Here is a 51,465-nt window from a genome sequence, read left to right as displayed (position 1 = left end):
ACGCGGAGACGGCGGCGTTGACGTCGTGGATCAGATCGTTGTTCTCGTCGATCTTGTCCCCGTCGTCCTTCCAGTGCTTGTCTCCGCTGATCTTGCTGGAGAACGTGGTGGCTTTCGCCTGGAGTTCTTTCAGGCGTGCCACGATCGGGCGGGCTTCGGTGATGTACTCGCCGAGGGCTTTGGCGGCGGACTCCAGCTGGTCGGCGAAGAAGTCGCTGTCGGTCTTGACGGGTTTCGTCGTCGCGAACAGTTTCTCGGCCTCGGGCGCCGAGTAGAACGCGGCTAGGCCCTGGAACTCGGAGTCCACGTTCGAACCCGCGTCACGGAACGTTCCCGCCGCCGTGTCGATCGCCGTCTTGTTCTTCTCCAGCGCGTCCAGGTCGCCCGTGAACTGCGGGATGGTGCACGGATTGATCGGAACGTGATCGGTCACTTCTTGTCCGCCCCCGGAAGGTCGACCTTCGGCTCCTTGAGCGCCTCGTTCTGGGCGTTCTGCGCCTGCTCGATATTGCCGTGCACATAGGCCGTCGTCGCCTTGATGGCCCCGTTGAGCGAGGCTTCCGTACGCGCCGAGATGAAGGCCAGCCGGTGCTGGTGGGAGGCCATGAGCTCGCCCAGCGCTCCGGCGATCGGGCCCATGCCGCCGCCCTCACCGCCGGTGCCGCCGCCGGGCGTGACGGTGCCGGCGTGCTTGGCGGCCTCCGGCAGCTCCTTCTGGAGCGAGGTGCCCGCCTTCTGGAAGCCCTCGGCGGCCGTGATCGTCTTGTTGACCACGCCCTGCACCCCGGACGGCTTGATGTCCCAGTCCATGACCTACCCCCGTGTCCCGGTGTTCCTGCCTCCGCCGCCGTTCCGGCCGCCGTCAGCCGATGTTGTCGACCGCCGCCTTGGCCTTCGCCAGCGTCGCCTGTGCCGTCGTGTCGTTCTGCTCCAGCGTGGTGCGGACGAGGCGGATGATGTCGCGCACCTCGTTGGCCGCCTTGTTCCAGCGGACTTCCTTGCCGTGGTACTCGTCCGAGACCCCGTCGGCCGTGAACTCGGCCATCGCCGCCTTCACCGCCGCGTCACGGTCGGCGAGCACGCGCTCCAGCTGGCCGATGATCCCGCCGAGGCCGCCCTGGACCTCCACGGAGGCGGCGATGTCGTACGAGGTGCGGTCCTGGTTCTGTCCCATGTCTGCCTCAGTCCCCCGGTTCTCAGCGCGCGCCGAAGCGGGCGGCGTCGAAGTTCGCGGCGCCCATGTTCTGGTGGGCGTTGTCACCCTGCTCGTGGTCACCGGAGGTGAACGAGGCGTCCATGCCGCGCTGACCGCCGAGGATGGCCTGCAGCGAGCCGTTCAGCTCGGCGGTGATGGCGTCCGAGCGCCGCTTGAACGAGTCGAAGGCGGTCCGGCCGACACCGTTGAACTTGCCCTCCAGCGGGTCGGCGGCGGCGACCAGCAGCTTGATCAGCGTGCCGAGGTCGCTGCTGGAGCCGGTCGTTGCCTTGCCCAGGTCGGACAGCGTGGTGCTGCCCATGTCGAACTTCATACACCCACCCCTGACGTGTTGTGCCGTCACTTCCTTCGTACCTGTCTACCGAAGGGACGTTGCGAACACAAACACGGTTTCAGTTGGCCGGAACCTCTGTCCGAAAATCACTCTGCCCGCGCTTCAGGCCATCCACCGGTCGGGCCGCGCCGCCGCGCGGGAGGTGCGGGAGCGGGCCGCCTGGGCGTACAGCAGAGCGGTGGCCTCCTCCGCCGGCCGCAGCCGGGCGGTGACGGTGGTCCCGGCGCCGGTGTCCACATGGACGTCAGCCACCCCGCACACCCGCTCCCAGGGCCCCCGGGTACGGCGCACGCTCTGCGCTTTCGCATGCGGAACGATCTCCGTACGCCGGCACAGCCGCCCCCGCCGGGCCGCGAACAGCTCCCCCGAGACCGCCAGCCCGTACCCCTTCCACCACACCGGCACCACCCACCGCGCCCCCCGGCGCGGGGAGGGCGTGAAGGCCAGGGCCGCCGGGTCCGCGCCCGGCAGCACCCGGGCGACCAGCGCGTGGGCGGCGTCCCGCCCGGCGACCGGCACCAAGACCGTGTTCTTCGAGCCCGCCACCGCCAGCTCCACCCGCACCCACCCGCGCCGCCGCCACAGCAGCGGCTCCACGATCCGTACGCTCTGCACGCGCCCCGGCGGGACGGTCTCGTGGGCCCGGTCCAGCAGCCCGTGGTCCAGCCGCAGCCCGTCCGGGGACTCCGCGATCCGCCAGTCGTAGCCGGTGAGGAAACGGTTCACGGTGCCCCGCCAGACCGCACCCAGCAGCGGCACCACGGTGACCACGGCCGCCCAGAGGCTGTCGCTGAGCCGCCACGCCACCACCGGGGCCGCGAACCCGCCGGCCAGGGCGGCCCAGGTGTCGAGGCTGAGCAGCAGGGAGACCACCAGATCCCGTACCGGCACCCGCAGCAGCTCCCGCTCGGGCGCCTCCCCGAGCCCGGCCGCCTCGGCGGGGGCGAACCCGGCGGCCCGGGCCAGCAGCTCCGCGCGCAGGGCGACGGCGTCCCCTTCGGCGAGGAAGGCCAGCTCGTCCTTGTCCTCGGTACCCACGACGTCGATGCGCAGCGCGGCGACCCCGGCCAGGCGGGCCAGCAGGGGGCGGGTGACGTCGATGGCCTGGATGCGGTCGAGGCGGATGTGGGCGGTGCGCCGGAAGAGCAGGCCGGTGCGGATGCGCAGCTCGGTGCGGGTGACGGCGTAATGGGTGAACCACCAGCTGAGGAAGCCGTACGCGCCGAAGACGAGGACCAGCCCGGCGAGCCCCGCCAGCCGCAGCCACACGGGCAGGGCCAGCGCCCACTCCTGGGCCCGCTCCCCCTGCTGGACGGCCACACCGGCGGTCGCGGCGACCGGCACCCAGGCCCGGCGCAGCGGGGTCAGCACGTGCAGCCGCCGCTCGCCGCCCGGCGGAGCGGGGACGGGGACCGGGCCGGGGGCCGTCACAGGCCGGCCGATCGGGCCTCGCCGAGCTCCGTCAGCCGGTCGCGGAGGCGCTCCGCCTCGGCCGGCGCCAGTCCGGGGATCCTGGCGTCCGTGGCCGCGGCGGCCGTGTGCAGCTGGACGGAGGCCAGCCCGAAGCGCCGCTCCAGCGGGCCCGAGGTCACCTCCACCAGCTGCATCCGCCCGTACGGGACCACCGTCTCCCGCTGCCACAGCACACCCCGGCAGATCAGCAGGTCGTCCGCCCGCTCCGCGTACCGCCAGGAGCGCCAGTTCCGGCCGAGCAGCACCCACCCCCAGGCCAGCGGCGCCAGCCACACCGCGCCGAGCCAGGCCCACCCCGCCCCGGCGAGCAGCGCCGGCGGGAGGGCCGTCGCCGCCCCGAGGAGGGCCGTCCACAGCGCCAGCAGCAGCCGCCGCAGGGACAGGAGCCCGCCCGGCAGCGCGGCCCATCCGGGCCGCTCCGTCTCACCCGTCGTCCCCGTTTCCATGGCCTCAGCCTAGGACTGCGACAATGCGCCCATGACGGAGACCACGGTCGGCATCGGCGGAGCGGCGGAGAGCACCGACATGGTGCTCAACATCGGACCGCAGCACCCTTCCACCCACGGCGTGCTGCGCCTGCGGCTCGTCCTGGACGGCGAGCGCATCGCCAGCGCGGAGCCCGTGGTCGGCTATATGCACCGGGGCGCGGAGAAGCTGTTCGAGGCCCGTGACTACCGCCAGATCGTCATGCTCGCCAACCGCCACGACTGGCTGTCGGCCTTCTCCAACGAGCTCGGCGTGGTCATGGCCGTCGAGCGGATGCTGGGGATGGAGGTCCCGGAGCGGGCGGTGTGGATGCGGACGCTCCTCGCGGAGCTGAACCGGGTCCTGAACCACCTGATGTTCCTCGGGTCGTACCCCCTCGAACTGGGCGGTATCACCCCGATCTTCCACGCGTTCCGTGAGCGCGAGGAGCTCCAGGCGGTCATGGAGGAGATCTCCGGCGGCCGGATGCACTACATGTTCAACCGGGTCGGCGGCCTCAAGGAGGACCTCCCGGCCGGCTGGCTCGGCCGGGCCCGCGCGGCCGTCGCCGACGTCCGCACCCGGATGGACGTCTACGACAAGCTCGTCCACGGCAACGAGATCTTCCGCGGGCGCACGCGCGGCGTCGGCGTCCTGTCCGCCGAGGCGGTGCACGCGTACGGGGTCTCCGGGCCGATCGCCCGCGCCTCCGGCGTCGACTTCGACCTGCGCCGCGACGAGCCGTACCTGGCGTACGGGGAGCTCCAGGACGTGCTGAAGGTGGTCACCCGGACCGAGGGCGACTGCCTGGCCCGCTTCGAGGTGCTGCTGGAGCAGACCCACAACGCGCTGGACCTGGCGGTGGCCTGCCTGGACCGGATGGCGGAGCTGCCGCCCGGGCCGGTCAACCAGCGGCTGCCGAAGGTGCTGAAGGCGCCGGAGGGGAGCACGTACGCCTGGACGGAGAACCCGCTCGGCATCAACGGCTACTACCTCGTCTCGAAGGGCGAGAAGACCCCGTACCGGCTGAAGCTGCGCAGTGCCTCCTTCAACAACATCCAGGCGCTGGCGGTGCTGCTGCCGGGCCAGCTGGTCGCGGACATGGTGTCGATCCTGGGCTCGCTGTTCTTCGTGGTCGGCGACATCGACAAGTAGGCCGGCGGGGCCGGTTGTCGGTGGGGCGGTGCACACTGGGGGCATGTCCGTTTCCCCCCGACGGGCCTGCCCGTCCTGCGGCCGCGTCTGCGCCGTGACGGCCGGCCGGATCGCCCGCCACGACCCCCCGGCGGGGCGCCGCGCCGGCCTGGTGTCCTGCCCGGGCTCGCGGACGCGTGTGGCGCTGGACGCCTCCGCCCCGACCCTCGACGGCTTCACCCTGGCCCCTCATCCGGGGCAGCTCCCCCTGTTCTGAGGGCGCCCCCGCGCGCCGCTACGAGATGGCGGTGCGGAGGCGGACGACGTCGATCGGCTCGGTCTCGTCGTGGGCCGTCAGGTCGATCACCTGGCCCAGCGCCTGCTGCTCGGGGGTGGCCGGCTTGAACTCCGGGTCGGCCTCGGCCTGCGCGGACTCCGCCTTGTGCGCGGCCAGCGCCTCGGCGCCGACCACGTCCGCCAGGTCCTCGTTCTGCACGGACTCGATCGCGGCGCGGGCCTGGGCGGTGTTCTTGGTGCCGAAGAAGTCGAAGCCGCCCTCGACGCGCGAGGCACTGCGCCGCTGGGCCGCGTACGGGGCCACCGGCGCGGCCTGCCGCCGCGCCGGAACCACCGCGGCGGCGGCCGAGGCGGCAGGAGCGGAAGCCGTGGCGGCGGGCGCCGCGGGGGCGGACCCCGAGGCGGTGGTGGCGGGCGCCGAGGCCGAGGCGGCGGCAGAGGCGGAGGCCGTGGCGGCGGGTGTCCGGCCGGCGCCGGGGCCGGGGCCGGTGCCCGGGCCCAGGGCCTTCGGGCCGCCCGCGGCCGCCCGCGCCTCGGCCTTCCTCAGCAGGGCGGTCATCGCCGCGTTGGCCCGCGCGTACCCCACCGCGGTGGGAGCCCCGCTGCTGGTGCGCTCCTCCGAAACCGCCGGGAGCTCCTTCGGCGTGCCCGCCGCCTCCAGCGCCAGCAGCCGCCGCTTCTCCAGCGCGCTGGCCCGCTCGGTCTCGGCGGTGGCGTACCGGCGCAGCAGCGCCGCGTGCTCCCCGCGCAGCCCCGCGAGTTCGACCCGCTTGGCGCGCAGCTTGGCGTCCAGCCGGGCGCGCAGGACGCGGGCTTCCTCGAGGTCGGATTCGAGCTCGGCTATCCGCTCGTCCGTCTTCCACTCGTCCTTGACCCGCTCACGGGCCAGCTCCGCGACCCGGCGGCCGGCCGCCCGGTCCCAGGAGCGCATCAGGACGGCGCCACCGGTCCCCGCGGCCGCCGTGAGGGCCACGAGCAGGCGCAGCGCGAGCGGTTCCGCGAGGAGCCACGCCGCGCCGGCGCTGGCGACGCACACCCCGCCGAGGGCCGTCGGCGTGAGAAGTCGGTGCAGGGGCTCGGGATTGCGGTGACGTCCACGGGGCATGGCCTGAAATTTACAGGGCGTGGGCCCCGTGTGAAGTACCCGCCCGGCAATCTCTTGCCGGGCGGCTCGTTCACCTCGTGCGCGGGATCCCGTATCTGCTACTTCGTCAGAAGCCCTTTGGACTCCAGATATGCCTTCGCCACGTCCGCCGGCTTCGCCCGCTCCGCGTCCACCTTGCGGTTCAGTTCGGCGAGGTCGGCCGTGGTGAGCGCCTTGGTGAGGCCGGAGAGGGCCTGGGCGACCTCCGGGGAGCCGGCGTCCTTGGTGTTGACGACGGGCAGGAGGTTGTCGGCGTTCTGGAGCTTCTTGTCGTCCTCCAGCAGGACCAGACCGTAGCTGTCGAGGGTGGCGTCGGTGGTGGTGGTCAGCACGAGCTGGTCCACACCGTCCTTGACCGCCTGCTTGGCCTGCGGGGTGCCGACCCCCTTGGGATCGATACCGGAAACCTGGATTCCGTACGTCTTCTCCAATCCGGGCGCGCAGAAGGGGCGTACGGAGCATTCGTCACCCGCCGCGATCTTCACTTTCAGCCCCGACTTCCCCAGATCGGAAAGCGTCTTCAGCTTGTTCTTCTCGGCGAATTCCCGGCTCACCGCGAAGGCGTTCTGGTCGACGGCCGCACCCGCTTCCAGGGGCCTGATGCCAAGCGGGACGGCGAGCTTGTCCAGTGCCGCCACCGTGGCCTGGGCGTCGCTGGAGGCCACGGGCTTGTCCTTGGGCGCGTCCTTGCCGTTGACCTTGGCGTTGAGGAACTCGGCGAGGGTGGCCGCGTACTCCGGCACCACGTCGATCTCGCCCTTCTCCAGCGAGGGTTCGTACAGCTCGCGGTTGCTGACCGTGGTGATGGAGGCGCCGTAGCCGGCCTGCCGGAGCAGCTGCGCGTACAGCTCGGCGAGCACGTTGGACTCGGTGAACCCGGCCGCGCCGACCACCAGCTTCCCCTTGGCGCCCCCGGATCCGGCCGGGGCGGCGGCGGAGGAGCCACCGTCCTTGGTCTTCTCCAGGCTGTCGCCCCCGCACGCGCTGAGCGAAACGGTCAGGGCGACCGCGCCCAGGGTCGCGCCGAGGATGCGCGTGGACTTGCTCATCATGCTCCTTGGAGATCAGGGTGATTCAGGGGAAACGAGGCGGACGAGACGGACGTGAGGGGTGGCCTCAGCGCGGCGCCGGGCGGCGGCCACCGCGCAGCAGCAGCCGCTCCGCCGCCACCAGCAGCCCCTCCACCAGCAGGGCCAGCAGCGCGACCAGCAGGGCGCCCGCCACGACCTGCGGGGTGTCGTACGTGTTGAAGCCGGCGGTGATGATGCGGCCGAGGCCGCCCTGGCCGACCATCGCGGCGATGGTGGCGGTGGCGATGACCTGTACGGCGCCCGAGCGCAGCCCGGTCATCACCAGCCCCCGCGCGAGCGGCAGCTCCACCCGCCAGAACAGCTGCCGGCCGGACATGCCCATGCCCCGGGCCGCCTCGACCACCGAGCGGTCCACCTCGCGCATCCCGACGTAGGCGTTGGTCAGCAGCGGCGGCACCGCGAACAGCACCAGCGCGACCACGGTCGGCAGGTAGCCGGCGCTGCGCAGCGGCGAGACCATGAACAGGGCCAGCACCGCGAACACCGGTACGGCCCGCCCCACATTGGAGAGGTTCACCGCGAGCGCCCCGCCCCGGCCGACATGGCCGAGCCACAGCCCCACCGGCAGGGCCACCGCGCAGGCGACGCCCAGGGCGATCCCGCTGACCAGCAGGTGCTCGGCGAGCCGGTGCCAGACACCGTCCTCCCCCGACCAGTTGCCCCCGTCCGCGAGCCAGCCGCACGCCTTGCCCAGGACTCCCACGGCCTCAGGCCCCCTTCGTCCGCGCGGACCGTCCGGCCCCGGCCCCGGCGCGGGTCCACGGGGTCAGCAGCCGCTGGAGGCCGAGCAGCAGCAGGTCGGCGGCGAGCGCGAGCAGGACGCACAGCACGGAGGCGGTGAGCACCTGGGCCTTGAAGGAGCTGCTCACGGCGGGGGCGATCAGGTTGCCCAGCCCGCCCTTGCCGACGATGGAACCGACGGTGGTCAGCGCCACGGTGGAGACGGTCGCGATCCGCACCCCGGCGAGCAGCGCGGGCAGGGCCAGCGGCAGTTCGACCTGCCACAGCAGCCGGGCCGGCCCGTAGCCCATCCCCCGCGCGGCCTCCCGTACCTCCTCGGGGACGGCCTGGAGCCCCGCCATGACGTTGCGGACCAGGATGGTCAGCGAGTACAGCACCAGTCCGGTCACCACGAGCGCCGCCGAGAGCCCGAAGAAGGGCAGCAGCAGGGAGAACATGGCGAGCGAGGGGATGGTGTAGAGCAGGGTGGTCAGTCCGAGCACGGGGGCCGCCCAGCGGCGGCCGCGGCGGGCCAGCAGGGCGAGGGGGACGGCGATGACGACGCCGATGAGCACCGAGACCGCCGTGATCCAGACGTGTTCCAGGGTGGCGTCGGCGAGTTCCGGGGCGCGGGAGGTGACGTAGTCCCAGCAGATCCAGTCGTTGGCCACCAGACAGCTCCGTACCGCCACACCGCTCACCCCCTCTGCTCGCACACACGTACCCGAAGATCCGGCCAGTGCGACCATAACCCCCGACACCCACCTTGGCCGGAATCATTCGCACAGGTGCAACACTCCCCTCACAAACCCTTCGCCCACCCGCGCGCACGTGTGGGGGAGGATGGCGGGGTGATCCGATTCGAGCATGTGACCAAGCGCTACCCCGAGGGGACGACGGCCGTCGAGGACCTGTCGTTCGAGGTGGCGGAGGGCGAGCTGGTCACGCTGGTGGGCCCCTCCGGCTGTGGCAAGACGACGACCATGAAGATGGTCAACCGGCTCATCGAGCCCACCTCGGGCCGGATCCTGCTGGACGGCGAGGACGTCTCCGCCGCCGACCCGGTCGAACTGCGCCGCCGCATCGGCTACGTCATCCAGCAGGTCGGGCTGTTCCCCCACAAGACGGTGCTGGAGAACACGGCCACCGTGCCGCAGCTGACCGGCACCCCGAAGGCGAAGGCCCGCGCACGCGCCGCCGAGCTCCTCGAACTCGTCGGCCTGGACCCGGCCGTCTTCGGCGGCCGCTACCCCGAGCAGCTCTCGGGCGGCCAGCGCCAGCGCGTCGGCGTCGCCCGCGCCCTGGCGGCGGACCCGCCCGTGCTGCTGATGGACGAGCCGTTCGGCGCGGTGGACCCGGTGGTGCGCGAGCGGCTCCAGAACGAGTTCCTCACCCTCCAGCGCACGGTCCGCAAGACGATCCTGCTGGTCACCCACGACCTGGAGGAGGCCGTACGGCTCGGCGACCGCATCGCCGTGTACGGGGAGGGCACCATCGAGCAGTTCGCCCGCCCGGCGGAGGTCCTCGCCGCGCCGGCGACGGACTACGTGGCCTCCTTCGTCGGCGCCGACCGGGGCCTGAGGCGGCTCGCGGTCACCCCGGTGGCGGCGGCCGACCTGACGGCGGCGCGCGAGGGCGAGACGCCGGCCGCGTCGGTGGCGCTCGGGGCGTCGCTGCGCGAGGCCCTGGCGGCGCTCCTCCAGGAGGACACGGGGCGGATCGGGGTCACGGATCCGGCGTCGGGCGCGCTGGTCGGCGTACTGACCCCGCAGGGCGTCCACCAGGCGCTGCGCCGGGCCGACCCGCCGGAGGCATGACGAAGGGCCCGGCGCGCGCCGGGCCCTGACCACGAGTGGGCGGCGGGCCGCCCGGTACTTCCGCTGCCTGCCTTACGCCTGCATCCGGCTGCTCATCCACACCAGCATCGGCGGGATCTCCCGGCGCCAGGTGTTGAAGTTGTGGCCGCCGCTGTCGAGGATGATCGAGGAGACCCGGTCCGGGCCCTTGACCAGCTTGATGAACTTCTTCGTGTCGTGCAGGTTGTCCTCGCCCTTCTCGCTCGTGGTGACGAGGAAGGAGGTGCCGGTCGGCTTCTTGTTCTCCACGCTCCACAGCACGTCCGAGCCCTTGCGCAGCTTCTCGTCGCCGTGGAAGAGGTCACCGGTCGTCGGGTCGTCCGCCGCCTTGTAGTACGCGGACAGACCCGCGGCGGCGCCGAAGGTCTGCGGGTGGTGCGCGGCGATCTTCAGGGCGCAGTAGCCGCCCGTCGAGTTGCCGATGAAGCCCATGTTCTGCGGCTTCTTGCCGACCCGGAACGTGCCCTGGATGGCCTGCGGCAGGTCCTGCGCGAAGAAGGTCTCCGTCTGCGGGCCGCCCGGTATGTCCACGCACTCGGTGTCACGCGGCGGCGCGATGGTCGGGCGCAGCATGACCAGGATCATCGGCTTCATCTTGCCCTGCTTGGCCTGCTTGAAGGCCGTCATGGGGTAGTTCAGCCCTTTGATCAGGTTCTCCGCCGTACCGGGGTAGCCCGTCAGGACGATGGAGGCCGGAAAGTTCTTGTCCTTGTGCTGCGGCTGGAAGTACTCCGGCGGGAGCCAGACGTAGCCGGGACTCGTTATCTTGGACTTCTGCCCGGTGATGGCGACCTTCAGTATCTGACCACCGACCTGGGGCTGGCCTCCGCCGGGGACGTCCAGCTTCTGCTTGTCCAGGACCTTGATGTCCTTGCTGCTCATCGAGTGGTCGACGACCTTGCCGATGGCCGTCTGCTGGCCGAACAGGTCGGCCCAGGAACCGTAGAAGAGGAACGACTTGTTGGCGGCGAGACCGACTGCCGAGAAGAGCGCCAGCTGGGTCGCGAGCAGGAGCCCGATCCGGCCGAGGACCGACCGCCAGGTGCGGCCCGAGAGCTTCGGCCAGAGCCAGACCGTCACCGCGAACAGCGCTACACCGGCGATGATGGCCAGGACCAGAACGGCATTACTGGTGAGACCCATGAGCAGTCAGTCGACTTTCTGATGGCAGGGCTGGATTTTTACGACGGAAGAGTGAACCCGCTCCTCCTCGATGTCGTCCTAGTGAACGCACCACACCCCGGAGGCTGTCACGGCCTTCGGCCACATGATCTCTCGCGGAGCAACGGGAAGCGATGTCTAGCAGGATAGATGGCGATAAGTCGGGACAGGTTCCGAGTAAGGTCCGGCGAATCTTCCGCGGACCCAGGCCGGAGTCGGTGCCCGGTCTCGTAGGTACGGCCGTCATGATCGTCGGCCTCGTGGACATCGCGGCGGGCGTCTTCCCGCGATTCCGCCACAGCCGGTTCCACGCGGTCACCGAGGTGCTGCCCGGCTCCCTGGGCCCCTTCGCCGCGGCCCTGTCCATCAGCGCGGGCGTCCTGATCCTGCTGCTCGCGCACGGGCTCAAGCGGCGCAAGCGGCGTGCCTGGAGGGCCTCGGTCATCCTGCTGCCGGCCGGCGCCGTCGCCCAGTTCGTGTACCGCCACTCGGTCATCGGCGTGGTCATCTCGGCGGTCCTCCTCGCCCTGCTCGTACGCCACCAGGGTGAGTTCAAGGCCCTTCCGGACCCGCGCAGCCGCTGGAAGGCGCTCGCGAACTTCGTCCTGATGAGCGCCGGCTCCATCGGCCTGGGCCTGGTCATCGTCAACGTCCACCCGAACAAGGTCGTCGGCCGCCCGAGCCTCTCCGAGCAGATCACCCACGTGGTGTACGGCCTCTTCGGCTTCGAGGGCCCCGTCGACTACTCCGGACGGGTGAGCTGGACCGTCGGCTACTCCCTCGGCGCCCTCGGCATGCTGACCGCCGTCACCACGATCTACCTCGCCTTCCGCCCCGAGCACCCGGCCGCGCGCCTCACCCCGGCCGACGAGGAGAAGCTGCGCGAGCTGCTCGCCCGGCACGGCGGCCGCGACTCGCTCGGCCACTTCGCGCTCCGCCGCGACAAGGCCGTCGTCTTCTCCCCCAGCGGCAAGGCCGCCGTCACCTACCGCGTGGTCTCCGGCGTGATGCTCGCCTCCGGCGACCCCGTCGGCGACGTCGAGGCATGGCCGGGCGCCATCGAGCGGTTCATGGAGGAGGCCAAGGCCCACTCCTGGACCCCGGCCGTCGTCGGCTGCAGCGAGACCGGCGGCGAGGTCTGGACCCGTGAGACGGGCCTGGACGCCCTGGAACTCGGCGACGAGGCCATCGTCGACGTCAAAGACTTCTCCCTCGCCGGCCGCCCCATGCGCAACGTCCGCCAGATGGTCAAGCGCATCGAGCGCAACGGCTACACCACCAAGGTCCGCCGGGTCAGCGAGCTGAACGAGTTCGAGCTGGCCCAGGTCCGCGGCGCGGCCGAAGCCTGGCGCGGTACGGACACCGAGCGCGGGTTCTCCATGGCCCTGGGCCGCATCGGCGACCCCGGCGACGGGGACTGCATCATCGCCACCGCGCACCGCGTCGAGGAGGGCGACAGCAGCCCCTTCGGCGACCTCAAGGCCATCCAGCACTTCGTGCCCTGGGGCAAGGACGGCATGTCCCTGGAGATGATGCGCCGCGACCGCGGCGCCGACCCCGGCATGAACGAGCTGCTGATCGTCGCCTCCCTCCAGCAGGCCCCCGAGCTGAACATCGAGAAGGTCTCCCTGAACTTCGCGATGTTCCGCGCGGCCCTGGCCCGCGGCGAGAAGATCGGCGCCGGCCCGGTCCTGCGCGCCTGGCGCAGCCTGCTCGTGTTCCTCTCGCGCTGGTTCCAGATCGAGTCGCTGTACAAGTTCAACGAGAAGTTCCGCCCCCGCTGGGAGCCGCGCTTCATGGTCTACCGCCACCACCGCGACCTGCCCCGCATCGGCTTCGCCGTGATGCAGGCCGAGGGCTTCGTCACCCTGGCCCTCCCCCGCCTCTTCGCGAGCCGCCGCGGCCCGAAGCAGGCCCGCCCCTGCGCCCACGACCACGCCACGATCCCCTCCCAGGCCGACCGCGAGGTCCAGGCCGCGTAACACCCGCACCTCCCGCAGCGCCCCCGGGCCCCCAGGGCCCGGGGGCGCCGTGCTGCACGGGATCTACCCTGGACCTCATGAACACCACCCGCGGCCCCGCCCCCCGGGGCCAAGTGGCCGGGCTCCCCGACTGGGACCGCTGCGCGGTCATGGGCGTCGTCAACGTCACACCCGACTCCTTCTCCGACGGCGGCCGCTGGTTCGACACCACCGCCGCCGTCAAGCGCGGCCTCGACCTCGTCGCCCAGGGCGCCGACCTCATCGACGTCGGCGGCGAGTCCACCCGCCCCGGCGCCACCCGCGTCGACGCCGACGAGGAGCTGCGCCGGGTCGTCCCCGTCGTCCGCGGTCTGGCCTCCGAAGGGGTCCCCGTCTCCGTGGACACCATGCGGGCCACCGTCGCCGAACAGGCCGTCGCCGCCGGCGCCCGCCTCGTCAACGACGTCAGCGGCGGACTCGCCGACCCCCGCATGATCCCCGCCGTCGCCGCCACCGCGGTGCCCTTCGTGGTCATGCACTGGCGCGGCTTCAGCGACACCATGAACAGCCGGGCCGTCTACGCCGACGTCCTCGGCGAGGTCACCGCCGAGCTCCGCGCCCGGATCGACGCCGTCGTCTCCGGCGGTATCGCCCCCGAGCGGATCGTCGTCGACCCGGGCCTGGGCTTCGCCAAGAACGCCGAGCACGACCTGGCCCTCGTCGCCCGCCTCCCCGAGCTGCGCGCCCTCGGCTTCCCGCTGCTGGTCGCCGCCTCGCGGAAGCGTTTCCTCGGCCGGATCCTGGCCGGTACGGCCGAGGCCGCCCCGCCGCCCGCCCGCGAACGGGACGCCGCCACCGCCGCCGTCTCCGCCATCGCCGCCCACCAGGGCGCCTGGGCCGTCCGGGTGCACGAGGTACGGGCCACCGCCGACGCGGTTCGGGTGGCCCGCGCCGTGGAAGGGGCTCTGTGACCCGCCGGACCGACCGGACGCACTGGGAAGGGGAACGGTGAGCCGTACCGACATCGAAGCCGTCGAAGAGGTCAACGCGGCCTTCTACGAGGCCATGGAGCGGGGGGACTTCGACGCGCTGTCGGCGCTCTGGCTGGAAGACGAGATCTCCTGCGTCCACCCCGGATGGCCGGTGCTCTCCGGGCGGGGCGAGGTCCTGCGCTCGTACGCGCTGATCATGTCGCACACCGAGTACATCCAGTTCTTCCTCACCGACACCAAGGTGGCCCTCATAGGCGACACCGCCCTGGTCACCTGCACCGAGAACATCCTCAGCGGGGGCCCGGCCGAGGAGGCCGGGGAACTCGGTCCGCTCGTCGGCCAGCTGGTGGTCGCCACGAATGTGTTCCGTCGCACACCGCAGGGCTGGCGCCTGTGGTCCCACCACGGTTCTCCGGTGCTCACGGACTCCGATGACGAGGAGGAAGAGGGCTCCGACTGACCCCAAGGGCGGGAGCGAAGGTTTGTCGCAGGTAAATTCGAAGGTGGACGACGCCGACCGCACTCGGCGTAGGCCCAAGGGCCCGGGGCGTCCCCGGGACCGGAAGCACCTACGAAAGCAGGAGTGATTCGCGTGGATCGTGTCGCGCTGCGCGGCCTCAAGGCTCGCGGGCACCACGGCGTCTTCCCCCGGGAGCGCGAAGAAGGCCAGACCTTCATCGTCGACCTCGTGCTGCACCTGGACACCCGCCCGGCGGCGGCCGGGGACGACCTCGCCAAGACCGTGCACTACGGCGTCGTGGCCGAGGAGGTCGTCGACGTCGTCCAGGGCGAGCCCGTCGACCTCATCGAGACCCTCGCCGAGCGGATCGCCCAGCAGTGCCTCAAGCACGAGGCCGTGGCACAGGTGGAGGTCGTCGTCCACAAGCCCGACGCGCCGATCACCGTCCCCTTCGACGACGTGACCGTCACGATCACCCGGAGCCGCGTGTGAACAACGCACTGAACGCACTGAAGACCCAGAGCGACCCCACCGTCCAGCCCGTCCCGGCGTCCGTCACCGAGGCGGTCGACGCGGCCGACGTCACCCTCTCCAACCCCAAATGGGCCGTGATCGCGCTCGGCGCGAACCTCGGCAACCGGCTGGAGACCCTCCAGGGCGCCATCGACGCCCTCGGCGACACCCCCGGGCTGCGGGTCAAGGCCGTCTCCCCGGTCTACGAGACCGAGCCGTGGGGCGTCGAGGCCGGCTCGCAGCCCTCGTACCTCAACGCGGTCATCGCGCTGAAGACCACCCTGCCGCCGTCCTCGCTCCTGGAGCGGGCGCACGCCGTCGAGGAGGCGTTCGACCGGGTCCGCGAGGAGCGCTGGGGGCCGCGCACCATCGACGTGGACATCGTGGCGTACGCGGACGTGGTCTCCGACGACGCCGTCCTCACCCTCCCGCACCCCCGGGCGCACCTGCGGGCCTTCGTCCTGGCCCCCTGGAACGACATCGACCCCGAGGCCCAGCTCCCCGGCCGCGGCCCCGTGGCGGGCCTGCTGTCCGCGATCGGCCTGAGCGGCGTCACGCCACGCGGCGACCTGGAACTCCGCCTCCCGGAATAGCCGTTAGCGTGTTCAGGTAGCCGACACCGAACGGGGGGCGGGCAAGTGAAGCAATTGAGGCCGGCGGTCCTGGCGGGCATCTTCGTGATCGCCGGGGTGCTGTCCTGGGCGGGGGCCCGCCTGTGGAACGCCTACGGCACCCTGCCGGGCGTCCCGCTGGCCGCGCCGGTCGTGCTGGCGGTCATCGCCGTGGTGCTGTTCGCCACGGCCCTGTCGCTGCGCGCCCGCCTGCGGGCCCAGCGCGAGCGCCGTCCGGGGGCCAAGGGCGTGGAGCCGCTGATGGCGGCCCGCGCGGTGGTCTTCGGCCAGGCCAGCGCCCTGGTCGCGGCCCTGGTCGCCGGCATGTACGGCGGCGTCGGCGTCTTCCTCCTCACCGACTCCCTGGACGTCCCGGCCCGCCGCGACCAGGCATGGTACGCGGCCGGCTCGGTCCTGGCGGGCGCCGCGGTCGTCGCGGCGGCCCTGTTCCTGGAACACGTCCTGAAACTCCCCGAGGACGAGGACCCCGACAAGCCCGCGGCGGCCCGCGCCTGACCGGGCCCGGCGCGCTGCGGGCCCTCGCGGGCCCTGGCCGGCCCTAACGGGCCATGATCAGGCTCATCGCCTCGTTGCGGGTCGCGGGGTCGCGGAGCTGGCCGCGGACCGCCGAGGTGATGGTCTTCGCACCCGGCTTGCGGACACCGCGCATGGTCATGCACATGTGCTCGCACTCGATGACCACGATGCAGCCCCGCGGGTCGAGGATCTCCATCAGGGAGTCCGCGATCTGCGTGGTCAGCCGCTCCTGCACCTGGGGGCGGCGGGCGAACACGTCCACCAGGCGGGCCAGCTTCGACAGGCCGGTGATCTTCCCGTCGGCGGACGGGATGTAGCCGACGTGGGCCACGCCGTGGAACGGGACCAGATGATGCTCACAGGAGCTCATCACCTCGATGTCCTTCACCAGGACCATCTCGTCGTGGCCCAGGTCGAACGTGGTGGTCAGGACGTCCTCGGGCCGCTGGTACAGCCCGGCGAATATCTCCTTGTACGCCCGCGCCACGCGCGCCGGGGTCTCCAGGAGGCCCTCGCGGTCCGGGTCCTCGCCGACCGCGATCAGGAGCTCGCGGACCGCCGCCTCGGCGCGCTTCTCGTCGAACTCGCCGATCGTGCCCTCACCGGTCAGGGTCACTGGGTCGGTCATCTCTTCCTCGTTCCTGTCTGCGCGCGCGGCGTACAAATGTGCCGCGCCCCCCAGGCTAGAACCTGGGGGGCGCGGCATCCATTCCGGGCTTGATCAGACCTCCGGGCGGTCCTCCGGGGAGGACTCCGGGGCCTTCTCCACCGACACGGCGGTCTGGGCCGCCGAGGTGCCGTTGGCGGCGTTCGTCAGCTGGAGCTCCTTGGGCGAGAGCACCGGCGGACGGGTGGAGGGGGTGCGGCGGGACGAACCGGTCCACGCCGGGCGGGCCGGACGCTTCACGATCGTGGAGAAGATCTCCGCGATCTCCTCCTTGCCCAGGGTCTCCTTCTCCAGGAGCGCCAGCACCAGGTTGTCCAGGACGTCCCGGTTCTCGACCAGGATCTCCCATGCCTCGTTGTGCGCGGTCTCGATGAGCTTCTTGACCTCTTCGTCGACCAGCGCCGCGACCTCTTCCGAGTAGTCCCGCGGGTGCGACATCTCGCGGCCCAGGAACGGCTCGGTGTTGTCCCCGCCGAACTTGATCGCGCCGAGGCGCTCGGTCATGCCGTACTGGGTGACCATCGCGCGGGCCGTCGCCGTGGCCTTCTCGATGTCGTTCGCGGCGCCGGTGGTCGGGTCGTGGAAGACCAGTTCCTCGGCCGCGCGACCGCCCAGCATGTACGCGAGCTGGTCGAGCATCTCGTTGCGGGTGGTCGAGTACTTGTCCTCGTCGGGCAGGACCATGGTGTAGCCCAGGGCCCGGCCGCGGGACAGGATCGTGATCTTGTGTACCGGGTCGGAGTTCGGGGAGGCCGCCGCGACCAGGGCGTGTCCGCCCTCGTGGTACGCGGTGATCTTCTTCTCCTTGTCGGACATGATCCGGGTCCGCTTCTGCGGGCCCGCCACGACGCGGTCGATCGCCTCGTCCAGCATGTGGTTGTCGATCAGCTTCTTGTCCGAGCGGGCGGTCAGCAGGGCCGCCTCGTTCAGGACGTTGGACAGATCGGCACCCGTGAAGCCGGGGGTGCGGCGGGCGACGGCCGAGAGGTCGACGTCCGGAGCGACCGGCTTGCCCTTCTGGTGGACCTTGAGGATCTCCAGACGGCCCTGCATGTCCGGCCGGTCGACCGCGATCTGCCGGTCGAAGCGGCCCGGGCGCAGCAGCGCCGGGTCGAGGATGTCGGGCCGGTTCGTGGCGGCGATCAGGATGACGCCGCCCTTCACGTCGAAGCCGTCCATCTCGACGAGCAGCTGGTTGAGGGTCTGCTCACGCTCGTCGTGACCGCCGCCGAGGCCCGCACCGCGGTGCCGGCCGACGGCGTCGATCTCGTCGACGAAGACGATCGCCGGGGCGTTCGCCTTGGCCTGCTCGAACAGGTCACGCACGCGCGAGGCACCGACACCGACGAACATCTCGACGAAGTCGGAACCGGAGATCGAGTAGAACGGAACGCCCGCCTCACCCGCGACGGCACGCGCGAGCAGGGTCTTGCCGGTACCGGGCGGCCCGTAGAGCAGCACACCCTTGGGGATCTTGGCACCGACGGCCTGGAACTTCGCCGGCTCCTGGAGGAACTCCTTGATCTCGTGGAGCTCCTCGACGGCCTCCTCCGCGCCCGCGACGTCGGCGAACGTCGTCTTCGGGGTGTCCTTGGTGATGAGCTTCGCCTTGGACTTGCCGAAGTTCATGACCCGCGAGCCGCCACCCTGCATCTGGTTCATCAGGAACAGGAAGACGACGACGATGAGGACGAAGGGCAGGAGCGAGAGCAGCACGCTGAGGAACGGGCTGGTCTTGTCCGGCGTGACGGAGTAGCCGTCCGGGATCTGACCGGCTTCGTACTTGGTCTGGAGGTTCTGGGCGAGCTGGACGCCCTGGTCCCCGATGTAGTTGGCCTGGAACTTGGTGCCGCTGTTGTTGCCGAGCTTCTGGCCCTTTTTCAGCTCGATCTTGATCATCTGGCTGTCGCCGGTGGTCAGCTTGGCGCTGTCGACCTGGCCACTGTTGATCGCCTTGATGACCTCGCTGGTCTCCACCGACTTGTAGCCGCCGCCGGAGCCGACGACGTTCATCAACACGACCACGGCGAGGACGGCCAGCACGATCCACATGACCGGCCCACGGAAGTATCGCTTCACGTCCATCCATACGGGGTGCCGGGCACCCCGTCCCTCCTGCCCGTAGGTAAATGCTGCTGCGAGTAAAGACTGTTCTTCGGAATGTACCCCTGTATTGTCACCCGCCGCCCCGTGGGACGGCCGACAGGCCCGCCTTCTCCTCCAACGGCGGGAAGCGCCCCCGGGTTCCCCCGGGGGCGATCGGGATGACGAAAGGGGTTCAGCCGCCGTACACGTGGGGGGCGAGCGTGCCGACGAACGGCAGGTTGCGGTACTTCTCCGCGTAGTCGAGGCCGTAGCCGACGACGAACTCGTTGGGGATGTCGAAGCCGACCCACTCGACGTCGATGGCGACCTTGGCGGCCTCGGGCTTGCGCAGCAGCGTGACGACCTTGAGGGAGGCCGGCTGGCGGGAGCCCAGGTTCGACAGCAGCCAGGACAGGGTCAGGCCGGAGTCGATGATGTCCTCGACGATCAGGACGTGCTTGTCCTTGATGTCGGTGTCCAGGTCCTTGAGGATCCGCACCACGCCCGAGGACTGGGTCCCGGCGCCGTACGAGGACACCGCCATCCAGTCCATGGTGAGCGGGGTGGACAAGGCACGCGCCAGGTCCGCCATCACCATCACGGCGCCCTTGAGCACACCGACGATGAGCAGGTCCTTGCCCGCGTACTCCGCGTCGATCTTCGCGGCCAGCTCGGCCAGCTTCGCGTCGATCTCTTCCTTGGTGATGAGCACCGACTGGAGGTCGCTGCCCATGTCCTTCTCGTCCACCCGCATCACTTTCGTTGTCGGCCGGGGCTCCGGGGGGTGCCCCCGGAGGACTCAGCCGTGTTTCAGCACCAATCAGCCCTGCCGGATGACAAGTCTGCCACCCTGCCGCTGGGCCTCGACGCGGCCGGGCAGGTTGATGGCCCCCTGGCCGCGCCATCCGGTGATGAGCCGGTCGACTTCCTCGATGTGGCGGGCGAAGAGGGAGCCGGCGGGCGAGCCCGCCGCGACCACGGCCCGGCGCAGCACCCGGCGGCGCACGGCGGGCGGCAGGGCGTACAGCTTGGCGCACTCCAGGCGGCCGTCCTCGTCGCGTACGCCGGCCTCGGCGTCGGCGGCCCAGGCGTCGAGCGCGTCGGCGTCGTCCCGGGAGAGCTGGGCGGTGCGGGCGAGCGCCTCCACGACCCCCTTGCCGAGCGCCTTCTCCAGGGCGGGCAGTCCCTCGTGGCGCAGCCGGGAGCGGGTGTAGGCGGGGTCCATGTTGTGCGGGTCGTCCCAGACGGGGAGGGACTGGACCATGCACGCCTTGCGGGCGGTCTGCCGGTCGATGTGGAGGAAGGGGCGGCGGTAGCGCTTGGTGCGGCCGGGGCCTCCGGAGACCTCGGCCATGCCGGACAGCGAGCGGATGCCGGAGCCGCGGGCGAGGCCCAGCAGGACGGTTTCCGCCTGGTCGTCACGGGTGTGGCCGAGCAGCACGGCGGCGGCGCCGAGCCGGTCGGCGGCCTCGTCCAGGGCGGCGTAGCGGGCGTCGCGGGCGGCGGCCTCGGGTCCGCCGTCGCGGCCGACACGCACGGCGACGGACTCCACCGGGTCGAGGCGGAGCGCGGTCATGCGGCTGACGACCTCCGCGGCGCGCAGGTCGGAGCCGGCCTGGAGGCCGTGGTCGATGGTGATGCCGCCGGCCCGGACGCCGAGCTTGGGGGCTTCGAAGGCGAGGGCGGAGGCGAGTGCCATGGAGTCCGCGCCGCCGGAGCAGGCGACGAGGACGAGCGGCCGGGGGCCGGCCGCGCTGCGGGGCGCCGCGACGAGGGGGGCAGCCGCGGTGCGGGGGAGTTCGGTCAGGTCGGTGAGGACGTCGTGGAGTACGCGGCGGACCGCCAGGCGTATCGCCGCGACCGCAGGATGGGGACCCATGTCCGGTGCCCTTCGTGGAGATTCGGATGCTCGGAGGCTTCGGGGTGTAGCGCGCGGGTGGTCACTCAGAGTGCGTCGATGGTGACAGAAGCGAGCCGTTCCCCGAGCATCGCACGCCCTTCCACGACTCACGGTCCCTCGGAAGGGTGATGCTGCTTCCCCCAGTGGGACAGGTTTACGCCTCCCGCGTCACCCTTCTTCGCGCCCCGCGCTCCCCCTGCGGTGCATCCGCGCCACCCACTCCGCGGGCTTGGCGATCTCCGACCGGGTCGGCAGCGTGTTCGGCGAGGTCCACACGCGGTTGAAGCCCTCGACGCCGACCTCGCCGACGACGGCGCGGACGAACCGCTCCCCGTCGCGGTACTGGCGCAGCTTGGCGTCGAGGCCGAGCAGCTTGCGCAGGGCGGCGTCGAGGCGGCCGGCGCCCCTGGCCCGGCGCTGCTGGAACTTCTCGCGGATCTCGGCGACGGAGGGCACCACATCGGGGCCGACGCCGTCCATGACGAAGTCGGCGTGGCCCTCCAGCAGGGACATCACGGCGGTGAGCCGGCCGAGGACCTCGCGCTGTTCGCGGGTCTGGACGAGCTCGACGAAGGAGTGGGGCTCGTCGTCGCGCTCGCCGTCGCCGCGGGCGCCGGCGAAGGACTGGACGGCCTCGCGCAGCCGCTCCAGGAGGGCGCCGGGTTCGATCTCGGTGGCGCCGAGGAAGGCGTGGATCTCCCCCTCCAGGTGGGCGCGCAGCCAGGGCACGGCGGTGAACTGGGTGCGGTGGGTCTCCTCGTGCAGGCAGACCCAGAGCCGGAAGTCGTGGGGGCTGACCTCCAGGTCCCGTTCCACCTGGACGATGTTGGGCGCGACGAGCAGCAGCCGGCCGCCGGTGGCGGGGTCGCCGGGCAGGTCGGCGGCGACGGGCGCGAAGGTCTCGTACTGGCCGAGGACCCGGGAGGCCAGGAAGCTGAGCAGCATCCCCAGCTCGACGCCGGTGACCTTGCCGCCGACGGACCCGAGGACGGCGCCGCCGGGGCCGCTGCCGCGCCGCTCCTGCATCTTGGCCAGCAGCGGGCCGAGCAGCTCGCGGAAGCCGGCGACATTGGCCCGGATCCAGCCGGCCCGGTCCACCACGAGGACGGGGGTGTCGGGTCCGGGGGTGGCGCCGTCGGGCATCATCCGGGTGAACGCGCGCACGTGCTCCTCGGAGGTCCTGGCGTGCCGGCGCAGCTCCGCCACCACGGCCCGGGCCTCGTCACGGCTGACCTCCGGACCCGGCCGTACCAGGCGGGTCGCGGTCGCGACCGCGAGGTTCCAGTCGACCATCTCCGCACCACCGATGCTCGTCATGCGTCAACGGTACGTGGGCCGGCGCCGCGGCGGAGCCCCCTGGCGGTCAGGGGGTGGAAGCGACGGCGGCGGCCAGCTTGTCGAGGCCCTTCTCGGCGGCGGACCCGTCGGGGGCGTTCGCGGTGAGGAAGGCGAAGGCCACGAGCCGCCCGGACGGGGCGACGACGGTCCCGGCGAGGGAGTTCACGCCGGTCAGGGTGCCCGTCTTGGCCCGGAGCAGGCCGGCGGCGGGGGAGGTGCCGGCGTTGCGGGTGCGCAGGGTGCCGGTGAAGCCGGCGACGGGCAGTCCGGTGAGGACGGGCCGCAGCTCCGGGTGGCCGGGGCCGGCGGCCTTGGCGAGGAGGCCCGTCAGGAGGCGGGCGCTGACCTTGTCGGCCCGGTTCAGGCCGCTGCCGTCGGCGAAGCGGGAGCCGGTGAGGTCGACGCCGAGGGAGGCGAGGCGTTCGGTGACGGCCTGTCCGGCCCCGTCGAAGCCGGCGGGCTTGCCGGAGGCGAGGGCGGTCTGGCGGGCGAGGGCCTCGGCGATGTCGTTGTCGCTGTTGGTCAGCATCCGCTCGACCAGCCCGGCGAGGGGGGTGGAGAGGGTGGTGGCCAGCGGCCGGGCGTCGGGGGCGGCCTTGGCGGGGGCTGGTTCGCCCGTGACCTTGATGCCGCGGTCGCGCAGCAGGGCGGCGAAGGCGCGGGCGGTGTCCCCGGAGGGGTCCTCGCTGCGTTCGACGGGGCCGGCGGTGGAGTCGTCGGGGCGGCCCTCGTCTGCGGTGAGGGCGGTGACGGGGGCGAGGTTGTCGTTGCGGCCGATGGGGTGGCGGACGGGGCCCGAGTAGAGGGTGTCGTCGTAGCCGAGGGTCACGGTGTCGGTGGAGGCGGCCTTGAGGGCCCGGGCGGTGTCGGCGGCGAGGGCGACGAGGCTGCCGCCGGAGCCGGCCGGGCTCTTCTTCTTCGCGGTCAGCGAGGGGTCGCCGCCGCCGACCAGGACGATCTGGCCGGCGCCGGGCCCGGGGGTCACCGTGGTGCGGATGCGGTACTCGGGGCCGAGAGCGGCCAGGGCGGCGCTCGCGGTGGCGATCTTGACGGTGGAGGCGGGGGTCAGGGGCTCGGCGGCCCCGGACTCGTACAGCACCTGCCCGGTGACGGCGTCGACCACGCTGGCCCCGCGCACGGTCCCGAGGGCGGGGTCGGCGAGCAGCGGTCCGAGCACCCCGGCGAGGGCGGCGGAGGGGGCGTCGCCGCGCGGGGCGATGCCCTGGAGCACGCCCGGGGCGCTCGGCGCGGCCTGGGGGAGCGAACCGGCCGCGTGATCTGCGCCACCCGTCCGGCTCCAGGAGGCGGCGCGGTCACGCTCGGCCTTACGCTGGCCGGAGTCCCAGGGGCCGGCGGAGGCCACGGCTGCCGCCGACAGGGCGAGGCCGGCCACGGCCGACCCCGCGATGAGCTGCCACGTCTTGACCAATGGCACCTCGGACCAGCCCCTTTCGCGATCACACATATGCGTGAGGGACACTTAACCACTGCGTCTTGCCGCGAGCATGGCACCCACCCCAGGGATGGGCCGGACGCGCACGCTTTTGAATCAAAAAGCCATCTCGGAGCAGTCAAGCTCCGGCACCGGGCCGGAGCTGATCATGGAGGAGCAGGACGTGGAGTTCGACGTCACCATCGAGATCCCCAAGGGTTCGCGGAACAAGTACGAGGTGGACCACGAGACCGGCCGGATCCGTCTGGACCGTCGCCTCTTCACCTCGACCAGCTACCCGGCGGACTACGGCTTCGTCGAGAACACCCTCGGCGAGGACGGCGACCCGCTGGACGCGCTGGTCATCCTGGACGAGCCCACCTTCCCGGGCTGCCTGATCAAGTGCCGCGCCATCGGCATGTTCCGCATGACGGACGAGGCGGGCGGCGACGACAAGCTGCTGTGCGTGCCGGCCTCGGACCCGCGCGTGGAGCACCTGCGCGACATCCACCACGTGTCGGAGTTCGACCGCCTGGAGATCCAGCACTTCTTCGAGGTCTACAAGGACCTGGAGCCGGGCAAGTCGGTCGAGGGCGCCAACTGGGTGGGCCGCGCCGAGGCCGAGGCCGAGATCGAGGCTTCGTACAAGCGCCTGGAGGCCCAGGGCGGCCACCACTGAGCTCGGCTCGACAGCCGGCTGAGTACCGCCTGAAGGTACGGCTCGCAGGTACCGCTTGAAGCCCAGCGGGCGGCTCCCCCACACCGGGGGCGCCGCCCGCTGCGGCGTTTCCGGGGGCGCCGGGGAGCCCTCAGCGGGCGGTGTCGCCACGGAGTAATCGATTCCGCATACTGATACCGCCGGTGATCAAGGGTGGGAGGGTGCGTGGCGGAGGCCGAAGGGCACGGTCCGGAGGACCGGAAGCCGAAGTCCGACGAGGCGCACAGCGCCTTCACCCCGCCGCCCGGCACGCGGCCCGAGCTCCCGGACGAGGACCAGGCCACCTCCGAGTTCGCCCGCCCCGAGGGGCTGCCCGCCGCGCCCGCCGGCCCCGAGGGCTCCGCCTTCGCCGCCCCGGCCACCTACAGCGCCCAGCACTCCCCGCCCGCCTACACCCCGCCCGCCGCCCCGGTCTTCCCCGCCTCCTCCCCCTGGCAGGACCGGATGCGCACGATGCTGCGCATGCCCGTGGACGTCCGCCCGGTGCCCGAGGCCGCGCAGCGCCCCCCCGAGGCCGGCCCGGCCGTGGGGCGCGTCCTCGACCTCACCCTGCGCATCGGCGAACTGCTCCTGGCGGGCGGAGAGGGCGCGGAGGACGTGGAGGCGGCGATGTTCGCCGTGGCCAGCTCGTACGGACTGGACCGCGCCGAGCCGACCGTCACGTTCACCCTGCTGTCCATCACCCACCAGCCCTCCCTGGTCGGCAACCCGGTCTCCGCGAGCCGTACCGTGCGCCGCCGGGGCACCGACTACACCCGCCTCGCCGCCGTCTTCCGGCTGGTGGACGACATCAGCTCCCCCGAGGTGGAGATCTCCCTGGAGGAGGCGTACCGCCGCCTCGCCGTGATCCGCCGCAACCGCCACCCGTACCCCACCTGGGTGCTCACCGCCGCCGCCGGACTGCTCGCGGGGGCCGCCTCGGTCCTGGTCGGCGGCGGGGTGACGGTGTTCTTCTGCGCCGCCCTCGGCGCCGTCCTCGGCGACCGGCTGGCCTGGTACTTCGCCGACCGGGGGCTGCCGGAGTTCTACCAGTTCGTGGTCGCCGCGATGCCCCCGGCGGCGATCGGGGTGGCCCTGAAGCTCGCCGAGATCGACGTCCGCGCCTCCGCCGTGATCACCGGCGGCCTGTTCGCCCTGCTGCCCGGGCGGGCCCTGGTCGCCGCCGTGCAGGACGGACTGACCGGCTTCTACATCACCGCCTCCGCCCGGCTGCTGGAGGTCATGTACCTCTTCATCGGGATCATCATCGGCGTCCTCGTGGTGATCTACGTGGGCCTCCAGTTCGGCGCCTCGCCCAACCCCGACGAGGTCCTCCAGATCCCGCACCGGCCGGTGCTGCAGACCCTGGCCTCGATGGTGCTGGTGTTCACCTTCGCGATCCTGCTCCAGCAGGAGCGCTCCACGGTGTGGATCGTCACCCTGAACGGCGGGGTCGCCTGGGTCACCTTCGGCGCGCTGCGGGCCGCCGGCCTGCCTCCGGTGCCGTCGACGGCCATCGCGGCCGGGCTGGTGGGCCTGTTCGGGCAGCTCTTCTCCCGCTACCGGTTCGCCTCGGCCCTGCCGTACGTGACGGCCGCCATCGGCCCGCTGCTGCCGGGGTCGGCGACGTACTTCGGGCTGCTGTCGATCGCCGAGAACCGGCTCGACAAGGGGATGGCCTCGCTCACCACCGCCGCCGCGATCGCCCTCGCCATCGCGATCGGCGTCAACCTGGGCTCGGAGGGCTCGCGGCTGTTCATGCGGATCCCGGGGGCGCGCACCGCCGCCAAGCGCCGGGCCGCGGCCAAGCGCACCCGCGGCTTCTGAGGCCCCTCGGGGAGCCGGTACGCGTACGCCCCGGGGACGGACCGTCTCCGGGGCGTACGAGGGCGTACAGGGGGGCGCAGGGGGTGTCCGTGCGCGCCCGTGGCGTCAGCGCTTGGCGTGGCGGCCGCGCGGGCCGGGGGCCGGGGGCTGCTCCTCCATCGGGTAGCCGGGCTGCGCCGGGGCCAGGGCGGCGGCCTTCTTGGCCTTCCGGGCCTTCAGCACCTCGAAGATCACCGGAATGACGGAGATCAGCACGATGACGATGAAGATCGCCTCGATGTTGTTCTTGATGACGTCGAACCGGCCCAGCTGGTAGCCGAGGCAGGTGACGCCCGCGCCCCACGCGACACCGCCGATGACGTTGTACGTCAGGAAGGTGCGGTACTTCATCGCGCCGGCGCCCGCGACCATCGGGGCGAAGGTGCGGATGATGGGCACGAACCGGGCGAGCACGATCGCCTTCGGCCCGTGCTTCTCCATGAAGTCGTGCGCCGCGTCGAGGTTCTCCCGCTTGAAGACCTTGCTGTTGGGCCGGTTGAACAGCTTCGGCCCGAAGAACTTGCCGATCAGGTAGCCCACCTGGTCGCCGATGATCGCGGCGGCCGCGATCAGCGTGCACACCAGCCACAGCGGCTGGCTGATGTTGCCGCTGGCGGTGAACAGGCCCGCCGTGAACAGCAGGGAGTCCCCGGGCAGGAAGGCGAAGAGACCGGATTCCGCGAAGACGATGACCAGGATGCCGATCAGGCCGAACTGGCCGATCAGGTAATCCGGTGACAGCCACTCGGGGGCGAGGGCAAGCGTGTAGAGGGGTTCCACGTTTCCGGGCTCCTGGATCAGCAGGGGGACGTCTGCGGTGGGGGACGCGACGATGCAGGCGGTCTCAATTATGAACGCACACCGCCCCCACCGGGTTCCAGGGACCGGAGGGGGCGGTGTGGTACGGGGACCGCTAGGAGTTGCGCACCGCGTTGGCGGTGATCGAGTCCCGCAGGTGCTCGGCCACGCCCTCGCCCATACCGTCGTAGAACGCCTTGAACCGCTCGTCGGCGACGTACATCCCGCCCAGGCCCGTGTGCATCTCGTACGGGCAGTCGTAGTACCACCGGCAGATGTGCCGGCGGTGCTCCTCGGCCATGTCCATGGCCGCCTCGCCCCCGGCGGGCTCGCCGGCCGCCACCAGGGCCGCGTACCGGGCGCCCCAGCCGGCGACCTCGTCCTGGATCCGCTGCCAGTCCGCCTTGGTGTACGAGGCCGTCCGGCGCTGGGACTCGGCGTACGCCTCCGTCCCGCCCCAGCGGCGCTCGGCCTCCTCGGCGTACTGCTCCGGGTCCTTGTCCCCGAACACCTCGAACCTCTCCTCGGGCGTGAGGTCGATGCCCATCTTCTTCGCCTCCATGGCGTGCTCCACGGCCTTGGCCATCTGCTGGAGCCGTGCGATCCGGTCGGTGAGGAGCGCGTGCTGCCGGCGCAGGTGCTCCCTCGGGTCCGAACGCGGGTCGTCCAGCAGGACCGCGACCTCGTCGAGCGGGAAGCCGAGCTCCCGGTAGAACAGGATCCGCTGCAGCCGGTCCAGGTCGGCGTCGTCGTAACGCCGGTGGCCCGCGCCGCTGCGGCCGCTCGGGGAGAGCAGTCCGATCTCGTCGTAGTGGTGCAGGGTGCGCACCGTCACTCCGGCGAAACCGGCGACCTGGCCCACGGAGTAGCCCATCGCTTCCGCTCCTTCGGTTGGGTACGCCCCTCACTGTGGTTCCTCACGCCACGTGAGGTGCAAGTCCCTTTTCCGGGAGACGCCGGGAGACGCCGGGAGACCCCGGGAGCCGCCGGGAACCGCTGAAAGCCGTTGGAGCCCGGGCTCAGCCCATCGCCTTGGTGCCGTCGATGGTCTCGCGGATGATGTCGGCGTGGCCCGCGTGCCGGGCGAACTCGCGGACCAGGTGCAGCAGCATCCAGCGCATCGAGACCGTGGCGTCCTGGGGGAACCAGGGGGCCGGCGGCAGCGGGAAGGTGTCGTCCAGGCTCGGAACCGCCTCGATGAAGTCGGTCAGCTGCTCCTGGACGGTGTCCCAGAACGCCAGGGCGGAGGCGAGGGTCTCCCCCTCCGCCAGCCGGAAGCCCTCGTGCCAGTTCTCGGGCGACCGCCGGTTCTCGTTCGGCTTCTGCTGGGCCAGCCGCAGCCAGTTGAGCTCGACCTCCGCCGCGTGCTTGACCAGCCCCGACAGCGACAGCTCGCTCGCGGTGGGCCGGCTCGCGGCCTGCTCCTCCGTCACGCCCGACGCCGCGCGGCGCAGGGCCTCGCGCTGGTCCTCGACGAAGAGCAGCAGGGTGCCGCGCTCGTCTCCCGCGACTTCCTGGGTGGGGTGTGCCATGACCGACCGCCTTTGCCGTGGTGGTGTGCGGGGTGTTCCCCGCCGACTTCCACCACCGTACGAACCAATGAGGTCAGCCCCTGTCCTTGATGGGGCCCTAGAACGGGAAAGTCGTCCGCCCGTGCTGGATGGAGATCCACTTCTGGGTGGTGAAGGCTTCCACGGTGGCCTCGCCCCCGAGCCGGCCGAGCCCCGAGTCCTTCTCCCCGCCGAAGGCCGTCAGCGGCTCGTCGGCGATGGTGGAGTCGTTGACGTGGATCATCCCGGTCTGGACCCGCTGCGCGAAGCGGACCCCGCGCTCCACGTCGCGGGTGTGCACCGCGCCGCTGAGCCCGTACGGGGTGGCGTTGGCCAGGCGCACGGCCTCGTCCTCGCCGTCGAAGACCACCAGCAGGGCGACGGGCCCGAAGATCTCCTGTCCCAGCAGCGGGGAGTCCTCGGGGAGACCGGCCAGCACGGTCGGCTCGACCAGGTTGCCGCGCGTAGAACCCCGTACGAGGGCCCGCGCTCCGGACGCGACGGCGCGGTCCACGAGGGCGGTCAGGGCATCGGCCTGGAAGGAGTTGATCAGCGGGCCGATATGGGTGTCGGCCTCGCGCGGGTCGCCCGCCTTCAGGGCGCGGACCCGGGCGGTGAACTTCTCGGTGAACTCCTCGGCCACGGAGGCGTCCACGAGGATCCGGTTGGCCGCCATGCAGACCTGGCCCTGGAAGACGAACCGGCTGAAGACGGCCGCGTCCACCGCGTAGTCCACGTCGGCGTCGTCCAGGACGACCAGGGCGCTGTTGCCGCTGAGCTCCAGGACGGTCCGCTTGAAGTGACGGGCGGCGACCGCGCCCACGTGCCGTCCGGTGCGGTCGGAGCCGGCGAAGGAGATGACCTTCGGGACGGGGTGGGTGAGGATCGCGTCGCCGATCTCGGCGATGTCGGTGACCAGCACGTTGAGGAGGCCGGCCGGCAGGCGCGCGTCCTCGAAGATCTTGGCGATGACGCCGCCGCCGGAGACCGGGGCGTTCTGGTTCGGCTTGATGACCACGGCGTTGCCGAGCGCCAGCGCCGGGGCGACCGACTTCAGGGTCACCAGCAGCGGGAAGTTGAAGGGGCTGATCACGGCGACGACCCCGACCGGCAGGCGCTGGACCCGGTTCTCCTTGCCCGCGACCGGCGAGGGCAGGATGCGGCCCTCGGGGCGGACGGCCAGCTGGATCGCCTCGCGCAGGAACTCCATCGCGAGGTGGACCTCGTACTCGGCCTTGGGACGGGTCCCGCCGAGCTCGTCGATCATCACCTCGACGATCTCCTTCTGGCGCTCCTCCGTGATCCGCAGGGCGCGCTCCAGGACCGCGCGTCTCGCGTAGGGGCTGGAGGCGGCCCAGTCGCGCTGGGCCCGCTCGGCCGCGCGGTAGGCGCGGTCGACCTGGTCGACGGTGGCCACGGTGATGGCCGCGAGCTTCTCCCCGTTGTAGGGGTTGACGTCGATGATGTCCCACGAGCCGGTGCCGGGCAGCCATTCGCCGTCTATGTACTGGTGAGCCAGGTCGGTGAATATGGACATGCCATCCCTTACTGCGAGCGCGCACCCCTGCGCTGCACCGGAGACCGATCGTTCGTCGTCAAGCTCTGATCAGACGTCATAGTACGTGCGGTTCAAGACAGTTGGAGCAGTCCGCGCAAGAGGTCACGGGTCTGTCCGGGGTCGGGGCAGTCCGCCTGGAGCCGTTCCATCGCCCGTGCGTACTGCCCCACTTCCTCGTCCTTGTCCAGGTAGAGGGCACTGGTGAGCTGTTCCAGATAGACGATGTCCTGGAGGTCGGACTCGGGGAAGCGCAGCAGGGTGAAGGCACCGCTCTCACCGGCGTGGCCGCCGAAGGAGAACGGCATCACCTGGAGCTGCACGTTGGGCCGCTGGCTGATCTCGATCAGGTGCTCCAGCTGGCCCCGCATCACCTCGCGGTCCCCGTACGGGCGGCGCAGTGCGGCCTCGTCCAGGACGGCGTGGAAGACGGGGGCGTTCTCGGAGACGAGGACCTTCTGGCGCTCCAGGCGCAGCGCGACGCGGCGGTCGATCTCGGCGGCCGAGGCGGTCGGCATACCGCGCTTGACGACGGCCTGGGCGTACGCCTCGGTCTGCAGGAGCCCGTGGACGAACTGGACCTCGTAGATACGGATGAGGGAGGCGGCGCCCTCCAGGCCGATGTAGGTCTGGAACCACCCGGGGAGCACGTCGCCGTAACTGTGCCACCAACCGGCCGCGTTGGCCTCGCGGACCAGCCCCAGCAGGGACTCGCGCTCCGCGCCGTCGGTGACCCCGTAGAGGGTCAGGAGGTCTTCTACGTCCCTGGCCTTGAAGCTCACCCTTCCCAACTCCAAGCGGCTGATCTTCGATTCGGATGCGCGGATCGAGTAGCCGGCCGCCTCACGGGTGATGCCGCGGGATTCTCGGAGTCGCCTGAGCTGTGAGCCCAGGAGGATGCGGCGCACCACAGAACCGCTGGCTTCTGCGGTCACTAGTCCTGCCCTCCCCATCGCAATGGTGTGCGCGTGGTGTGCGCGTGCCTCGGCGGGGCCCCCGTACCCCGGTGCCGCAGTCTGCCACCAAAACGCATCGGCCCGTACTCGTTCTGTAACGGAATCCGCCGCCCCGGAAAAGAAGTCCGTCAGGAGACGTAGGAAGAAATGAGCAAGAACCGTCACGGGAGCGGACAGGTCCGGCGCGTGCACGTGCATCTGCCCTTGCATCCGGCTGCGGCTTTCGGAACGATGGTGCCGCGCACCTGCGTGCCCTTCGCGCCGGCGCCGGACCCACCCCGCAGTTCTCTTTGGCCGAAGCCGACCGCTTCGTCCGCGAATCCCGGGAGTGCCTCGCATGGGGACGATTGGATCGGTCATGCTCGAGCCGTTACGGCAGGGGCTGCCCCCGGTCGATCCCACGGCTGTCTCCGGGTCCGCCTCCTGTGCCCTGCCGGCCCGCTTCGAAGCGGTGCGGGGCGCCCGCTCCTTCACCCGGTCGACCCTGTCGCGGTGGGGCCTGGACGAGCGCTTCGACGATGTCGCCCTGGTGGTCTCCGAACTCGTCACCAACGCGCTGCGGCACGCCCTGCCCGACGACGCGCGGCCCTGCGGGGGCGAGCAGCCGGAGTCGGCGGCGGTACGGCTGCACCTGATGCGGTGGAGCACGCGGCTGGTGTGCGCGGTGCGGGACCCGAGCGAGGACCGGCCGGGGGGCTCGTTCGCGCCGGAGCGCACGGAGGAGAACTGCGACCTGGAGTCGGGGCGCGGACTGTTCCTGGTGGACTCCTACAGCGACAGCTGGGGCTGGCACCCGCTCGCCGGGAGGCTCACCGGCAAGGTGGTCTGGGCGCTGTTCCTGCTGCAGGACTGACGGCGGCACACGACCGGCCGGGCCTGATCCTTTCGATCAGTCCCGGCCGGTGCACGTGCATGGCCTGATCTTCGCGGTGTGCGTTCGCGCCGTTCCGTTCGCGCCGTCCGTCCGCGCCGTCCGTCCGCGCTTCTCCTCAGCCGATCAGATGATCGAACTCGCCGTCCTTGACGCCCAGCAGCAGCGCCTCTATCTCGGCCGGCGTGTAGACGAGCGCCGGGCCGTCGGGGAACCGCGAGTTGCGCATGGCGACGTCGCCGCCGGGCAGTTTGGCGAACTCCACGCAGGACCCCTGCGAGTTGCTGTGTCTGCTCTTCTGCCAGGTCAGCTCGTACAAGGAAGTGAGTTCTGCAGCTGCCGTCCCGTTGTACGCGTGGTCCACAGGAAGCCCCCGATAGTGCAGATGTCAACTCCACCGGATCATAGCTGTGTTCATCAGCGCATGCATGGGCAGATGCACGTGCACGCGCGGTACCGCAGTGATCACTGTCAGGGGCGGAGTGCCTGCGAGACCTGGTCGAGCGAGTCCAGCAGCCGCTCCGCCGTCCGGCGTACGACGCCCGGCGGAGGCGCGTGGTTCCCGCCGTCCAGCAGGTTCCGCACCTGGTCCCATTCCGGAACCCGGCGCTCCCGCACCGCGTGCGCCGCGGCCCCGGTCGCCTCCCGCAGCGCCTCGGCCAGCTCGGCCGCCCCCGGCACGGGGTCGTGGGACCGGTCCGGGACGTGGGCCTCCAGCAGCATGGCGCCCCGCCCGAACGCGGCCACGGCCTCCGCCGCGCCGTCGGCGGCCGCCCGGGACAGGCCCCGGTGGCGCACCGGCTCCCCCGATGCCCGCGCGAGCGCCTCCTGCCAGGCGACGCGGGCGTCGCGGGCCGCGAGCAGCGCCTGCCGTACGTCCTCGCGCCGGGCCCCGGCCGGGTCGGCGTACTGGGCGAGGACGGCGGCGGCGTAGCGCCCGTCGGCGGCGATCCAGTCGGCGAGGCGGGTGCGCAGGCGCGGGGTCTCCCAGGCCGGGTACACCGCGTAGGCGAGCATCGCGAGGACCCCGCCGACGAGGGTGAGGGCGATCCGGTCGGGCACGGTCTGGTCCCAGCGCAGGCCGCCCATGCCGAGCAGGAACACCACGTACGCGGAGACGCACACCTGTGAGACGGCGTACCCGGTGCGCATCAGCGCGAACATCAGCCCCGCGCAGACCACCGCGAGCAGCCCCGACAGGTACATCCCCGGCCGTACGAGCTGCACGATGCCGGTGGCCACGCCCACCCCGGCCAGGGTCCCGCCGAAGCGGGCGACGGCCCGGGACCAGGTCTGCGTGAAGTCGGGCCGCATCACCATCACCGACGCCATCGGCGCCCAGTAGCCGTGCCCGAACGGCAGCACCTGCCCCAGCAGGTACCCCGCGCACGCCGCCCCCGTCACCCGTACCGCGTGCCGCAGGACGGGCGACCCCGGCCGCAGCTCGGCCCGTACCTCCCGCAGCACCAGCGGCACCAGGGCCGCCACCGTGGGCCGCAGCCGGGACTCCCCGGGGTCGGCGGTGCGGCCGGAGTCCGGCTCGGCCGTCTCCAGCACGTCGTCCAGCAGCGCGGCGAGCCTGCGCGCGGCCCGCAACGGCGCCCCCTGGAACACCTCCGGCAGATCGGGCGCCCTCAGCACCTCCAGGGCCGTCCCCGGCAGCCGGACGGGGTCCCCGTGGCGGATGGCGTGCGCGGCGGCGTCCAGTACGGTCCCGGCGGCGCCGAGCAGCGCCCGCACCCGGTCCCGCCCCGGCCCCTCGGCGGGGGCCCCGACCGCCGGGTCGGCGAGGGAGGCCAGCACGGGCCGGATCCGCTCGGCGAGCCCCCGCGCCCCGTGCAGCTCGGCGGGACGCCGCCGGGCCTGGCGGGCGGTGACGGCGGCGGCGTCGCGGGCCTTCATCAGGGGAACGGGGTCGAAGGCGCTGACGGGGTCGTGCCGCAGGCGCCGGGCGTAGTCCGCCTCGGCGGCGAGGGCATCGGCCAGGGCGTCGCGCTGGGCGCCCCAGCGGCGGGCGGGGAAGAACACGATCAGCAGCGCCTGCACCACCCCGCCGGCGGCGATCATCGCGGCGTGCCCGGCGGCCTGCGGGACGGAGGTCGGCAGGGTGACGGTGACCAGCATGACGGCCACGTTTCCGGAGGCGATGATCCCCGCGGTCGGCCCGGCCGCCCACAGCAGCCCCGCCCCGAAGGCCCACAGGGCGAGCATCGGCAGGAAGAGCCCGAGGTCGGCCGAGCCGACCAGGTAGCCCAGGAAGGTGGAGACGGCCAGGGTCAGCCCGGAGGCCAGGGCGAGCACGGGCCGGGGGCGCCAGCTCTGCTGGAAGGTGGCGACGGCCGCCATGAAGGCCCCGAACGCGGAACTCGCCGCCGCGCCCGGCCCGAGGAAGGCCAGCCCGGCGCCGATCACCACCGCCAGCCCGACGGCGGCCCGCAGCGCGGCGAGCGGCTCCAGCCGGCGCCGCTCGACGGTCATGGCCACGCGGACGGTGTCCTTCAGCGCGCGGAGCCAGCCCATGGCGCCGAGCGTAATGCTCCCGGCGGTTTCAGGACTTCTTCAGATTTGTACGCAACCCTTGCGGGGCTGTTCGATGACCCCGAATCATCGGTGCGTCGCCAGACCTGCGCCCCTGACCCGAATGGAGGTACCCCCATGCTCCGCAACGGCCTGGAGCCCTGGCACCTGATCATCGTCCTGGTGGTCTGCCTGATGGTGTTCGGCTCGAAGAAACTGCCGGACATGGCCCGCTCGCTGGGCAAGTCCGCCCGCATCCTGAAGTCGGAGGCCCGCGCCATGCGCTCGGAGACCGGCCAGGACGCGGGCTAGCCGGGCAGGCCCGGCGGGGCCGGTTACGGCAGGGAAGGGCGCCTGCCGCCCATGTGCGCGGCGTCGGCGGCGGCCGTTCCGTCCTCCCACCCCGCGTGATCGGTGGCCCCGCGCAGCCGGGTCGTGGTGGTGCGCGGGAACATCTCGTCCGCCCGGGAGGTGACGGCCACGTCGCGCGCCCGCAGCGCGGGCAGGTGGTCCGGGGTCTCGGCGGCCGTGTGCTCGGCCGTCTCGGCCAGGCGCCGGCCGAGCCGGCTGGCGTAAGCGAGCAGGAACGACTGCCGGAAAGTCTTGGTCCGCTTGCGGCCGCCGGCCCGCTGAGCGGCTTCGGCCCGCGTCATGGCGGCCGTCCCCTGCACGAGCAGCGAGGTGTACAGCAGCTCCACCGCCTCCAGGTCGCTCTCGAACCCGACGACGGTCGAGAACTCGAAGGCGCTGTTCCACACCGCCCGGCAGCGGTTGGCGGTGGCCACCGCGTCCAGCAGCACCGCCTTCGCCTCCTCGTACGGGGGCTCCACCCCGATCCGGCAGGCCCCCGGCACCCGCGCCGGCCCGCCGCCGCGCACCGCGAGCAGCGCCTCGTCCACGGTGTGCCGGGCCATCAGCTCCTGCGCCTTGGCGCTGAGCGCCTCCGCCTCCTCCGGGTAGGTGGTCGCCTCGGCCTTGGCCAGCAGCGCCCGGATCCGCCCGAGCATCTTCGGCTCGATGTGCGCGTGCTCCAGGGCGTCGGCGGCCGGGTCACCGGGGACGGGGCCCACGGGCTCGATCGACGGGAGCCGGACCAGCAGCCGGTACAGCTCCAGGACGGCGGTGGCCAGGGTGAACCGGTCGGCCCGCTCACGCCGCGCGAGCTCCTCGGCGTACGTCTGGTCCCCGGACCACCACACCTGCCCGGCGCCCCACCCGTCGGGCAGCCGCGCGTACCGCCGCGCCTCGGCGGCGATCACGTCCCCGGCGACCCTCAGGTGCACCTCGCCGAGCTCCCGCCGCACCAGCCGCAGCACGTCCGCGGGCCGCCACCCCTGCTCCCAGGCCCTCCGCACGAAGCCCTCCCCGCGCTGGAGCAACTCCCGCCCGACCCCGCCCCACGCCTCCGCGCCGGCGGCCAGCACGGAGGCCCCGACGTCGAGGCCGGCATCGTCCTGGGCGTACAAGGCGGCGGCGAAGGCCCGGTCGACGAGCTCAGCGATCTCACTCACCCCTTCAGGGTGTCACGCCGCCCCCCACCCCCCGGACGGACCCTTCGGGACGAAACCAAGCCCCGCCGGCGTCCCGGGGCGCGGGGGTCCGGGGGGCGGAGCCCCTGCACCTCCAGGCCCCGCCGGTGCCTGGGGCGCGGGACCCGGGGCGAAGCCCCCGGACCCCCAACCCCGCCCGCACCTGAGACACGGGGCCCGGGGCGAAGCCCCCGGACCCCCAACCCCGCCCGCACCTGAGACACGGGGCCCGGGGCGAAGCCCCCCGAACTCCAACCCCGCCCGCACCTGAGACACGGGATCTGGGGCGAAGCCCCCGGAACTCCAACCCCGCCCGCACCTGAGGCACGGGATCTGGGGCGAAGCCCCCGGAACTCCAACCCCGCCGGCGCTTGAGGCGCGGGGTCTGGGGCGGAGCCCCAGGGTTGTTGAGCCGCACCACCCCCAGCCCCGCCAGCGCTTGAGGCGCGAACGGGGGAAGGGCGGGGCGAGGAGACGGCCCCGCGCAGCGGCCCTCTGTCAGCCCCCGGTGGGACACTCGCACTCGTGAGCGACCAACCCGGCCACCCCACCCCCTGGGCCTTGACCGAAACACCGGACGGCCAATGGCAGGCCGCCCCCGTCCCCCCAGCCGGCAAGGCAGCGGCCTCCCTCACCTTCCCCACCCCCGCGGAAGCGATCCGCTCCGCACCCCCCACCACCCGCTGGATCTGGCGCTCCACCGCAGCCGTCTACCCCCGCCTCCTCGCCACCGGCACCCGCGTGGACCGCTGCTACGACATCGAGAACGCCGAGCTCCTCCTCCTCGGCCATGAAGGCCGCGCCGGCGAACCCCGCTCGGCCGCCGCCGCCTGGGCCCGCCTCACCGGCGCCCCCGTCCCCCCGGACCCCCCGTCCCGCACCGCGGCCCCCGCCCCCGTCCGCACCCAGGACTCCCTCTTCGACGCCGCCGGCCTCTCCGACCCGCACCACCGGCCCACCACCGCCCTCCCCCTCGACGCCCTCCGCGCCGTCCACGCCGACCAGGCCCGGCGCCAGGCCGCCACCGCCCACCCCGACCGGATGCGCCTGCTCACCGCCGCCGAGTCGGCGGCGTTCCTCATCGCCGCCGAGATGCACCACGCCGGCCTGCCCTGGCGGGCCGACGTCCACCGCGCCCTGCTCACCGAGCTGCTCGGCGAGCGCTACGCCGGCCGCGGCGAGCCCCGCCGCCTGGCACAGCTGGCCGACGAGATCTCCGCCGCGTTCGGCCGCCGGGTCCGCCCCGACCTGCCCGCCGACGTGCTCAAGGCGTTCGCCGAGGCCGGGTTCCCGCTCCGCTCGACCCGCCGCTGGGAGCTCCAGGAGATCGACCACCCCGCCGTCGCCCCGCTCCTCACGTACAAGAAGCTCTACCGGATCTACACCGCCCACGGCTGGTCCTGGCTCGCGGACTGGGTCCACGACGGCCGCTTCCGCCCCGAGTTCGTCCCCGCCGGCACCCTCACCGGCCGCTGGGTCACCCACGGCGGCGGGGCCCTGCAGATCCCCAAGGTGATCCGCCGGGCGGTCGTCGCCGACCCCGGCTGGCGGCTGGTCGTCGCCGACGCCGACCAGATGGAGCCGCGCGTCCTCGCCGCGATCTCCCGCGACCCGGCCTTCATGGAGGTGGCCGGCCGCCCGGAGGACCTCTACGCGGCCGTCTCCCGCCAGACCTTCTCCGGCGACCGGGAGAAGGCCAAGATCGCCGTGCTCGGCGCCGTCTACGGACAGACCTCCGGCGACGGCCTCAAGAACCTCGCAGCCCTCCGCCGCCGCTTCCCGAAGGCCGTCGCGTACGTGGACGACGCGGCCCGCGCCGGCGAGGAGGGCCGGCTGGTGCGCACCTGGCTGGGCCGCACCTGCCCGCCCCCGGCCGGCGCCGCCGAGGACGGCGAGGCGGGCCTGCCCCAGGACCGCGAGGACGAGGGCGCCGGCTGGACCCCGTCCTACGCCTCGACCGACACCCGCGCGCGCGGCCGTTTCACCCGCAACTTCGTCGTGCAGGGCAGCGCCGCCGACTGGGCCCTGCTGATGCTGGCGGCGCTGCGCCAGGCCACCGCCGGGATGCGGGCGGAACTGGTGTTCTTCCAGCACGACGAGGTGATCGTGCACTGCCCGGCCGAGGAGGCGGAGGCCGTCGCCGAGGCGATCCGCGCGGCGGGCGACCGCGCGGGCCGCATCACCTTCGGCGACACCCCGGTCCGCTTCCCGTTCACGACGGCGGTCGTGGAGTGCTACGCGGAGGCGAAGTAGCCCTCGCCTCCTCGTGTTTCACGTGAAACAACGCCGAGGCGAAGGGTGGTCAGCCGAGCTCGCGGAAGTAGATGTGGTAGCCCTCGCGCACGAATCCCTCCGACTCGTACAGTCCCTGCGCGAGGTGGTTCTCGTAGCCGGTCTCCAGCTGAACCCCGCCCATCCCGGCCTCCTTCGCCCGGACCAGCACCTCGCGCAGCAGGGCCCGGCCGACGCCGGTGCCGCGACCGGAGGGGGCCACGAAGAGGTCCCCGAGGATCCACACGGGCCGCATGGAGAGGGAGGAGAAGGTCGGGTAGACCTGTGCGAAGCCGACCGTGCCCGCGTCCGGGACATCGGCGAGCAGGACGATCGACTCCTCCTTGGCGATCCGCTCCGCGAGGAACTCCCGGGGTCGCCCGGCGTCCTCGACCGTCACCTCGTAGAAGTCCAGGTACCCCCGGAACAGCTCGGTGGCCACATCGAGATCCGCCTCCCCGGCGACCCGTACCGCGACCCCACCCTGCTCAGCCATCCGACGCTCCTTGATCATTCACGCTTGGCCGTCCATTGTGCGCGCGGCCGAAGGCCCTGACCAGACGCGGAGGCAGACCAAGCCGTCAGGGCCCGGTGACCGGCTGAGCGGGCAGCTCGTAGACGTGCCCCGGAGTGACGATCTTCGTGATCGCCTCGCCGAAGGCCGCACTGGGCTCGGAGCCCCGGTACGCGATGTCGGTGTTGAGCAGCACCACCAGCGTGGCCTTCGGCTGCGGCAGGTAGACGACCAGCGACTCGTAGCCCGGCAGCGAGCCGTTGTGCCCGAGCCAGCCGGCGACGTCGAAGACGCCGAGCCCGTAGCCCCCGTCGGGCACGGCCGGGACCACCTTCAGCCGCTGCGCCTGGGTGGCGGGCTTCAGCAGGGTTCCCGTCGCCAGGGTCCCGGCCCAGCTCCGCAGATCGTCCAGGTCGGAGACCATCGCCCCGGCGGCCCACCCCCAGGAGGGAGCCCAGTCTGCGGAATCCTCGACCTTCCCGGTGGCCGTCTGGTCGGTGTAGCCCTGCGCGTGCGGCTCCGGGAACTGCGCCCCGGCCGGGAACAGCGTGTGCTCCAGGCCGGCCGGCTTGATCACCTGATCGGCGAGGTACCGGTCGAGCGGCTGCCCGCTCACCTTCTCCACCACCAGCCCCAGCAGGATCAGATTGGTGTTGCAGTAGGAGAACTTCGCGCCCGGAGCGAACAGCACCGGATGCCTGAAGGAGTACGAGAGCAGCTCCCGCGGGGTGAACGGCCGCCGCGGATCGCTCGTCAGGGCCTTGAAGAACCCTTCGTCCTCGGAGTAGTTGAACAAGCCGCTCCGCATCTCGGCCAGCTGACGCAAGGTGATCCGGTCCCCGTTGGGGACCCGGCCACGTACTTCCCCACAGGGTCGTCCAGCCCGGCCTTCCCGGCATCGACCAGCCGCAGCAGCGCGGTCACGGTGAACGTCTTGGTGACGCTGCCGATCCGCATGTTCATATCGGTCCTCATCGGCGCGCCCGTCGCCTTGTCGGCGACGCCGAAGGCCCGTACGTACTCCCCCTTGCCCGGCGCCGAGAGCGCGACGATCACCCCGGGCACCCGGGCCTCGTCCAGCACCTTCCGCACGGCCTGGTCCAGCCGCTCCGCCACGGCGGGTGTGAGCTGCGGGAACTCATCGCCGGCCGGCGTGGCCGCGACGCCCCCCGGCCCACCGGCCTCCCACGCGTGCCCGGCCCCGGCCCCCACGGGAGCCACCACCAGCCCCACCGCGGCCGCCCCGACCACCACACCGCGCCACCGCGCCACCATGCCCGGCCTCCTCCACCCGCCGCCCGGGCTCCGAGCCCCTGCCAACGTATCCCTCCGGGCGACCGGAGCCCGCCCCGGCGGCGCCGCTCACCGGGCGGACACGGAAAGGCGCAGGTCACGTACGTCGTGACCTGCGCCTTCGGCTGCTCATCTCACGGCCCGGCGGCCGGCTCGGGCAGCGGCTCCGCCCTGCCGTCGGGGTGGATGAGCAGGCGCACCGCGCCGCCGTAGCGGTCGTCGGTGATGACGGCCTGGGTGGGGCCGCCGAGCTGCTGGGCGCGCTGCTGGAGGATGCCGATGACGACGTCCTGGATGTTCCCGAACGGCGGGGCCGTCACGGGGACACCGTCGATGAGGCCGGCGTGGTGGGAGAAGACGCGGACTTCCGCGGCCGGTGAGGTGGGCTGCACGGCGACTGCCTTTCAGAGGTTCGGGACGGCTTCGCCGCCGGACTGCGGGCCGGCGGTGTAGGTGCCGCGCGAGACCCGCAGCAGCCGGCCCGACTTGACCATGGCGGAGAGGGCGTTGCTGACCGACTTCCCCGCATCCTGGTAGACGCCGGGGGGCAGCGCCCGCACCACGTCCCGGCCGGTGAAGTGGCCGGGGAAGGAGGCCACGGCCGTCTCCACGGCCCGGCGCAGGCTGGTGGCGCCGGCGCCGCCCGCCCCGGTGAAGGCCCTCGGGTGGGCGTCGTGCGGGACCTCGTGGCCGGCGCCGTGGTCCTGGGGCCGCGGGACGACCGTCTCGTACCGCTCCAGCTGCGCGGCGAGCTCGCGTACCGCTTCGCGTACGGCCGCCAGCTCCCGGCCGTACGGGACGGGGGCCGGGCCGTCGGCCGCGGCGTTGGCGGCGGCATCGGCGGCGGGGACGAGCAGCCCGGTGATGGCGTCGACCCGGTGCAGGCAGTCGGCCAGGCGCCGCAGCAGGGGTTCGAAGATGTCCTGCCGCAGCGCGGCGACGGGGTCGCAGGTCGCGAGCTCGATGCTCACGGACCCGGTCAGTTCGCCACCGCCGGCCGCGTACGGGGTCCGGTCGCCGGCGGCCTCGCGCCAGGACTCCAGGCTCAGACGGGTCCGGCTGACGGCGCCGAGGAGCTCGGGGGCCGGGGCGGCGGACGGGGTGAGCGCGAGCATGCCGGCGAGCTGCTCGGTGACCTTGAGGATGTGCAGCGTGGCGCCCGCCAGCGGACCGAGCACGGTCTTCTGTATGGCCAGGGCCGGGTCGTCGAGCGAGTAGGCGATGCGTTCTCCCGACAGGGCCGCAGCGGCCATCTTCGGTTCCTCGTCTGTCCGGGCGCGCTGTCGGCGGTCTGCTGGTACGTGCGGTGCGGCCTGCTGCCGCTGGGCGGGCACCGCCCCGAGGCCGGACCCGTAGGACCGGCGGGTGCGGTGCTCCTGGAGGGCGCTGAAGGCGTCGAGCACGGCGGCGGCCTCGACCGCCTCACCGCGCCCGCCGGCGGACGCGGAGGCGGTCAGCCGCCCCCGGCTGTCGCCGATGTGCAGGCGCCTGCGGATCCAGCGGCGGTCCTGCTCGGTGGTGGCGGCGGCGTAACCGCCCGGATCGGACCGGATGACGGAGTCCTGGAGGCATTCCGCCCAGACGGGGCAGGAGAAGCAGAGCTGGCGGGCGGCATGGGTGAGGGCCTGGCTCCTGCGCGTCCGGAAGGGGAGCTGCGGGGCGCCGGCGGGCGGGTGCTCCAGGAGCGGTTCGCCGAATATGTCAGGCCGCCGCTGGCAGGGCAAAGGCGTGGTGGTGGCCGGCAGAACGGGCGCCGGCCGGGATCTCAGTGCTGTCTTCACCATGGAAGAAGTCCCCCGATGTTTTCTGTATTCAACGGGGACTCTAGAACAGGCGAATTGGCAGCGGCAAAGCCGTTCCACAGGCTGTGCAGCATTTATTACACAACGAAACTGACGTGACATCACTTCACCGCGCATCCGTGTCAGCGGCTGCCACGACCTGGCGCAGGCCCCGCCGCTTCCCGCCGCGTCCGCCCTCGCCCCCACCGGCAATGCGACGGCTGCGGGCGGCCAGAACCCCTACGGTGCAAAGGAATCCGAGGGTGACACCGAAGAGCGGGGCGAACATTCCCACCGCGGACGCACCGATCAGCAGCACGTCGGCCAGCACCACGGTGACACCCCGACGCCCTCGCGGCCGCTTGATCATCCAGGCACCCAGCAGCGCCATCCCGCCGAGCGCCCAGTATCCGAACACGGCCTGCCCGCTGAGCAGTCCGCCGGCCGACCCGCGCGCGATGTCGCCCGCGGCGGCCAGGTATCCGGTCATGGCGGCGGTGACGACGGTGGACCCGAGCGCGATCAGCAGCTGGCCGCGCCGGCGCAGCAGCCACAGGATCCCGGCGAGGGTGAGCAGCACGCACACGGTGATGAACGAGGCCATCCCGGAGGAAGCCAGCACGAACAGCGTGTAGACCCCGGCCAGTCCGAGGACGACACGGGGCAGCAGCCGCACGGCCCACGCGTCATCGCGCTCCTGCCGGAGCAGCCGGCGGACGGGGTCGAGGGAGGGGCGAGGGGTCATGCCGGACCGTCCATACCTGTAGCAGTGGAGCGCGGAGTGAGCGCCGGAGGAGCCCCCGCGACTCCGGCGGCCGGGACCAGCCCGGAGGGCGCGGGCCTGGTGACGGTGGCCGGCACCTGGAAGCCCATCTGCCACAGCGGGCTGGGCAGACTCTTCGGCGTGGCCTGCCGCGCGGGCGCCTCGACGGCCGGGGCCTGCGCCTGCGCGGGGGCGACGGCCTCCAGGATGCTGTCGATCTTCGCCTTGCGGACCTCGGGAGCGTCGGCGGCGAAGGCGTGCGGGTCGATGTAGCGGGGGAGGTCCTTGTTGTCGAACTGCGCCACCGCCCGCACGGCGTTGGTACCGGCCTCGGCCCGGGTGGTCTCGGGCCAGGACTGGGGGGCCTCGTAGGCGAAGTGGATGTTGTGCAGCCCGACGTCCGGGTTCTTGCAGAGCGCGCCGAGTTCCTTCTGCTGGAGGACCGCCCGGGTGTTGCCGATGTCGGCGAAGACCAGCACCCGCCCTTCGGCCACGCTGCCGTAGGTCTCGGAGATCTGGTCCCAGGCAGCCTTGGCGTAGCCCTGGTGGAAGCCCGCCTCCTCACCACCGAGGGCACGGATGATCTCGGGTTCCCAGAGGAACATGGCGTCGAGCTCTTGGCCGCCCTGGGTCGTCTCCAGGGTCTGAGCGGTCCCGGCACTGATCGCGTTCTGCTCGGCGGCCCACTGCTCCGCAATGAAGCGCTGGGACAGGAACGGGGTGCCCCGGTCGTTCTTCGGCGCATCCGGGTGTTCGAGGCCGTACGACCAGAAGGCGCTGATCGGCTTCGTCCCTTCGGGCGGAGTGAGCTTCTCCTTGTCCCGCGTAAGGGCGTCGATGTACTGCCTCTCCTTGGACAGCCTGGACTTGCCGTCCTCCGAGACGATGTCCTTCAGTCCTGCCGCCTCGGCGGCGGCCGCGATGCGCTCCACCACGGAGTCCGGGTCAAGGCTGGCATCCCGGGCAGCCGCGTCGCGGGCCTTCGCCCGCTCCAGGGCGCCCTTCTCGATGTGCTCGGGTATCCATTCCGAGCTCACCGACGACCGGCCCTCAGCGGACGGGGATACACCTCGAGGCTCATGTTGACCACTCCGGGACGAGACCCGTCGGCCGTGCCCGTGGCGGGGCTGACGGTCAGGCTGGCGAGTGCGCCGCCGGGAACGGCGAGCTCCCAGTAGGCGATGTGGTACGGACGCTTCTGCTTGAGACGGCTCTCCGACTTGGGCACGGCGAACTCTCGGAGCTCGTCGGGGAAGGCCGTCGAGTCCCATGCGCCCTCCCAGGCCGGAGCGCCGAGCACCGAGGACGCGGCGTCGCGGTAGAGGGGCCAGACACGGTCGGCCTCGGCCAGTACCTGGGCGTTGCCCTCCGGGCTGACCGTCGACTCGCCCCACACCCAGTACGACAGACTCTGCACGGGCGCCCAGCTCCCGCCCAGCGCGTTCAGCGTCATCCTGCCGCCGGTCCGCGTGACCACGTTGAGCACGTACTCGAACTGGGTCGGCGTCCACCCGAACTGCGCACACCACTCGTCCAGCCCCTGGCTGGGCAGCGGCGGGCCGTTCCAGACGGTCTCCCAGTGGACGTCCGCCAGCCCCCGCAGCTCGGTGGCGAGTTCCTGCGGGGTGCGGTCCACCGGCGGTTCGAAGGGCGTGCCCATGTCGTGCTCTCTCTTTCTCAGGTCTCGTACGTCACAGCAGCCAGCCAGGACCGTCCAGCGCCTTCGGGTCGGCCGGTCCGTGGAAGGTGAGAGAGATCGTCCCACCCCCCGCGTTTCCGCCCTCCTGGTGCTCCAGCGCGAGCACGATCACCGGGGCCAGCGGGTTGGCGTAGCTCCACTGGGCCAGCCGGTACGGGGACCGCAGCTCCCGGACGTCGCCCCACCGGCCCGGAGCAGGCGGCTCCGGGAAGTCCGGACGGTCCCAGGCCCCCTCCCAGCCCGGTGCGCCCAGCGCGGCGCTCACCCCGGCGAGGTGGGCCGCGTAGCGCTCGAGGGCGACCGCCAGCACGGCCTCCCCGTCGGACGCCGCACCGGCCGCGGCCTTCCAGACGTCGTACGACGCCCGGGTCACGGGCCGGCCGGGGCCGGGCGAGGCGGCCAGGTGCAGCCGGCCGCCCTGCGCGGTACGCACCCACAGCCCCGACTGCGACCACAGCGGTTGCCACCCGAACCCCGCGCACCACTCGGCGCGCCCGGCCTCGTCGTCCGGCACCCCGGGCCACACAGCCCGCCAGTCCACCCGCAGGAGCCCGGCCAGCTCGGCGGCGAGCTCCTGCGGAGGATGGTCGGCGATCACGCTTGCCATGGCTCAGGCCCTCCTACTCGGACACCCGGCCGTTGCCGCCCTCCCGCGGCGAGCGCGGGGTGGCCTGCGTCGGCGGGGTCCGCGGGTCGGGCGCGGGCGACGGCGACGGCTGCCGCACCGGCCCGGGATCGGGCGCCGGCACACGCGGCTGCTGGCGCGCGGGGCCGTTGTCCGGCATGTTGACCCGGACCCGGGAGGTCTGGGGGTCCTGCTGCGCGGGAACGGCGGGCGCGGAGGGCTGTGGCGGAAGGGGCGGTGCCGGCTGCGGCCGCTGCACGTAGGCCGACGGCGTACCACCGCCCACGAGACGGCCGCTGCTCTGAGCCTGCTCAGCTTCTGCGGCTTGCCGCTCCCGCTTGGCCTCGACTGCCGCGTACTGCTCCGCGAGCTGGTCCTTCTGGACGGCTGCCGTCTGGTACTCGGTCTTGCGCTGTTCACGCTTGGAGGGCTGGGCGGTGGAAAGCTTGCCTTCCTTCTGCCACCGGCCGTCGTTCTTCTTGTTGTCGTAGCGCCGCGCGGCGGCCAACGTGCCCTTCTTGGCGGCGCCACCGGCCGTCTTCGCCGCGCCTACCGCGGTCCTTCCGGTGACGCGGCCTGTCGCCTTCGCCACGTTGGGGGCGTACTGGCCCAGCTTGCCGCCCACGGTGTTCGCCATGTCCCCGACGCCCAGTGCGTCCTGCGCCCCCGCGATCTGCGGGCTGTAAGCCCCCGACAGCAGTTTCTTCAGCATCATCACGACGGCGACGGTGACCAGCAGCAGCATCAGCAACTGCATGCCGATGGAGATCTTGGCGGGCAGGATCATCTGGTAGAGCACCAGGAGCACGGTCAGGATGACGCCGAAGCCGGCCCGGAGCACGAAGCTGTGGATGAACGTCTGCAGCCAGCCCTTGAGCAGTTTCTGCTGGGACGGGTGGATGCCCAGCGTGGCGATCAGCGGCAGCATGATGATCATGATCAGCGTCACGGCGTGCCACAGCAGGGTGAGCGCACTGAGCACGATGACCATGACGCCGACGATCAGCGCCGCGAACACCGAGTAGACGGCGAGCCCGACCCGGGCCCCGGAACTCTTCCCGGCCCATTCGTCGAAGGACACCGGGTAGATCCTCTGGTCCTTGAAGTCATCGGGATAGCCCTTGCCCGGCCCGCCGGCCATGTCCTGACGGATGGGCATCCACTCCTTCTCCTCCTTGTCCTTGCTGCTGACCCTCTTCTCCTCGCCGTCCCCGCTGGGGAAGGCGTCCTTGTTGGTCGTCGACTGCGACACCGCCTGCTTGACCCGGACGTCCTCGCAGCGTGCGCCCTTTCCGAAGTTGCACGTGGTGCCGGAGCTCGCCGGTATGCAGGCGCCGCCGTCGATCCGGCCGCCACCGCCCTTCTTGAAGATGCAGTTCGTGCCGTTCTCGCCGAACTGGCCCAGGGCCCACGGGCGGAACACGAGGGTGTCGTACATCGAGCAGCTGGATATGCGCAGACCCCGGTTGTAGTCCCCCTCCAGGTCGCAGGGGGACTGCGGCTTGCCCGAGGCGCCCGAGAGCACCGCCTCGGAGAACAGCGCGTTCGCCTGGGCGATGCCCGCGTCCGCCTGGTTGATGACGTTGACGTAGTTCCCGCCGGTCAGGAGCGCTACGACGGCGACCGTCGTCAGCGACGCCCAGCCCACGCCCGACCATGCCTCGCGCATCTCACCCTTGCGCCACTTGCCGAACACCCAGAAACCCGTGAGGGCGATCATGACGGGGACGGCGGGGATGAAGACGTGGTTCTTGATGGTGTCCACGGCGCTGTTGCGACCCGTGTAGAGACCGCTGAGCGGGCTCGGGTTGGACGCGAGCTCCTTGATGGAGATCGCCGTACGGGCCAGGTACTTGGTCCCCATGAACACCATGTTGGCCACGCCGTTGTTAATCATGTCCATGATCGAGCAGTGGTCAGCGCCGCTGCCCCTGGTGCCGTTGGCGTCGGAGGCATTGCCCGAACCCCTGAAGGTCATGGACCAGTTCATGCCCCGCATGGCGTTGAGTTCGTAGAAGGTGTACCGCTCGGGGGCCTCCGGCATCCTGACCGCGCCGGTCACCATCCCCGTCGTGTCATTGAGGTTCTTGGCGCGCTTCGACTCGTTCTCCCACTGGTTGACCGCGGGTATGAGGAACTCGCCACTGGCTCCCGGGGTGTCCCGGCTGTAGCTGTCGTCACCGGTGAAGCTGCACGCGAAGTCCTCGGCATGCGCGGTGCCGGGAACCGCGAGCGACAAGGCGATCATCGCGAGGACGACGAAGACACCGGCGCGCACGGCACGCCCGACACCCCCCGCCCGGTCGCGGAGCGACAGCGTACCGGCGGCGGTTCCGCGTGGTTTGGCGCTACGGCGCACGAACATCGGCTTCCTTCGGGATTTCCGCGGCGGGGGGAACGTGAGGAGTCAGCGGCTACGAGCGCACGTAGTCCGTCAGGACACAGCCCTCGGCCAGTCCGGCGTGCTTCTTGTAGCCACCCGGGATCTCGTACTTGCCCCCGCAGGTCAGGAGGAGCAGCTTGGCGTCCATCAGCTTCTTGACGGTTTCGTCCCCTGCCGGAACGACCGCGAAGTCCTTGCCGACCAGCGCCTCGTAATTCTTGCCGCCCTGTGCGGCCTTGAGGTTGGCCGCCTGGAATTTCGCCATGTCGGAGATCGACAGCAGCGTGACGACCTGGTGTGCGCCGTCGTCACAGACCGCCCGCTCCTTGATCGACCACTCGGGGTCCTTGGCCTCGTCCGTGAGGATGCCCTCGGTGCCTTCGGCGCTGGCCTTCCTCAGGTGGGCGCACTGGGCGTGCTGGTTGACGAACTTCTCGACGGCGGCCATGTCGCCGGCGGAGGGCAGGCCGAGGCCGTCGTCCTTCGCATCGCCGCCGCAGCCGGTCAGTGCCGTCAGTGCCACGGCGGCGGTCACGGCGGTAAGGGTCTTGGTCAGTCGCACGGATTCTCCTGGAGTACGGGTGGGAACTGGCTGAGCGCGAGGGGGCCGCTACCGCGAGGCAGCCGGCTCGGCCTCGGCCTCGGCCGCCCGCTCCTCGCGGGCGGCCTCCTGCATGAAGGTCCAGTCCCACACGCTGAGCGGCGGGTCGACGGACTGGCGGCCCGGGCGGGTGGTGCCGTTGGTGTCCGTGGCTGCGAGGATCTCCTGGAAGACCAGATCCACCGCCACCGTGCCGACCCGCTTGTCCACGTCCCGCTGGAGGCAGACACCCGTCCGCAGCTCCTGGAGGGAGTTGGACACCTTCGTGTCGCTCTCGGGCCGGCCCAGCAGCGGCGCCACCAGCGATGCCTCCTGGGCGGACTTCTGCTTGAAGGCGAAGACCGTGTGGATCTGGTTGGCGCCACCGCTGCGGGCCTCGGAGTCCTCGATCTGTACGAGGTCGATGGCCTGCTGCGTGATCAGGACGATCACCGCCAGGTACGAACGGCCCTGCTTGAGCGCGCGCCGCATCAGGTCGCGGCCGCTCTCGGTCGCGGTGACCACGTACGCCTCGTCGACGAACAGCGCCTTGGGCCGCAGACCGACCTCGCCCGTCACCGGGTTCTTCTCGTAGCCGACGTCGAGCATCTGGCTGCCCAGCTCCACGACCGCCATCAGCGCGGTGGCCGCCAGCCGCTCGGCCGGGTTCCAGCTGCGCGGGTCGGAGGAGGCCGGGGTCTGGAAACCGCGCAGGGTGATGACCGTACGGCGCTTGCGCATCGCGGACAGGGTCTGCGGGTTCTCGGCGAAGGCGAGTCGCGCGTACGGCAGCGTCCGCAGCTCGGTCAGCAGCATCTGGGCGAGCTTGAGGTCCTTGACGGCCTCGCGGTCGCCGCTCGCCACCGCCTCGTCGTACGCCCGGATGACCTCGTCGACCACCTGCCACAGCGTCGGCCTGGGCACCTGCCGCTCGGCGTCGCGGGCGCTCAGCCCCTGCTCGGTGGCCTGGCGGATGGCGGAGTTGTACCAGCCGACCACCGTGGCCATCGCCTCGATGACGGGCAGGCGCACCCGCTGGTAGTCCTCGTCGCCGAGGAAGCCGCGCAGCATGGTCTCCGCCAGCAGTCGCCCGGAGGGCACGTCACGCGCCACCACCCACGGGTCGAGCACGCCGGCCTGGCCCTTGAGGAGGTCGACGACCTCGGTCTCGGCCCAGAACTCCGGGTTGACCGGCTGGAAGCGGCTCTGCGGGGTCCCGAGCAGGCCCGCCTCGGCGTCGAGGGGGAACTCGGGGTCGTTCACCTGGGATCCGAAGGCCAGGTAGTAGCAGAGCTGTGCGAAGTCGGTCTTGGGGTCGATGACCAGGCAGCGCACGCCCGACTCCGACTCCTCGTAGAACTTCTGCAGCGCCAGCGAGGACTTGCCGCCGCCGGAGGCGCCGACGATGGCCACGCCACCGCCGTCGTTGCGCGCCGGGCCGACGTGCAGGGAGTAGTGGACGGGGGTCTTGCCGGCCCAGCCGACGAGGTTGCCCACCCAGCCGAGCTGCTTGCCCGAGCGGTGCTCGGGGTTGTCCCCGAGCTCCGTGCCGGCCGTCGGCAGACCGGCGCCGAGCTGCTCGACCTCCTGGAGCCGCAGGTACGGCGCGATGGGCAGCTTGGGCGCGTCGCCCGGCAGCTGCGACTGCAGCAGGCGCCACTGCTGGCGGCTCGGGCGCAGCAGGGTGACCTTCAGGTCCTGCTTGAACTGCATCTCCAGGATGCGGCGGCGGCGCTCCAGCTCGGCGAGGTCGGGGGCGGAGATCGTGAAGCGGATCTGCGCCTCCATGCCCGGCATCTTGTGCTCCTCCACGTCGTCGAGGAGGTTCTGGGCACGGGTGACCTGCGCGGCGAGCTGGGTACCGGGGACACGGCCGGAGTTGGCCATGTCGTTCATCTCGTCGACGAGGTTGCCGCTGATCTTCTTCGCCCGGTCCTGGAACTTCAGGTACGGGATGAGGGTGAACCGCATGTCGATCTCGACGGGGAAGTCGACGTGCTGCGCCGCGTAGCGGGCCCACGCGGTCGACTGCCGGAAGCGGGTCTCGGTGGGCCAGCTCGCCGCGACGAGGGTCGTCGTGTAGCTGGTGTGGCGCTCACCGGTCATCTCGTCGTACTGGTGCAGGACGATGTGCGTCTTGCGGTTCTCGCCGGAGAAGTCGATGACGAGGTCGAACTGGTCGGGGCCCCAGGCGCGGCTGCCGAGCACCGGCTCGGCGGGGATCGGCAGGTCGCCGTGGAGCGGCTTGCGGATCAGCCAGACCAGTTCCTCGCGGCTGAGCGGGGTGCCGCCGAGGCCGTCGAGGCTCTCGTGGACCTCACGGGCGACCTGGGTCCACTGGGCCAGCAGCTCCGGCGACAGGTACTCGTCGTGCACGCCCGTGGCACCGGCCGCCGCCGCGTCGGCGGCGTCCCGTACGGACCGGGTCAGACCGGCCTCCTCGACCGGGTCGTCGCCGCCGGGCAGCACGCCGCTGTCGCCGCCGGACTTCCGCTTCATCGAACCCAGCTTGACCAGCAGGACGTTGCGCTCGCGCAGCGCGCCGATGCGCTCCTGGTACTCGGCCTTGCGGAAGTTGTACGCCTTGTAGTTCTCCGTCGGGTCCCAGGCCACGGCGTTGAGCTGCTCGGCCCAGTCCTGGGCGGTGATCGGCCGGTACACCTTGCGGTAGTGGCACTCGACGTTGCGGTCACCGCGGGCGAGGTTGAGCAGCGCGCGGGCCGGGGCCTCGGCCATGGCCTGGAGCTCGACCGCGTTGAGGTACTCGTCGATGGCCGTGGGCAGGGCGATGCCCGTCCAGACGGAGTCGCCGTGGACGAAGATCATGTCGTCGGCGTACCGGTAGGGCAGCCGCATCTCCTCGCGCCGCTTGGCCTGGGACCGGTCGCGGGAGGAGCCGCTGTCCGACGTGCGCGAACCGCCGGAGGCGCCCTTCCCGGAACCGGCGTTCTTCTTGGAGGAAGTGGACGCGAGCAGCATGGCGATCAGGAAGAACGCGACCGCTCCGCCAAAAATGATCAGCATGAACATGGAGGAGTCATCCTGCGGTCTCGGAGTGTGCGGTCTCGGCGGGTGCGGTCGTCGATGAGGCGGCGGGGGACGCCGCGGACGCGGCGTACGAGGAGCCGTGCCGGGCCGCCGTGGCCAGCGCCGCCTCGTACCGCTGGTGCCAGCGGCGTGCCTGCGGCTGCCAGAGGATGACCTGCCAGCGCAGCTCCTCCGGCTCGCGGTCCGCGGCCAGGCCCTGCAGGCGCTTGGGCTGGACCCAGTAGTCCGCCCAGACCACCACCTGCTGGCTGAGCGTGAGGGCGGAGGGCAGCGGCCGGCCCCAGACGAAGTAGACGGCGACCGGCGGTCCCAGGTAGAGGACCGACGTGATGAGGGACAGGCCCAGGAAGGGCACGAGGGTGGAGAGCGAGAGCAGCACCACGAGCCACAGCACGCCGAAGCCGAAGGCCGCGCCCAGGGCGGGCAGGAGCAGACCGGGAAGCGGGATGTTGCCCCAGTTCCAGATGCGCTTGGGCCGGTTCAGCAGGTCCGTGTGGTCGTAGGCGACCATGGGCGCCGGCGCGTCCGGCGTGTCCTGCGTCATCGGTCGGTCCCCCTCTCTGGCGTGGTCGCGTGCCGTGCGCCGCGGTCGCGGGCGGCACGTCTACGGTCGCGGGCGGCGTACCTTTCGCCGCGGCCCGTCCCGTCGGTCAGCCCTTGCCGCCGATCTGCTCGCCGAGGCCGATGAGCATGCCGGCGAGGCCGGCGGCGCCGCCGATGATGAAGGCGGCCAGCGCGATCATGCCGAAGCCCTGGAACGCCTCGCGCATGCCGTCGCCGCG

The 51,465-nt window shown here is 72.0% G+C and carries 49 protein-coding genes and 3 pseudogenes (1 of these 52 cut by a window edge); 14 read left to right on the top strand and 38 right to left on the bottom strand.

Annotated elements, in window-relative coordinates; genetic code table 11:
* The 6 genes and pseudogenes from ABZ716_RS18405 to ABZ716_RS18380 form a co-directional block, all read right to left on the bottom strand.
* Window positions 1–433: pseudogene (locus ABZ716_RS18405) on the bottom strand (hypothetical protein); the annotation flags it as partial.
* Window positions 430–810 carry a DUF6507 family protein gene (locus ABZ716_RS18400; RefSeq protein WP_358809467.1) on the bottom strand — a complete coding sequence of 127 codons (381 nt, stop codon included), beginning with the start codon at window positions 808–810 and terminating at the stop codon, window positions 430–432. The pseudogene ABZ716_RS18405 and the gene ABZ716_RS18400, both read right to left, overlap by 4 nt.
* A gap of 52 nt (window positions 811–862) precedes the next feature.
* On the bottom strand, window positions 863–1,174 hold the full coding sequence (locus ABZ716_RS18395; protein ID WP_358809468.1) for a pore-forming ESAT-6 family protein: 312 nt from the start codon (window positions 1,172–1,174) through the stop codon (window positions 863–865).
* A gap of 22 nt (window positions 1,175–1,196) precedes the next feature.
* Window positions 1,197–1,529, bottom strand: coding sequence for a hypothetical protein (locus ABZ716_RS18390; RefSeq protein WP_358809469.1), 333 nt, complete (start codon window positions 1,527–1,529; stop codon window positions 1,197–1,199).
* Window positions 1,530–1,652: 123 nt separating this feature from the next.
* On the bottom strand, window positions 1,653–2,981 hold the full coding sequence (locus ABZ716_RS18385; RefSeq protein ID WP_358809470.1) for a PH domain-containing protein: 1,329 nt from the start codon (window positions 2,979–2,981) through the stop codon (window positions 1,653–1,655).
* A complete protein-coding gene (locus tag ABZ716_RS18380; RefSeq protein WP_358960048.1) occupies window positions 2,978–3,469 on the bottom strand; it encodes a PH domain-containing protein in 492 nt (163 codons plus the stop codon). The genes ABZ716_RS18385 and ABZ716_RS18380 overlap by 4 nt, the downstream gene beginning before the upstream one ends.
* Before the next feature lie 31 nt (window positions 3,470–3,500).
* Here ABZ716_RS18380 and ABZ716_RS18375 point away from each other — a divergent pair, with 31 nt between their 5' ends.
* Together ABZ716_RS18375 and ABZ716_RS18370 are read left to right on the top strand one after the other, a co-directional pair.
* The gene (locus ABZ716_RS18375; RefSeq protein ID WP_351889714.1) at window positions 3,501–4,643 is read left to right on the top strand and encodes an NADH-quinone oxidoreductase subunit D; all 1,143 of its coding nucleotides are present in this window, start codon (window positions 3,501–3,503) and stop codon (window positions 4,641–4,643) included.
* 43 nt (window positions 4,644–4,686) lie between these two features.
* Entirely contained in the window at window positions 4,687–4,899 is a 213-nt protein-coding gene (locus ABZ716_RS18370) for a hypothetical protein (protein WP_351889711.1), read from the top strand.
* Window positions 4,900–4,917: 18 nt separating this feature from the next.
* On the opposite strand, the gene ABZ716_RS18365 is transcribed toward ABZ716_RS18370, so the two are convergent.
* From ABZ716_RS18365 to ABZ716_RS18350, 4 genes are all read right to left on the bottom strand, one after another.
* Complete coding sequence (locus tag ABZ716_RS18365) at window positions 4,918–6,024, bottom strand: hypothetical protein (protein ID WP_358960046.1); 1,107 nt, start codon at window positions 6,022–6,024, stop codon at window positions 4,918–4,920.
* 98 nt (window positions 6,025–6,122) lie between these two features.
* Window positions 6,123–7,112 (bottom strand): ABC transporter substrate-binding protein, encoded by a 990-nt coding sequence (locus tag ABZ716_RS18360; RefSeq protein WP_358960044.1) that lies wholly within the window; start codon window positions 7,110–7,112, stop codon window positions 6,123–6,125.
* Between the two features lie 67 nt (window positions 7,113–7,179).
* On the bottom strand, window positions 7,180–7,857 hold the full coding sequence (locus ABZ716_RS18355; protein ID WP_358809474.1) for an ABC transporter permease: 678 nt from the start codon (window positions 7,855–7,857) through the stop codon (window positions 7,180–7,182).
* A gap of 4 nt (window positions 7,858–7,861) precedes the next feature.
* Complete coding sequence (locus ABZ716_RS18350; protein ID WP_358809475.1) at window positions 7,862–8,566, bottom strand: ABC transporter permease; 705 nt, start codon at window positions 8,564–8,566, stop codon at window positions 7,862–7,864.
* Window positions 8,567–8,725: 159 nt separating this feature from the next.
* Between ABZ716_RS18350 and ABZ716_RS18345 the strand changes: the two genes are divergently transcribed.
* Complete coding sequence (locus ABZ716_RS18345) at window positions 8,726–9,691, top strand: ATP-binding cassette domain-containing protein (RefSeq protein WP_358809476.1); 966 nt, start codon at window positions 8,726–8,728, stop codon at window positions 9,689–9,691.
* 72 nt (window positions 9,692–9,763) lie between these two features.
* On the opposite strand, the gene ABZ716_RS18340 is transcribed toward ABZ716_RS18345, so the two are convergent.
* Complete coding sequence (locus tag ABZ716_RS18340; protein WP_355966458.1) at window positions 9,764–10,873, bottom strand: alpha/beta hydrolase-fold protein; 1,110 nt, start codon at window positions 10,871–10,873, stop codon at window positions 9,764–9,766.
* 152 nt (window positions 10,874–11,025) lie between these two features.
* On the opposite strand from ABZ716_RS18340, the gene ABZ716_RS18335 reads away from it, so the two are divergent.
* The 6 genes from ABZ716_RS18335 (at window position 11,026) to ABZ716_RS18310 (ending at window position 15,944) form a co-directional block, all read left to right on the top strand.
* Window positions 11,026–12,873: a phosphatidylglycerol lysyltransferase domain-containing protein gene (locus ABZ716_RS18335; RefSeq protein ID WP_358809477.1), complete on the top strand. Its 1,848-nt coding sequence runs from the start codon at window positions 11,026–11,028 to the stop codon at window positions 12,871–12,873.
* A gap of 77 nt (window positions 12,874–12,950) precedes the next feature.
* Window positions 12,951–13,823, top strand: coding sequence for a dihydropteroate synthase (gene folP / locus ABZ716_RS18330; protein WP_358809478.1), 873 nt, complete (start codon window positions 12,951–12,953; stop codon window positions 13,821–13,823).
* A gap of 37 nt (window positions 13,824–13,860) precedes the next feature.
* Window positions 13,861–14,304 (top strand): nuclear transport factor 2 family protein, encoded by a 444-nt coding sequence (locus tag ABZ716_RS18325; RefSeq protein WP_351889689.1) that lies wholly within the window; start codon window positions 13,861–13,863, stop codon window positions 14,302–14,304.
* Between the two features lie 132 nt (window positions 14,305–14,436).
* Complete coding sequence (folB, locus tag ABZ716_RS18320) at window positions 14,437–14,796, top strand: dihydroneopterin aldolase (RefSeq protein WP_351889687.1); 360 nt, start codon at window positions 14,437–14,439, stop codon at window positions 14,794–14,796.
* On the top strand, window positions 14,793–15,410 hold the full coding sequence (gene folK, locus ABZ716_RS18315; protein WP_358809479.1) for a 2-amino-4-hydroxy-6-hydroxymethyldihydropteridine diphosphokinase: 618 nt from the start codon (window positions 14,793–14,795) through the stop codon (window positions 15,408–15,410). The genes folB and folK overlap by 4 nt, the downstream gene beginning before the upstream one ends.
* Window positions 15,411–15,455: 45 nt before the next feature.
* Window positions 15,456–15,944, top strand: a complete 489-nt coding sequence (locus ABZ716_RS18310; protein ID WP_358960041.1) for a DUF3180 domain-containing protein — start codon at window positions 15,456–15,458, stop codon at window positions 15,942–15,944.
* Window positions 15,945–15,987: 43 nt separating this feature from the next.
* Here ABZ716_RS18310 and folE read toward each other — a convergent pair whose 3' ends face one another.
* The 6 genes from folE to dacB form a co-directional block, all read right to left on the bottom strand.
* Window positions 15,988–16,593, bottom strand: a complete 606-nt coding sequence (gene folE, locus ABZ716_RS18305) for a GTP cyclohydrolase I FolE (RefSeq protein WP_358960039.1) — start codon at window positions 16,591–16,593, stop codon at window positions 15,988–15,990.
* Window positions 16,594–16,686: 93 nt separating this feature from the next.
* Complete coding sequence (gene ftsH, locus ABZ716_RS18300; protein WP_358809481.1) at window positions 16,687–18,717, bottom strand: ATP-dependent zinc metalloprotease FtsH; 2,031 nt, start codon at window positions 18,715–18,717, stop codon at window positions 16,687–16,689.
* 193 nt (window positions 18,718–18,910) lie between these two features.
* Complete coding sequence (hpt, locus tag ABZ716_RS18295) at window positions 18,911–19,471, bottom strand: hypoxanthine phosphoribosyltransferase (RefSeq protein ID WP_267034220.1); 561 nt, start codon at window positions 19,469–19,471, stop codon at window positions 18,911–18,913.
* A 66-nt stretch (window positions 19,472–19,537) separates the two neighbouring features.
* On the bottom strand, window positions 19,538–20,596 hold the full coding sequence (gene tilS / locus ABZ716_RS18290) for a tRNA lysidine(34) synthetase TilS (protein ID WP_358809482.1): 1,059 nt from the start codon (window positions 20,594–20,596) through the stop codon (window positions 19,538–19,540).
* A 189-nt stretch (window positions 20,597–20,785) separates the two neighbouring features.
* On the bottom strand, window positions 20,786–21,934 hold the full coding sequence (locus ABZ716_RS18285; RefSeq protein ID WP_358960037.1) for a zinc-dependent metalloprotease: 1,149 nt from the start codon (window positions 21,932–21,934) through the stop codon (window positions 20,786–20,788).
* Window positions 21,935–21,980: 46 nt separating this feature from the next.
* Window positions 21,981–23,390 (bottom strand): D-alanyl-D-alanine carboxypeptidase/D-alanyl-D-alanine-endopeptidase, encoded by a 1,410-nt coding sequence (gene dacB / locus ABZ716_RS18280; RefSeq protein ID WP_358809484.1) that lies wholly within the window; start codon window positions 23,388–23,390, stop codon window positions 21,981–21,983.
* Window positions 23,391–23,571: 181 nt separating this feature from the next.
* Here dacB and ABZ716_RS18275 point away from each other — a divergent pair, with 181 nt between their 5' ends.
* Together ABZ716_RS18275 and ABZ716_RS18270 are read left to right on the top strand one after the other, a co-directional pair.
* Window positions 23,572–24,066, top strand: coding sequence for an inorganic diphosphatase (locus ABZ716_RS18275; protein ID WP_030031597.1), 495 nt, complete (start codon window positions 23,572–23,574; stop codon window positions 24,064–24,066).
* A 204-nt stretch (window positions 24,067–24,270) separates the two neighbouring features.
* Window positions 24,271–25,911 (top strand): threonine/serine exporter family protein, encoded by a 1,641-nt coding sequence (locus tag ABZ716_RS18270; protein WP_358809485.1) that lies wholly within the window; start codon window positions 24,271–24,273, stop codon window positions 25,909–25,911.
* Window positions 25,912–26,085: 174 nt separating this feature from the next.
* On the opposite strand, the pseudogene ABZ716_RS18265 reads toward ABZ716_RS18270, so the two are convergent.
* The 5 genes and pseudogenes from ABZ716_RS18265 to ABZ716_RS18245 form a co-directional block, all read right to left on the bottom strand.
* Window positions 26,086–26,730, bottom strand: a pseudogene (locus ABZ716_RS18265) (VTT domain-containing protein); the annotation flags it as partial.
* 133 nt (window positions 26,731–26,863) lie between these two features.
* Complete coding sequence (locus ABZ716_RS18260) at window positions 26,864–27,622, bottom strand: MerR family transcriptional regulator (protein ID WP_358960035.1); 759 nt, start codon at window positions 27,620–27,622, stop codon at window positions 26,864–26,866.
* A 145-nt stretch (window positions 27,623–27,767) separates the two neighbouring features.
* Complete coding sequence (locus ABZ716_RS18255) at window positions 27,768–28,280, bottom strand: DinB family protein (protein WP_358809487.1); 513 nt, start codon at window positions 28,278–28,280, stop codon at window positions 27,768–27,770.
* A 97-nt stretch (window positions 28,281–28,377) separates the two neighbouring features.
* Window positions 28,378–29,835 (bottom strand): aldehyde dehydrogenase family protein, encoded by a 1,458-nt coding sequence (locus tag ABZ716_RS18250; protein WP_358960032.1) that lies wholly within the window; start codon window positions 29,833–29,835, stop codon window positions 28,378–28,380.
* A gap of 92 nt (window positions 29,836–29,927) precedes the next feature.
* On the bottom strand, window positions 29,928–30,806 hold the full coding sequence (locus ABZ716_RS18245) for a helix-turn-helix transcriptional regulator (protein WP_358809489.1): 879 nt from the start codon (window positions 30,804–30,806) through the stop codon (window positions 29,928–29,930).
* 361 nt (window positions 30,807–31,167) lie between these two features.
* On the opposite strand from ABZ716_RS18245, the gene ABZ716_RS18240 reads away from it, so the two are divergent.
* Window positions 31,168–31,662 carry an ATP-binding protein gene (locus tag ABZ716_RS18240; RefSeq protein ID WP_351889654.1) on the top strand — a complete coding sequence of 165 codons (495 nt, stop codon included), beginning with the start codon at window positions 31,168–31,170 and terminating at the stop codon, window positions 31,660–31,662.
* 136 nt (window positions 31,663–31,798) lie between these two features.
* Here the strand turns inward: ABZ716_RS18240 and ABZ716_RS18235 are convergent, their stop codons facing one another.
* Together ABZ716_RS18235 and ABZ716_RS18230 are read right to left on the bottom strand one after the other, a co-directional pair.
* A complete protein-coding gene (locus ABZ716_RS18235) occupies window positions 31,799–32,044 on the bottom strand; it encodes a DUF397 domain-containing protein (RefSeq protein ID WP_045946130.1) in 246 nt (81 codons plus the stop codon).
* 107 nt (window positions 32,045–32,151) lie between these two features.
* On the bottom strand, window positions 32,152–34,200 hold the full coding sequence (locus ABZ716_RS18230; protein ID WP_358960030.1) for an FUSC family protein: 2,049 nt from the start codon (window positions 34,198–34,200) through the stop codon (window positions 32,152–32,154).
* Window positions 34,201–34,335: 135 nt separating this feature from the next.
* Here ABZ716_RS18230 and tatA point away from each other — a divergent pair, with 135 nt between their 5' ends.
* Window positions 34,336–34,509, top strand: a complete 174-nt coding sequence (gene tatA / locus ABZ716_RS18225) for a Sec-independent protein translocase subunit TatA (protein WP_358809491.1) — start codon at window positions 34,336–34,338, stop codon at window positions 34,507–34,509.
* A gap of 23 nt (window positions 34,510–34,532) precedes the next feature.
* Here tatA and ABZ716_RS18220 read toward each other — a convergent pair whose 3' ends face one another.
* Entirely contained in the window at window positions 34,533–35,699 is a 1,167-nt protein-coding gene (locus tag ABZ716_RS18220; RefSeq protein WP_358960059.1) for a DUF2786 domain-containing protein, read from the bottom strand.
* A 552-nt stretch (window positions 35,700–36,251) separates the two neighbouring features.
* Here ABZ716_RS18220 and ABZ716_RS18215 point away from each other — a divergent pair.
* Window positions 36,252–37,979, top strand: a complete 1,728-nt coding sequence (locus ABZ716_RS18215; protein WP_358960028.1) for a bifunctional 3'-5' exonuclease/DNA polymerase — start codon at window positions 36,252–36,254, stop codon at window positions 37,977–37,979.
* A 49-nt stretch (window positions 37,980–38,028) separates the two neighbouring features.
* Here the strand turns inward: ABZ716_RS18215 and ABZ716_RS18210 are convergent, their stop codons facing one another.
* The 13 genes and pseudogenes from ABZ716_RS18210 to ABZ716_RS18150 form a co-directional block, all read right to left on the bottom strand.
* Window positions 38,029–38,493 (bottom strand): GNAT family N-acetyltransferase, encoded by a 465-nt coding sequence (locus ABZ716_RS18210; RefSeq protein ID WP_358960025.1) that lies wholly within the window; start codon window positions 38,491–38,493, stop codon window positions 38,029–38,031.
* 85 nt (window positions 38,494–38,578) lie between these two features.
* Window positions 38,579–39,786 (bottom strand): annotated as a pseudogene (locus tag ABZ716_RS18205) (serine hydrolase domain-containing protein).
* Between the two features lie 152 nt (window positions 39,787–39,938).
* On the bottom strand, window positions 39,939–40,196 hold the full coding sequence (locus ABZ716_RS18200) for a hypothetical protein (protein ID WP_121015368.1): 258 nt from the start codon (window positions 40,194–40,196) through the stop codon (window positions 39,939–39,941).
* A 12-nt stretch (window positions 40,197–40,208) separates the two neighbouring features.
* Complete coding sequence (locus ABZ716_RS18195) at window positions 40,209–41,588, bottom strand: WhiB family transcriptional regulator (RefSeq protein WP_358960023.1); 1,380 nt, start codon at window positions 41,586–41,588, stop codon at window positions 40,209–40,211.
* A 124-nt stretch (window positions 41,589–41,712) separates the two neighbouring features.
* Complete coding sequence (locus ABZ716_RS18190; protein WP_358960020.1) at window positions 41,713–42,330, bottom strand: hypothetical protein; 618 nt, start codon at window positions 42,328–42,330, stop codon at window positions 41,713–41,715.
* On the bottom strand, window positions 42,327–43,385 hold the full coding sequence (locus ABZ716_RS18185; protein ID WP_358960017.1) for a hypothetical protein: 1,059 nt from the start codon (window positions 43,383–43,385) through the stop codon (window positions 42,327–42,329). Before ABZ716_RS18185 ends, ABZ716_RS18190 begins: the two co-directional genes overlap by 4 nt.
* Window positions 43,382–44,008: a hypothetical protein gene (locus ABZ716_RS18180; protein WP_358960015.1), complete on the bottom strand. Its 627-nt coding sequence runs from the start codon at window positions 44,006–44,008 to the stop codon at window positions 43,382–43,384. Before ABZ716_RS18180 ends, ABZ716_RS18185 begins: the two co-directional genes overlap by 4 nt.
* 31 nt (window positions 44,009–44,039) lie before the next feature.
* Window positions 44,040–44,654, bottom strand: a complete 615-nt coding sequence (locus ABZ716_RS18175; protein ID WP_358960013.1) for a hypothetical protein — start codon at window positions 44,652–44,654, stop codon at window positions 44,040–44,042.
* Window positions 44,655–44,667: 13 nt separating this feature from the next.
* Window positions 44,668–46,950, bottom strand: a complete 2,283-nt coding sequence (locus ABZ716_RS18170) for a hypothetical protein (RefSeq protein WP_358960011.1) — start codon at window positions 46,948–46,950, stop codon at window positions 44,668–44,670.
* 136 nt (window positions 46,951–47,086) lie between these two features.
* Window positions 47,087–47,617, bottom strand: coding sequence for a hypothetical protein (locus ABZ716_RS18165; RefSeq protein ID WP_358809500.1), 531 nt, complete (start codon window positions 47,615–47,617; stop codon window positions 47,087–47,089).
* A 48-nt stretch (window positions 47,618–47,665) separates the two neighbouring features.
* Entirely contained in the window at window positions 47,666–50,665 is a 3,000-nt protein-coding gene (locus tag ABZ716_RS18160; RefSeq protein WP_358960008.1) for an ATP-binding protein, read from the bottom strand.
* Window positions 50,666–50,672: 7 nt separating this feature from the next.
* Window positions 50,673–51,227, bottom strand: coding sequence for a hypothetical protein (locus ABZ716_RS18155; protein ID WP_358960005.1), 555 nt, complete (start codon window positions 51,225–51,227; stop codon window positions 50,673–50,675).
* A 106-nt stretch (window positions 51,228–51,333) separates the two neighbouring features.
* Window positions 51,334–51,465: the 3' portion of a hypothetical protein gene (locus tag ABZ716_RS18150; RefSeq protein WP_121015388.1), read on the bottom strand. Its footprint extends 129 nt past the window's final position; 132 of the gene's 261 nt are visible here — the last part of the coding sequence; its start codon lies off the right edge, out of view — the gene reads right to left on this strand; it ends in the stop codon at window positions 51,334–51,336.

Source organism: Streptomyces sp. NPDC006687, from assembly GCF_040636215.1.
Classification (GTDB): domain Bacteria; phylum Actinomycetota; class Actinomycetes; order Streptomycetales; family Streptomycetaceae; genus Streptomyces.
Note: the sequence above shows the minus strand (reverse complement) of the source record. Positions and strands in the feature narration are given on the sequence as shown.

What these genes read in the sequence shown, in the direction of transcription:
- ABZ716_RS18230 (WP_358960030.1), bottom strand. Translation starts at nt 34,200, where the DNA reads ATGGGCTGGCTCCGCGCGCTGAAGGACACCGTCCGCGTGGCCATGACC.
- ABZ716_RS18390 (WP_358809469.1), bottom strand. Translation starts at nt 1,529, where the DNA reads ATGAAGTTCGACATGGGCAGCACCACGCTGTCCGACCTGGGCAAGGCA.
- ABZ716_RS18160 (WP_358960008.1), bottom strand. Translation starts at nt 50,665, where the DNA reads ATGTTCATGCTGATCATTTTTGGCGGAGCGGTCGCGTTCTTCCTGATC.
- ABZ716_RS18365 (WP_358960046.1), bottom strand. Translation starts at nt 6,024, where the DNA reads ATGCCCCGTGGACGTCACCGCAATCCCGAGCCCCTGCACCGACTTCTC.
- ftsH (WP_358809481.1), bottom strand. Translation starts at nt 18,717, where the DNA reads ATGGACGTGAAGCGATACTTCCGTGGGCCGGTCATGTGGATCGTGCTG.
- ABZ716_RS18400 (WP_358809467.1), bottom strand. Translation starts at nt 810, where the DNA reads ATGGACTGGGACATCAAGCCGTCCGGGGTGCAGGGCGTGGTCAACAAG.
- ABZ716_RS18175 (WP_358960013.1), bottom strand. Translation starts at nt 44,654, where the DNA reads ATGGCAAGCGTGATCGCCGACCATCCTCCGCAGGAGCTCGCCGCCGAG.
- tatA (WP_358809491.1), top strand. Translation starts at nt 34,336, where the DNA reads ATGCTCCGCAACGGCCTGGAGCCCTGGCACCTGATCATCGTCCTGGTG.
- ABZ716_RS18335 (WP_358809477.1), top strand. Translation starts at nt 11,026, where the DNA reads ATGTCTAGCAGGATAGATGGCGATAAGTCGGGACAGGTTCCGAGTAAG.
- folE (WP_358960039.1), bottom strand. Translation starts at nt 16,593, where the DNA reads ATGACCGACCCAGTGACCCTGACCGGTGAGGGCACGATCGGCGAGTTC.
- ABZ716_RS18245 (WP_358809489.1), bottom strand. Translation starts at nt 30,806, where the DNA reads ATGGGGAGGGCAGGACTAGTGACCGCAGAAGCCAGCGGTTCTGTGGTG.
- ABZ716_RS18180 (WP_358960015.1), bottom strand. Translation starts at nt 44,008, where the DNA reads ATGGGCACGCCCTTCGAACCGCCGGTGGACCGCACCCCGCAGGAACTC.
- ABZ716_RS18255 (WP_358809487.1), bottom strand. Translation starts at nt 28,280, where the DNA reads ATGGCACACCCCACCCAGGAAGTCGCGGGAGACGAGCGCGGCACCCTG.
- ABZ716_RS18375 (WP_351889714.1), top strand. Translation starts at nt 3,501, where the DNA reads ATGACGGAGACCACGGTCGGCATCGGCGGAGCGGCGGAGAGCACCGAC.
- ABZ716_RS18190 (WP_358960020.1), bottom strand. Translation starts at nt 42,330, where the DNA reads ATGACCCCTCGCCCCTCCCTCGACCCCGTCCGCCGGCTGCTCCGGCAG.
- ABZ716_RS18240 (WP_351889654.1), top strand. Translation starts at nt 31,168, where the DNA reads ATGCTCGAGCCGTTACGGCAGGGGCTGCCCCCGGTCGATCCCACGGCT.
- ABZ716_RS18155 (WP_358960005.1), bottom strand. Translation starts at nt 51,227, where the DNA reads ATGACGCAGGACACGCCGGACGCGCCGGCGCCCATGGTCGCCTACGAC.
- ABZ716_RS18340 (WP_355966458.1), bottom strand. Translation starts at nt 10,873, where the DNA reads ATGGGTCTCACCAGTAATGCCGTTCTGGTCCTGGCCATCATCGCCGGT.
- folP (WP_358809478.1), top strand. Translation starts at nt 12,951, where the DNA reads ATGAACACCACCCGCGGCCCCGCCCCCCGGGGCCAAGTGGCCGGGCTC.
- hpt (WP_267034220.1), bottom strand. Translation starts at nt 19,471, where the DNA reads ATGCGGGTGGACGAGAAGGACATGGGCAGCGACCTCCAGTCGGTGCTC.
- ABZ716_RS18250 (WP_358960032.1), bottom strand. Translation starts at nt 29,835, where the DNA reads ATGTCCATATTCACCGACCTGGCTCACCAGTACATAGACGGCGAATGG.
- ABZ716_RS18195 (WP_358960023.1), bottom strand. Translation starts at nt 41,588, where the DNA reads ATGGTGAAGACAGCACTGAGATCCCGGCCGGCGCCCGTTCTGCCGGCC.
- tilS (WP_358809482.1), bottom strand. Translation starts at nt 20,596, where the DNA reads ATGGGTCCCCATCCTGCGGTCGCGGCGATACGCCTGGCGGTCCGCCGC.
- ABZ716_RS18260 (WP_358960035.1), bottom strand. Translation starts at nt 27,622, where the DNA reads ATGGGCTACTCCGTGGGCCAGGTCGCCGGTTTCGCCGGAGTGACGGTG.
- ABZ716_RS18395 (WP_358809468.1), bottom strand. Translation starts at nt 1,174, where the DNA reads ATGGGACAGAACCAGGACCGCACCTCGTACGACATCGCCGCCTCCGTG.
- ABZ716_RS18370 (WP_351889711.1), top strand. Translation starts at nt 4,687, where the DNA reads ATGTCCGTTTCCCCCCGACGGGCCTGCCCGTCCTGCGGCCGCGTCTGC.
- ABZ716_RS18210 (WP_358960025.1), bottom strand. Translation starts at nt 38,493, where the DNA reads ATGGCTGAGCAGGGTGGGGTCGCGGTACGGGTCGCCGGGGAGGCGGAT.
- ABZ716_RS18360 (WP_358960044.1), bottom strand. Translation starts at nt 7,112, where the DNA reads ATGAGCAAGTCCACGCGCATCCTCGGCGCGACCCTGGGCGCGGTCGCC.
- ABZ716_RS18380 (WP_358960048.1), bottom strand. Translation starts at nt 3,469, where the DNA reads ATGGAAACGGGGACGACGGGTGAGACGGAGCGGCCCGGATGGGCCGCG.
- ABZ716_RS18285 (WP_358960037.1), bottom strand. Translation starts at nt 21,934, where the DNA reads ATGACGAGCATCGGTGGTGCGGAGATGGTCGACTGGAACCTCGCGGTC.